Origin of the sequence: Arthrobacter castelli DSM 16402 (assembly GCF_000430705.1) — a bacterium.
Taxonomy (GTDB): Bacteria; Actinomycetota; Actinomycetes; order Actinomycetales; family Micrococcaceae; genus Arthrobacter_C; species Arthrobacter_C castelli.
In genome coordinates, this window is the sequence record NZ_KE387202.1 from 1 (window position 1) to 57,671 (window position 57,671).

At 64.8% G+C, this 57,671-nt stretch carries 55 protein-coding genes (1 of these 55 running past the window's edge); 40 read left to right on the plus strand and 15 right to left on the minus strand.

Features of this window, described 5'->3' with window-relative positions; all coding sequences use genetic code 11:
• From H535_RS29760 to H535_RS0122320, 10 genes are all read left to right on the plus strand, one after another.
• Window positions 1–234, plus strand: a 234-nt coding sequence (locus tag H535_RS29760) for a hypothetical protein (protein WP_035770635.1), incomplete at its 5' end; no start/stop codon positions are given.
• Between the two features lie 188 nt (window positions 235–422).
• Entirely contained in the window at window positions 423–1,352 is a 930-nt protein-coding gene (locus tag H535_RS0122280; RefSeq protein ID WP_026821273.1) for a carbohydrate kinase family protein, read from the plus strand.
• A gap of 25 nt (window positions 1,353–1,377) precedes the next feature.
• Window positions 1,378–1,908, plus strand: coding sequence for a YbhB/YbcL family Raf kinase inhibitor-like protein (locus tag H535_RS0122285; protein WP_026821274.1), 531 nt, complete (start codon window positions 1,378–1,380; stop codon window positions 1,906–1,908).
• Between the two features lie 142 nt (window positions 1,909–2,050).
• Entirely contained in the window at window positions 2,051–2,926 is an 876-nt protein-coding gene (locus tag H535_RS0122290; RefSeq protein WP_026821275.1) for an HAD family hydrolase, read from the plus strand.
• A 5-nt stretch (window positions 2,927–2,931) separates the two neighbouring features.
• Window positions 2,932–3,750: a glycerophosphodiester phosphodiesterase family protein gene (locus tag H535_RS0122295; RefSeq protein ID WP_051299675.1), complete on the plus strand. Its 819-nt coding sequence runs from the start codon at window positions 2,932–2,934 to the stop codon at window positions 3,748–3,750.
• The gene (locus tag H535_RS0122300; RefSeq protein ID WP_026821277.1) at window positions 3,743–4,639 is read left to right on the plus strand and encodes a ribonuclease Z; all 897 of its coding nucleotides are present in this window, start codon (window positions 3,743–3,745) and stop codon (window positions 4,637–4,639) included. Before H535_RS0122295 ends, H535_RS0122300 begins: the two co-directional genes overlap by 8 nt.
• A 146-nt stretch (window positions 4,640–4,785) precedes the next feature.
• A complete protein-coding gene (locus H535_RS0122305; RefSeq protein WP_026821278.1) occupies window positions 4,786–5,868 on the plus strand; it encodes an alkene reductase in 1,083 nt (360 codons plus the stop codon).
• A 72-nt stretch (window positions 5,869–5,940) separates the two neighbouring features.
• Entirely contained in the window at window positions 5,941–7,059 is a 1,119-nt protein-coding gene (locus H535_RS0122310; RefSeq protein ID WP_026821279.1) for a glycerate kinase, read from the plus strand.
• Window positions 7,060–7,158: 99 nt separating this feature from the next.
• Window positions 7,159–8,193: an acyl-CoA desaturase gene (locus H535_RS0122315; RefSeq protein WP_081416898.1), complete on the plus strand. Its 1,035-nt coding sequence runs from the start codon at window positions 7,159–7,161 to the stop codon at window positions 8,191–8,193.
• A gap of 350 nt (window positions 8,194–8,543) precedes the next feature.
• Window positions 8,544–9,278: a hypothetical protein gene (locus H535_RS0122320; protein WP_026821281.1), complete on the plus strand. Its 735-nt coding sequence runs from the start codon at window positions 8,544–8,546 to the stop codon at window positions 9,276–9,278.
• Between the two features lie 110 nt (window positions 9,279–9,388).
• Here H535_RS0122320 and H535_RS0122325 read toward each other — a convergent pair whose 3' ends face one another.
• The 6 genes from H535_RS0122325 to H535_RS27430 form a co-directional block, all read right to left on the minus strand.
• Entirely contained in the window at window positions 9,389–9,658 is a 270-nt protein-coding gene (locus H535_RS0122325) for an HPr family phosphocarrier protein (protein WP_026821282.1), read from the minus strand.
• 32 nt (window positions 9,659–9,690) lie between these two features.
• Window positions 9,691–11,385, minus strand: a complete 1,695-nt coding sequence (gene ptsP / locus H535_RS29285; RefSeq protein ID WP_026821283.1) for a phosphoenolpyruvate--protein phosphotransferase — start codon at window positions 11,383–11,385, stop codon at window positions 9,691–9,693.
• 12 nt (window positions 11,386–11,397) lie between these two features.
• The gene (locus tag H535_RS29290; protein WP_026821284.1) at window positions 11,398–13,539 is read right to left on the minus strand and encodes a PTS fructose transporter subunit IIABC; all 2,142 of its coding nucleotides are present in this window, start codon (window positions 13,537–13,539) and stop codon (window positions 11,398–11,400) included.
• Window positions 13,540–13,541: 2 nt separating this feature from the next.
• Complete coding sequence (locus H535_RS0122340) at window positions 13,542–14,522, minus strand: 1-phosphofructokinase family hexose kinase (protein ID WP_026821285.1); 981 nt, start codon at window positions 14,520–14,522, stop codon at window positions 13,542–13,544.
• Window positions 14,519–15,301 carry a DeoR/GlpR family DNA-binding transcription regulator gene (locus H535_RS0122345; protein WP_026821286.1) on the minus strand — a complete coding sequence of 261 codons (783 nt, stop codon included), beginning with the start codon at window positions 15,299–15,301 and terminating at the stop codon, window positions 14,519–14,521. Before H535_RS0122345 ends, H535_RS0122340 begins: the two co-directional genes overlap by 4 nt.
• Before the next feature lie 300 nt (window positions 15,302–15,601).
• Window positions 15,602–16,963 carry a uracil-xanthine permease family protein gene (locus H535_RS27430; RefSeq protein ID WP_081416899.1) on the minus strand — a complete coding sequence of 454 codons (1,362 nt, stop codon included), beginning with the start codon at window positions 16,961–16,963 and terminating at the stop codon, window positions 15,602–15,604.
• 228 nt (window positions 16,964–17,191) lie between these two features.
• Here H535_RS27430 and H535_RS0122355 point away from each other — a divergent pair, with 228 nt between their 5' ends.
• Together H535_RS0122355 and H535_RS0122360 are read left to right on the plus strand one after the other, a co-directional pair.
• On the plus strand, window positions 17,192–17,809 hold the full coding sequence (locus tag H535_RS0122355; protein ID WP_026821287.1) for a malonic semialdehyde reductase: 618 nt from the start codon (window positions 17,192–17,194) through the stop codon (window positions 17,807–17,809).
• A 92-nt stretch (window positions 17,810–17,901) separates the two neighbouring features.
• On the plus strand, window positions 17,902–18,555 hold the full coding sequence (locus H535_RS0122360) for a ScbR family autoregulator-binding transcription factor (RefSeq protein WP_026821288.1): 654 nt from the start codon (window positions 17,902–17,904) through the stop codon (window positions 18,553–18,555).
• Between the two features lie 205 nt (window positions 18,556–18,760).
• Here the strand turns inward: H535_RS0122360 and pgm are convergent, their stop codons facing one another.
• From pgm to H535_RS0122375, 3 genes are all read right to left on the minus strand, one after another.
• On the minus strand, window positions 18,761–20,410 hold the full coding sequence (gene pgm / locus H535_RS0122365) for a phosphoglucomutase (alpha-D-glucose-1,6-bisphosphate-dependent) (protein ID WP_026821289.1): 1,650 nt from the start codon (window positions 20,408–20,410) through the stop codon (window positions 18,761–18,763).
• A gap of 116 nt (window positions 20,411–20,526) precedes the next feature.
• A complete protein-coding gene (locus tag H535_RS0122370) occupies window positions 20,527–22,023 on the minus strand; it encodes a peptide MFS transporter (protein WP_081416900.1) in 1,497 nt (498 codons plus the stop codon).
• A gap of 75 nt (window positions 22,024–22,098) precedes the next feature.
• Window positions 22,099–23,442, minus strand: a complete 1,344-nt coding sequence (locus H535_RS0122375) for an amidase (protein WP_026821291.1) — start codon at window positions 23,440–23,442, stop codon at window positions 22,099–22,101.
• Between the two features lie 172 nt (window positions 23,443–23,614).
• On the opposite strand from H535_RS0122375, the gene H535_RS0122380 reads away from it, so the two are divergent.
• From H535_RS0122380 to H535_RS27435, 3 genes are all read left to right on the plus strand, one after another.
• On the plus strand, window positions 23,615–23,941 hold the full coding sequence (locus tag H535_RS0122380; protein WP_026821292.1) for a rhodanese-like domain-containing protein: 327 nt from the start codon (window positions 23,615–23,617) through the stop codon (window positions 23,939–23,941).
• The gene (gene pheA / locus H535_RS0122385) at window positions 23,938–24,924 is read left to right on the plus strand and encodes a prephenate dehydratase (RefSeq protein ID WP_051299677.1); all 987 of its coding nucleotides are present in this window, start codon (window positions 23,938–23,940) and stop codon (window positions 24,922–24,924) included. The genes H535_RS0122380 and pheA overlap by 4 nt, the downstream gene beginning before the upstream one ends.
• A gap of 99 nt (window positions 24,925–25,023) precedes the next feature.
• The gene (locus tag H535_RS27435) at window positions 25,024–25,353 is read left to right on the plus strand and encodes an SET domain-containing protein (protein WP_035770640.1); all 330 of its coding nucleotides are present in this window, start codon (window positions 25,024–25,026) and stop codon (window positions 25,351–25,353) included.
• On the opposite strand, the gene H535_RS27440 is transcribed toward H535_RS27435, so the two are convergent.
• Window positions 25,350–26,585 (minus strand): diacylglycerol kinase family protein, encoded by a 1,236-nt coding sequence (locus tag H535_RS27440; protein WP_081416901.1) that lies wholly within the window; start codon window positions 26,583–26,585, stop codon window positions 25,350–25,352. The genes H535_RS27435 and H535_RS27440 overlap by 4 nt on opposite strands.
• A 165-nt stretch (window positions 26,586–26,750) precedes the next feature.
• Between H535_RS27440 and serS the strand changes: the two genes are divergently transcribed.
• Both serS and H535_RS0122405 read left to right on the plus strand, forming a co-directional pair.
• On the plus strand, window positions 26,751–28,040 hold the full coding sequence (serS, locus tag H535_RS0122400) for a serine--tRNA ligase (protein WP_026821294.1): 1,290 nt from the start codon (window positions 26,751–26,753) through the stop codon (window positions 28,038–28,040).
• A 62-nt stretch (window positions 28,041–28,102) separates the two neighbouring features.
• Window positions 28,103–28,972 (plus strand): HAD family hydrolase, encoded by an 870-nt coding sequence (locus H535_RS0122405; RefSeq protein WP_035770642.1) that lies wholly within the window; start codon window positions 28,103–28,105, stop codon window positions 28,970–28,972.
• A gap of 81 nt (window positions 28,973–29,053) precedes the next feature.
• Here the strand turns inward: H535_RS0122405 and H535_RS0122410 are convergent, their stop codons facing one another.
• The 3 genes from H535_RS0122410 to H535_RS0122420 all read right to left on the minus strand — a co-directional run bounded on the left by H535_RS0122410 (window position 29,054) and on the right by H535_RS0122420 (window position 31,331).
• Window positions 29,054–29,689, minus strand: a complete 636-nt coding sequence (locus H535_RS0122410) for a hypothetical protein (protein WP_026821296.1) — start codon at window positions 29,687–29,689, stop codon at window positions 29,054–29,056.
• A 280-nt stretch (window positions 29,690–29,969) separates the two neighbouring features.
• Window positions 29,970–30,749, minus strand: coding sequence for a hypothetical protein (locus tag H535_RS27445; RefSeq protein WP_051299678.1), 780 nt, complete (start codon window positions 30,747–30,749; stop codon window positions 29,970–29,972).
• Between the two features lie 93 nt (window positions 30,750–30,842).
• On the minus strand, window positions 30,843–31,331 hold the full coding sequence (locus tag H535_RS0122420; protein WP_026821297.1) for an inorganic diphosphatase: 489 nt from the start codon (window positions 31,329–31,331) through the stop codon (window positions 30,843–30,845).
• Between the two features lie 170 nt (window positions 31,332–31,501).
• Between H535_RS0122420 and dacB the strand changes: the two genes are divergently transcribed.
• The 19 genes from dacB (at window position 31,502) to H535_RS0122515 (ending at window position 52,688) form a co-directional block, all read left to right on the plus strand.
• Window positions 31,502–33,031 carry a D-alanyl-D-alanine carboxypeptidase/D-alanyl-D-alanine endopeptidase gene (gene dacB / locus H535_RS27450; protein ID WP_035770645.1) on the plus strand — a complete coding sequence of 510 codons (1,530 nt, stop codon included), beginning with the start codon at window positions 31,502–31,504 and terminating at the stop codon, window positions 33,029–33,031.
• Window positions 33,032–33,150: 119 nt separating this feature from the next.
• Window positions 33,151–34,296: a zinc-dependent metalloprotease gene (locus H535_RS0122430; RefSeq protein ID WP_051299679.1), complete on the plus strand. Its 1,146-nt coding sequence runs from the start codon at window positions 33,151–33,153 to the stop codon at window positions 34,294–34,296.
• A gap of 2 nt (window positions 34,297–34,298) precedes the next feature.
• Complete coding sequence (gene tilS / locus H535_RS27455; protein WP_051299680.1) at window positions 34,299–35,462, plus strand: tRNA lysidine(34) synthetase TilS; 1,164 nt, start codon at window positions 34,299–34,301, stop codon at window positions 35,460–35,462.
• A gap of 55 nt (window positions 35,463–35,517) precedes the next feature.
• Window positions 35,518–36,069, plus strand: coding sequence for a hypoxanthine phosphoribosyltransferase (gene hpt / locus H535_RS0122440; RefSeq protein ID WP_026821299.1), 552 nt, complete (start codon window positions 35,518–35,520; stop codon window positions 36,067–36,069).
• 279 nt (window positions 36,070–36,348) lie between these two features.
• Entirely contained in the window at window positions 36,349–38,484 is a 2,136-nt protein-coding gene (ftsH, locus tag H535_RS0122445; protein ID WP_026821300.1) for an ATP-dependent zinc metalloprotease FtsH, read from the plus strand.
• Between the two features lie 52 nt (window positions 38,485–38,536).
• On the plus strand, window positions 38,537–39,160 hold the full coding sequence (gene folE, locus H535_RS0122450; protein WP_425387318.1) for a GTP cyclohydrolase I FolE: 624 nt from the start codon (window positions 38,537–38,539) through the stop codon (window positions 39,158–39,160).
• 2 nt (window positions 39,161–39,162) lie between these two features.
• Window positions 39,163–40,074: a dihydropteroate synthase gene (gene folP, locus H535_RS0122455; RefSeq protein ID WP_026821302.1), complete on the plus strand. Its 912-nt coding sequence runs from the start codon at window positions 39,163–39,165 to the stop codon at window positions 40,072–40,074.
• Complete coding sequence (gene folB, locus H535_RS0122460) at window positions 40,075–40,449, plus strand: dihydroneopterin aldolase (protein WP_026821303.1); 375 nt, start codon at window positions 40,075–40,077, stop codon at window positions 40,447–40,449.
• Window positions 40,446–40,937 (plus strand): 2-amino-4-hydroxy-6-hydroxymethyldihydropteridine diphosphokinase, encoded by a 492-nt coding sequence (folK, locus tag H535_RS0122465; protein WP_026821304.1) that lies wholly within the window; start codon window positions 40,446–40,448, stop codon window positions 40,935–40,937. The genes folB and folK overlap by 4 nt, the downstream gene beginning before the upstream one ends.
• Window positions 40,934–41,431, plus strand: a complete 498-nt coding sequence (locus H535_RS0122470) for a DUF3180 domain-containing protein (RefSeq protein WP_035770648.1) — start codon at window positions 40,934–40,936, stop codon at window positions 41,429–41,431. Before folK ends, H535_RS0122470 begins: the two co-directional genes overlap by 4 nt.
• The gene (locus H535_RS0122475) at window positions 41,424–41,948 is read left to right on the plus strand and encodes a PH domain-containing protein (protein ID WP_026821306.1); all 525 of its coding nucleotides are present in this window, start codon (window positions 41,424–41,426) and stop codon (window positions 41,946–41,948) included. Before H535_RS0122470 ends, H535_RS0122475 begins: the two co-directional genes overlap by 8 nt.
• Entirely contained in the window at window positions 41,945–43,573 is a 1,629-nt protein-coding gene (locus H535_RS27460; RefSeq protein WP_081416902.1) for a PH domain-containing protein, read from the plus strand. The genes H535_RS0122475 and H535_RS27460 overlap by 4 nt, the downstream gene beginning before the upstream one ends.
• Window positions 43,563–44,447, plus strand: coding sequence for a Rossmann-like and DUF2520 domain-containing protein (locus H535_RS0122485; protein WP_035770650.1), 885 nt, complete (start codon window positions 43,563–43,565; stop codon window positions 44,445–44,447). The genes H535_RS27460 and H535_RS0122485 overlap by 11 nt, the downstream gene beginning before the upstream one ends.
• Before the next feature lie 31 nt (window positions 44,448–44,478).
• Window positions 44,479–45,456, plus strand: coding sequence for a pantoate--beta-alanine ligase (panC, locus tag H535_RS27465; protein WP_051299682.1), 978 nt, complete (start codon window positions 44,479–44,481; stop codon window positions 45,454–45,456).
• A gap of 45 nt (window positions 45,457–45,501) precedes the next feature.
• On the plus strand, window positions 45,502–46,974 hold the full coding sequence (gene lysS, locus H535_RS0122495) for a lysine--tRNA ligase (protein WP_051299683.1): 1,473 nt from the start codon (window positions 45,502–45,504) through the stop codon (window positions 46,972–46,974).
• Window positions 46,975–47,084: 110 nt separating this feature from the next.
• A complete protein-coding gene (locus H535_RS29515; protein WP_169728277.1) occupies window positions 47,085–47,228 on the plus strand; it encodes a hypothetical protein in 144 nt (47 codons plus the stop codon).
• Window positions 47,229–47,322: 94 nt separating this feature from the next.
• A complete protein-coding gene (locus tag H535_RS0122505) occupies window positions 47,323–47,655 on the plus strand; it encodes a histone-like nucleoid-structuring protein Lsr2 (protein ID WP_026821309.1) in 333 nt (110 codons plus the stop codon).
• 283 nt (window positions 47,656–47,938) lie between these two features.
• Window positions 47,939–50,428 (plus strand): ATP-dependent Clp protease ATP-binding subunit, encoded by a 2,490-nt coding sequence (locus H535_RS0122510; protein WP_035770651.1) that lies wholly within the window; start codon window positions 47,939–47,941, stop codon window positions 50,426–50,428.
• A gap of 136 nt (window positions 50,429–50,564) precedes the next feature.
• Window positions 50,565–52,688 carry an alpha/beta hydrolase family protein gene (locus H535_RS0122515; protein ID WP_026821311.1) on the plus strand — a complete coding sequence of 708 codons (2,124 nt, stop codon included), beginning with the start codon at window positions 50,565–50,567 and terminating at the stop codon, window positions 52,686–52,688.
• Window positions 52,689–53,033: 345 nt separating this feature from the next.
• Here H535_RS0122515 and H535_RS27470 read toward each other — a convergent pair whose 3' ends face one another.
• Window positions 53,034–53,963 (minus strand): hypothetical protein, encoded by a 930-nt coding sequence (locus H535_RS27470; RefSeq protein ID WP_035770652.1) that lies wholly within the window; start codon window positions 53,961–53,963, stop codon window positions 53,034–53,036.
• 291 nt (window positions 53,964–54,254) lie between these two features.
• Between H535_RS27470 and H535_RS0122525 the strand changes: the two genes are divergently transcribed.
• From H535_RS0122525 to dhaM, 4 genes are all read left to right on the plus strand, one after another.
• Complete coding sequence (locus H535_RS0122525; protein WP_026821312.1) at window positions 54,255–54,755, plus strand: amino-acid N-acetyltransferase; 501 nt, start codon at window positions 54,255–54,257, stop codon at window positions 54,753–54,755.
• 197 nt (window positions 54,756–54,952) lie between these two features.
• Window positions 54,953–55,954 (plus strand): dihydroxyacetone kinase subunit DhaK, encoded by a 1,002-nt coding sequence (gene dhaK / locus H535_RS0122530; RefSeq protein ID WP_026821313.1) that lies wholly within the window; start codon window positions 54,953–54,955, stop codon window positions 55,952–55,954.
• Between the two features lie 2 nt (window positions 55,955–55,956).
• Window positions 55,957–56,634: a dihydroxyacetone kinase subunit DhaL gene (dhaL, locus tag H535_RS0122535; protein ID WP_026821314.1), complete on the plus strand. Its 678-nt coding sequence runs from the start codon at window positions 55,957–55,959 to the stop codon at window positions 56,632–56,634.
• Complete coding sequence (gene dhaM / locus H535_RS0122540) at window positions 56,631–57,413, plus strand: dihydroxyacetone kinase phosphoryl donor subunit DhaM (RefSeq protein WP_026821315.1); 783 nt, start codon at window positions 56,631–56,633, stop codon at window positions 57,411–57,413. Before dhaL ends, dhaM begins: the two co-directional genes overlap by 4 nt.
• 13 nt (window positions 57,414–57,426) lie before the next feature.
• On the opposite strand, the gene H535_RS0122545 is transcribed toward dhaM, so the two are convergent.
• Window positions 57,427–57,671 carry the end of an HhH-GPD family protein gene (locus H535_RS0122545; protein WP_026821316.1) on the minus strand. Its footprint extends 682 nt past the window's final position, so only the last 245 of its 927 coding nucleotides appear in the window; its start codon lies beyond the right edge, outside the window — the gene reads right to left on this strand; the stop codon is at window positions 57,427–57,429.

A 57,671-nucleotide genomic window follows, 5' to 3' on the forward strand; every position in this document is an offset into this window, starting at 1 on the left:
AAAGCCAAACAGCAGGCAAATCCGCGAAAGAGGCCGAGCAAGAAGCCGGCAAAGACGGCAAACGGCTCAAACCAGTGCGGAGCCGCGGGCCAAAAGCACGGCACCGGGGCCAAACCGCCCCCGAAAGATCCGTGGCAAGTCCCCAATGCCAAGAAGGACGGCGCCGGCGACGTGACGAAAAGGAAACTATCACGGAAACCAACCGACGACCCGGACGACCCAGCACCATTCTGAATGCGATTCCCGATGGGATCGTCTCGGAGGATGAATCCCGGTTCTCTGTAGTGAGGCTGTCGGGTCTTACTCGCCCGCAAGCCTGCCGAAGTGGCTGCGCGCTACCCGCTCGACCTGAACCGTATCGTGGCCTTACCGCATTCGGCCCGGGGCCCCTGGGCCGCAACACCGTTTGGTAGGTTGTAGTCGTGCTGACAGTAATCGGTGAGACCCTGATCGACGTAGTTGAAGGTGCCGGAGTCAAGCCGCGTGCACATGTTGGTGGCAGTCCCATGAATGTTGCCGTCGGCCTGGCCAGGCTCGGCCATGCGGTTCAGTTCCTGGGCCGCTACGGAAAGGATAACTTCGGTCAGATGGCGTCGGGTCATCTGGCGGACAACTCCGTGCTGAATCCGCTTCCGCCGGACGATTCGCCGACCAGCACGGCCACCGCTTTGCTCGATGAGACCGGGTCTGCGACCTATACGTTCGAGCTCGAATGGGAACTGGACCAGCTGCTGGAACGGATGCCGACCCTCCTGCAGGGCAGCTCCTTGATTCATACCGGCTCTATTGCGACCATGCTGCAACCAGGGGCCAGTACCGTATTGACCGCCGTCGAACACGCCAGACCTACGGCGACTATCAGTTACGATCCCAACTGTCGGCCGACGATCATCACCGATGCCGAATATGCCCGGGAGCAGGCGGAGAAGTTTGTCCCGCTCGCCGACGTCGTGAAGGCTTCCGATGAGGACTTGCATTGGCTGTATCCGGATCGGTCCGTCGAGGAGTCAGCACGGGCGTGGCTTGAATCGGGGCCGGCCATTGTTGTTGTGACTCGCGGCGGGGACGCACCATGGGGGCTGTGCAAATCAGGCCACAGCACTGCCGCAATTCCCGAAGTCGAGATCGTGGATACCGTCGGCGCCGGGGACTCCTTTATGTCGGCCCTGCTCGCGGCTATCGTGGACAGGGAGTTGGACGGTTCCGGGCGCCGAGAACGGCTGCACCAGATAGGAACCGGCGAGCTTCGCGCGATCTTGGAGAGTGCCGCTACGGCCGCTGCCATTACGGTATCGAGGGCCGGGGCCAATCCACCATCGCGGAGCGAACTCCGCAAGCACCTTAGTTCCTGACCAACAGCACGGAAGGAAGGACCACATGACCATCAAGGATCCCTACGCAGACCTGCCAGAGGTAGCCGGATTCACCGTGACGTCCGAGGATATAACCCACGGTGAGGAGCTGAATTATTCACAGGCCAGCGGCAAGATGGGCTCCGGCGGGGACGATGTTTCGCCCCAGCTGTCCTGGAACGGATTCCCTGAAGGCACAAAGAGCTTCGCCGTAACGGTCCTCGATCCGGATGCTCCCACGGCGAGCGGATTCTGGCACTGGGCGGTATTCAACATCCCGGTCTCCACCACCTCGCTGTCCTCCGACGCCGGCAACCCATCGGGCGAGAGGCTGCCGGCCGGAGCTGTGCAGTTGAAGAATGACGCGCGCATGGATGGCTACGTGGGTGCTGCGCCGCCGGAGAATCATGGCACACACAATTACCATGTCGTCGTGCATGCCGTGGACGTTGAGACGCTGGATATTCCGGCGGAGGCCACCCCGGCCTTCCTCGGGTTCAATCTCTTCTTCCACACCTTGGGACGCGCCAGGATTATCGGCACCTACGAGCAGTAGTACAGCACGAGCAGTAGCGCGGCGTGAGCAGTGGTACAGCGCGAGCCGGGGCGCACCTACGAGCCGCGCATCTGCGGCCGGGACCGGAGCAGGTGGTGCGTCCGGAAGGCGGATACAGGCGCTTGCCGCATAGACTGGGTTCATGAGGCTGGTGGCGAGTGACATGGACGGGACGATCATTGACCGTGAGGGCAGGATCAGTGACCGTACCGTGCGTGCCTTCCGGGCCTGCCGCAACGCCGGTGTGGAGCTTGTGTTCGTCACCGGCCGTCCGCCACGGTGGCTCGCTCCGCTGCAGGAGCAACTGGACTTCAACGGCACCGTCATTTGCTCCAACGGAGCAGTCACGTACCGGCTCTCCGATCATCAGGTGCTGGAGGCGGCGTTGCTGCCGCAGGAGAGCGTCTTCCAGACCATACGAATCATCCAGCAGCTCTATCCGGATGCGGCGTTCGCGGCAGAGACCATCAAGGGGTTCCACATCGAGCCGGGGTTCGCCGACAGGGCAACACTGGAACAAATCGGCGTGACGCCGGGCAAGCTCAGCGACACATTGGTCGCCGAGGCCGAAGCGGGTGCCAATGAGGCGGCGCAAGCGGGAACGGCGGAACCGGATCCGGGCGGAGGAGTATCCAAATTGTTGGCCAAGGTCCCCGCTATATCTCCTGACACCTTTGCGGCCGGTGTGGATGCCGCCGTCGGACATCTGGTCTCGGTCACCCATTCCAGCCCGGGGCAGGCCCTGCTGGAGATGGCCTTGCCGGAAGTCAACAAGGCCGCGGCTTTGCAACGATTCGCCGCCTCCCATCGTATTGACGCGAACGACGTCGTCGCATTCGGCGATATGCCCAACGACATCCAGATGCTGAACTGGGCCGGGCACGGATACGCGATGGCCAGCGGCCACCCCGGCGCCATTGCCGCCGCCGATTCGCAGGCACCACCGTTTTCCGATGACGGTGTCGCGCAGGTGCTGGAAGCCCGGCTGGCGGCTCTGAACGAAACGGCACCGGCGTAGCTGGCGTGGCTGAGGGCTTCCTGCGGAACAGGTACGACGGCGGTGTCCGTTGGCCGATTGCTTTTGCCCATCGGGGGTTCTCCCGGGACGGGTTGGAGAATTCCCTGCAGGCGTTCAAGAATGCCGCCGCCCTCGGGTACGGCTACGTGGAAACCGATGTCCATTCCACCTCGGACGGCGTCGTGGTGCTTTTCCACGACGAGACGCTCGACCGGGTCACTGACGGAAGCGGACGCATCGAGGACCACACCTATGCGGAGCTCCGGAACGTCCGTATCGGCGGAAGGGAACCGGTTCCGACCTTGGACGAATTACTGACCGCGCTGCCTGGCATATGCATCAATATCGACATTAAGGACGCTTCGTCGATCCGTCCGCTTAAGGAAGTGCTGGACCGACACGACGCCTATGACCGCGTCTGCATCTCGTCCTTTTCAGATCGACGCGTGATGGCCTTCGAAGCCCTGGTTCCGGGGCACAGTATGACGACGTCGGCGGGCCGGCTGCGGGTCGCCGCCTTCGTCGCGCTGTCCCGGTTGGGGTGTCTGTGGCCGCTGAAGTGGATCCTCCGCGGCGTCGATGCCCTCCAAGTGCCGGTCCAGTACGGAAGGATCCCCATTGTCAACGCCGCGTCGGTGGCCCGCGCCCACCAGTTGGGGCTGCAGGTGCATGTCTGGACCATCAACGATGTTCAGACCATGAACGACCTGCTGGACCTGGGTGTCGACGGGGTGATGACCGATCGCGCCGACTTGCTGGCCGACATCATGGCCGCACGCCGGGAATGGCCGCAACGGGCCGGATCCTCCTCGTCCGATGCGTGAACTTGTCGTGCTGGGAACTGCCTCCCAGGTTCCCACGCGCACCCGGAACCACAATGGCTACCTGCTGCGGTGGGACGGCGCGGGGTTGCTCTTCGACCCCGGTGAAGGCACTCAGCGGCAGATGATCCGGGCTGGCGTCTCCGCAACGCAGATCAACCGGATCTGCCTGACCCACCTGCACGGCGACCACTGTTTCGGGCTGCCCGGCGTGCTGTCGCGCATGGCCATGGACGGCGTCGACCATCCCGTGCATCTGCATTTTCCTGCCTCCGGCGCTGATGCGGTGCAGGCACTTGTGTCCCTCGCGCCTGCCGGGATAGATCTGCGGCTGCACCCTCATGGAGGTGCCGGGATGGTGGCGCCGGGTCTCGAGGCGCGGCCCCTGCACCATCGGATCGAGACCTACGGCTACCGCCTGGTGGAGCCCGACGGCCGGACCGTTTTGCCGGACCGGCTCGCTGAGGCAGGGATCGCCGGTCCCGACGTCGGCCGATTACAGCGTGGCGAGCGGGTGCGAGGGGTGGATCTGGTGGAGGTCAGCGTCCCGCGGCCGGGCCAGCGCTTCGCTTTTGTCATGGACACCGCTCCGTGCCCGGGCGCGGAGGAGTTGGCTCAAGGGGCGGATCTATTGGTCGCCGAATCCACGTTCAGCGACGACGACGGCGCTCTCGCCGCACAGTATCGTCACCTGACCGCCGGACAGGCCGGGGCGCTCGCCGCGGGCGGAGATGCCGGCACCCTGGTGCTCACCCATTTTTCGGCGCGGTATCAGGACGTCTCGATACTTGCCGCGCAGGCGGCCGGACGGGCCGGCCGCACCGCCGTTGTGGCGGCTCAGGATCTTGACCGGTTTCACATGCCCAAACGCCGGGCGGCGCTGGACCCTTGATACAGGGTGGTGACCTTGACCTCACGTGGGAATTTGCGCGCATGGGGCACGGTTGGAGAATCGCGGATGCTCGCGTCCTCCCCGGTGCGGTCGGACGCGAGGAATTCGTGTGCTCATCGTGCCCTGAATGAAGGAGAACCGCCCTCGTGTCCGTATTGACGAATCCGCTCGATCTCGGCTCCTTGACGATCCCGAACAGGGTTGTCATGTCCCCGCTGACACGGGCCCGGGCCGGTGACGAACGTGTTCCCAATGACCTCATGGTCGAGTACTACTCCCAGCGAGCCGGGGCCGGTCTGATTATTAGCGAGGCCACGTCCGTAAGCGCGCAGGGGGTCGGTTACCACGGCACGCCGGGCATCTGGAACGAGGATCAGGTCACGGGATGGCAGAAGGTCACCCAGGCAGTGCACGCCGCAGGCGGCCGCATCTTCCTGCAGCTGTGGCACGTGGGACGAATCTCCGACCCCGAACTTCTGGACGGCGCACTCCCTGTGGCACCCAGCGCGATAGCCGCGGCCGGCCGTGTGAAGAGGCTGCGCCCGACGCGGCCCTACACGGTACCTCGGGCGTTGGAAACCGAAGAGGTCGCCGGCATCGTCGAGGACTTCCGCCGCGGGGCGGAGAACGCGAAGCGTGCCGGATTCGATGGCGTGGAGATCCATGCAGCCAACGGGTATCTCATCGACCAGTTCCTGCAGGACAGCACTAACCACCGCTCCGACAGGTATGGGGGCCCGGTCGAGAACCGCGTACGGTTCCTCCTTGAGGTCACCGATGCCGTCACGGAGGTGTGGGGGGCCGATCGCGTGGGTGTGCATCTGCGTCCGCGCGGCGAGGAGCACGATATGGGCGACAGCGATCCGCGCTCCGTGTTCGGCCACGCCGCTGAAGAACTGGGCAGACGTAAGGTGGCGTTCCTGTTCATTCGCGAGATCGAGGCCGAGGACAGTCTCTTGAGTCATCTGCGCAGTCTCTTTGCCGGCCAGGTGATCGCCAACGAGGAAATGGACGCCGATGACGCGTTCCGTCTCATCGAGAGCGGCAACGCTGACGCGGTGGCCTTCGGGCGGGACTACATCGCCACGCCGGATCTCGCGGAACGCCTCGCCGCCGGCGCTGCTGTGAACACGCCAAACCCGTCCACGTTCTATCCCGACACCGGGGACGACCTGGCAGTGGGCTACACGGACTACCCGTCGATGTCCGAGGTCGCGTTGAGTTACTGAGGGTCCGACCGTTCCGTCATCGCAGTCCGCAATGTTTAGCAGCGCCCAGACATCGGCCGGTAGTCTTGCGCCATGCGCATCCTGATTGCTCCGGATAAATTCAAGGGCACATTGACGGCCAGGCAGGCCGGCGAAGCGATGGCGGCTGGTGTGCGGGAAGTCTTCCCGGACGCTGTCGCAGACATTGTCCCTGTGGCCGACGGTGGCGAGGGCACGTTGGAGGGGGCGCTCGCGGCCGGCGGTGAGGAACGCACTGTGGCGGTGCAGGGGCCGCTGGGTGAAGAAGTCGAGGCCCGCTGGGTACTGACCGGCAAGACGGCGGTGATTGAGACTGCCGAGGCCAGTGGTCTGCGCTACGTCGAACCCCGCGTGCAGGCGGCGCTGGGAGCCCATAGCTACGGCAGCGGCCAGCTGATCAAGGCCGCCCTGGACGCCGGTGCGGAGGAGATCATTTGCGGCATCGGCGGCTCGGCGATGACCGACGGTGGCTCCGGCGCATTGAGGGCACTGGGCATGCGGGTGATGAACACTGATGGTGCCCGCGCCCGGCTGGGAGGGTCGGCCCTGTCCACTGCGCTGCGGATCGACGACACCGGGCTGGATTCACGTCTCAAAGACGTGCACATCCGGATCGCAGCGGACGTGACCAATCCGCTGTATGGCCCGGATGGGGCGGCTCACGTCTTCGGCGCCCAAAAGGGAGCCGACGCCGCCGCCAGATCCATGCTTGACGACGGACTTCGGCACTGGGCGGAGCTGCTGCACCAGGCCACCGGAGTCGATGTGCAGATTCCCGGCGCGGGGGCGGCCGGGGGATTCCCGGCGTCGTTCCTTGCCTGTACCAGCGCAACGCTGGAGTCGGGCTTCGACTTGGTGGCAGAGCTGGTTCAGTTCGATAAGGCGCTGGAGGGCGTGGATCTGCTGGTCAGCGGCGAAGGGTCGATGGACGAGCAGTCCCGGTTCGGCAAGGCGCCGTTGTCCGCGGCGGACCGCGCACAGGCGCGGGGGATCGACAGCGTGCTGGCAGTGGGCCGGTCCACCCTGAGCCTGGAAGACGTGGCGGGACACGGGGTGAAAGCCATGGCCGCGGCCGTTGATTGTGCACCTTCGGTGGATGAGGCGATAGCCCGGGCCGCGCACTACCTCCAGCAGGCCACGGCCGTGGCACTGGACAGCTACGACAAGGGATAGGTTCAGCCGGGGGCGGGAGCGGACGCCGGCGCGTTGAACCCTACGGTCGCGTAGGTTACGCTTGCGTAGGTTATGTGACCCCGGCAGGCAGGTGCGCCAATGACGACCACTGAGCAGGAGCAACGCGCTTCGAAAGCCAAGCCGGGCTTCCGGCCCGACAAGACCGGCTCGACCGTCGATATTGTCACTCACGCCAGGGAGCACCCTGAACAGACCAGGCCGCGTCCGGTTATCGACGGCCCCCGCAGTTCCGCCGGACAAGTCAGTGTCTACATTGGGGTGCTATTGCCGCTGGCGGCGTTGGTGGCCGCCGTCCCGCTTGCGTGGGGCTGGTCACTGACGTGGACCGACGTCGTACTTTTCTCCGTTTTTTACGTCGTCAGCGGACTGGGTGTCACTGTCGGCTACCACCGCTATTTCACCCATGGCTCCTTCAAGGCCAACAAGGGTCTGCGCGGCGCGCTCGCCGTGGCCGGATCACTGTCGGTGCAGGGCTCCGTCATCACCTGGGTGGCCGACCACCGGCGCCACCATGCCTTCTCCGATACCGATGGCGACCCGCACTCGCCGTGGGCCTTTGGCGATAGTCCGTGGGCGTTGGCCAAGGGCTTCTGGCATGCGCACATGGGCTGGTTGTTCGAACGGGACGTCACCAACCGGATCCGTTTCGCCCCGGACCTGCTCAAGGACCGGATGATCCTCACCATCGACAAGATGTTCGGCGTCTGGGTGCTCGTGACCCTGCTGCTGCCAGCGCTGATTGGCGGACTGGTCACGATGAGCTGGTGGGGCGCATTCACCGCGTTCTTCTGGGCCGGCCTGGTCCGCGTGGCGGTACTGCACCACATCACTTGGTCGGTGAACTCCATCTGCCACATGGTCGGGGAGAAGCCGTACCACTCCCGGGATAAGGCCGGAAACTTTTGGCCGTTGGCTGTTGCCTCCTTTGGCGAGTCCTGGCACAACTCGCACCATGCCGATCCGACCTGTGCCCGGCACGGTGTGGATAAGGGCCAGATCGACATCTCGGCCCGGATGATCCGGGTGTTCGAGAGGCTCGGCTGGGCCACCAAGGTCAAGTGGTCCAAGCCGGAGCGGCGGGCGAAACTCGCGGCGAAGGCACAAGAGGGCTGACAGGCTCCGTCGCGCCTGCGCCGGTTGCGTGGGCCAGTCAGCGGCTTGACGCTGATATCGGGAACGGTCCTTCGCCGCCAAAGCGGTGGGCACCTGAACCGTCTTCGACGTCGAGGCCGTCCTCGGTCGTGGCGTGCCAACTCTGGCCGCATGGCGCGCAGTACGCTACGCTGATCCGCATGGGAACGTTAATTTTCGAGTAACAGTAGTTCGACTGCTGACGGCATTGCGCCGAAAGACTGAAACTTCTTGTTGAGGCCCGGCCTCCGGGACGATTCCCATTCTTCCCATCCGGCTCGTTTGCGGCGATTAGCGGCAACAATTTCCGGTTCCTGACCCCTTTATGCGGCGTGACGACGTTGTACGGCGAAGTTTCCGCCGTCGTTTTCCGGGACCGGGGACCGGGGACCTGGGGCGCGTTGACCTGGGAGGCGGTGAATGGCACCGGCGGCGGCTTCAAGAAGCCGAACGAGAAGGGAATTGCCATGACTGCCCATACCAACCGCCATCGCACGTCTGATCCGGACGTACGACAAGTAAACGAAACAACATTCAAGAAGCTGCTGAAGGAAAAACACGTTCCGGACGAGCAGCTACTGGTGCACTCCGACAACGGGCGTTCGCCGCGACTTGCCGCAATGCAACGCTACTGGGCTCCCTGGTACAGCATCGAGCAGATAACCAACGCCGGGCTGGCCAACGCCGGGCTGGCAGACGCCGGGCTGGGCGACGACGGCTTGGCCGTGCGGGTGCGTCTGCTGGACGAGCCGTTGCTGCCGTGGGACGAACACCACGCGTTCCAGAAGCTGGTCGACCGGGTGCTGCAGGGCAAGCGACAGGGTATCCGGGCGACCGCGGCGCGGATCATCGGCCCGGCACCTGCCCACAGGTGGGTGGTCGATTCGTCGCTGGACCCGCAGTCGCCGGCGTCGGACCTGGAGACCGGTCAGTGGGTCGAGTTGTATCGGCTCAGTCAGGCCGGCGGTTTCGGGAACCTCTCCGGCGGCCGCAGTGTCGGGGTCGACCACAAGCCCAGGCAGGCCAGCGGTCGGCAGGGGGCGCGGGAGCCGAAACTGCGCTGGTGAAGACCGAGGCGCTGAAGCGACCGGGCAAAGCGGCGTGTCGATGGGCCTCCCGGCCGGTCGCACCCGACGGTCGCCTATGTGTCGACGTGCAGCGGACCGCGGCGCCGTGCTTATTCGGCGTCGTGGTCCGTTTCCAGGATCTTCACTAGCCGGTCGAGCGAGTCGTCCGCTTCAGCCCCTTCGGCACGCAGCACTACGACGTCGCCGTGTGAGGCCCCCAGCGACATGATGGACAGAATGCTGGAGGCATCCAGGGCATCGCCGCCTTGCAGTTCTATGGTGATGTCCACAGGCTGCTCGGTCGCGGCATCGACGAAGAGCGAGGCCGGCCGGGCGTGCAGGCCCACTTTGCTGGCAACGGTAACGGTGCGTTCTGGCATGTCTTTCTCCTTGTTGTATGTGCGAACGGGCCCTAAAGACCGAGTTCATCGAGTACGGGGAGTCGGGAACGGGCGGCCTCTTTCGTGGCTGCGGCCGTCGGCTGCGCCGCTGCTTCCGCCGCGATGTCCTGCGCCTCGCTCAGCGTGACGCTCTTCAAGACCGTGGCCACGGTACCCAGGGCCCGTGCCGTCATGGACAGCGTGGAAACTCCCAGCCCGGCCATCACGACGGCGAGGGCAGGGTCGGCGGCAGCCTCACCGCAGACGCCCACTGGCTTGGGATGCTGCCCGCCTGCGGCCTTGCCGCCGTCGACGGTCATGTCCACCAGCCGCAGCACGGCCGGCTGCCAGGGGTCGTTGAGCCCTGCCAGTTCCCCGACTTGGCGGTCCGCTGCCATGGTGTACTGGGTCAGGTCGTTGGTGCCCAGGCTGGCGAAGTCCGCCTTCTCCAGCAGTTGCCCGGCCACGACGGCGGCCGAGGGGACCTCCACCATGATGCCGGGGGTCTTGAGTCCGTTGGCCCGGCACAGCGCGGCGAATGCGGCCGTCTCGTCGCGGGTCGAGATCATCGGGGCCATCACCCAAACCTCCGCCTCGCTGCCTTCGGCGGCTGCGGCGATGGCGGTCAGCTGCCGCTCCAGCACACCGGGCGAGGTCATATCGGTGCGGAAACCCCGCACGCCCAGGGCAGGGTTCGGTTCGTCGGTATTGGTCAGGAACGGCAGGGGTTTATCCGCGCCGGCATCCAAGGTGCGGATCACGACCTTGCACCCGGCAAAAGCGTCGAAAATTGCCCGGTACTGCTCCACTTGCTCCTGATGGTCGGGCTCGGTGTCGCGGCCCAGGAAGCAGAATTCGGTGCGGAGCAATCCGACGCCCTCCGCGCCGGCAGCGGCAGCAGCGGCGGCGTCCTCGGGATTTCCCACGTTGGCCAGCAGCGGCACGTGGTGACCGTCCGCCGTCGTCGCCGGTGCCTCAAAAGCCGTCAACGACGCGGACTGCTCCCGCCATGTCTGCACCTTGGCTTCCAGTACGTCGTCCGGGCTGGTGATGACTTCGCCGGTGGCGCCATCCAGATAGACCTCGGAACCATCGGCAATCCGGTCGACACCGCGGGCGGCGACGGCGGCGGGCAGGCCCAGGGCGCGGGCCAGGATGGCGGTATGGGACTGGGGTCCGCCACTGCTGGTGGCCAGCCCGACGACGACGGCTGGGTCGAGGGTTGCGGTATCGGCCGGCGCGAGGTCCTGGGCGGCGAGGATGAATGGTGTGTCCGAGACCGGTATGCCCGGGGCCGGCATGCCGCGCAGTTCGGCCACGATCCGTGCCCTGACGTCGAGCACATCGGCGGCCCGCTCTGCCATGTAACCGCCGAGGCCCTTGAGCGTCTCTGCCACCTGCTCGCCGGCATCCCAGACAGCCCGTTCGGCGCTGTGCTGCTGGGTGGAGATGAAATTCCCTGCCGCCTTGAGCAGCATGGGATCCGCTGCCATCTGCGAGGTGGCTTCCAGTACGCCCACTGCGTCACCGGTGGCGGTTGCCGCCCGGGACTTCAGCTCGGCTTGGACGGCAGTGGCAGCCGTCTTCAGCCGTTGGGTCTCCTGGTCGACCGTCTGCTCCGGGTCGAGTTTCTCGCTGGGCGCCGGCTCCTGAACCGGTGGCGGCATCTGCAGTACGGGGCCGATCACTCGGCCGGGGCTGACTCCTACTCCGTTTATGGTCTCCATCGATAACTCCTCTCAGACTCCCGCCGTGGCAGGCTGGGCGCCGGCCGGAACGGTTTCAGCCTTCCGGGACGTGAAGCGCTTCAACGCGACGACGGTCAGCGCCGAGATGATCATTCCGGCCAGGATGGCTATTACAAACATAGTGACGTTGTCGATCGCAAAGAGGACGAAGAAACCTCCATGCGGCGCTTGGGACGTTACTCCTGTTCCCATCACTATGGCGCCTGTCGTGGCGGCGCCCAGCATCCCGGCAGGAATCACCCGCAAGGGGTCGGCGGCAGCGAACGGAATGGCTCCTTCACTGATGAAGGCTGCGCCCAGAAGCCAAGCTGCCTTGCCATTTTCGCGTTCCATAGGGGTGAAGCTCTTCTTGTCTATTTCCGAGGCCAGGGCCATGGCCAGCGGTGGAACCATCCCCGCAGCCATCACCGTGGCCATGATCTGCCACGGCGCTTCGTTGCCCACGGATCCAGCCGACAGTCCTGCCACAGCGAAGGCGTATGCCACCTTGTTGATGGGCCCGCCCAAGTCGACGGCCATCATCAGTCCCAGAATGATGCCAAGGACAACGGCTGCTGCACCGGTCATTCCCGAGAGCCAGCCGTTTAGCCCGTCTGTCAGCGCCGCAATGGGCCCGCCGAGGACCATGAACATCAAGCCGGAGGCCACAATTGAAGCGACCAGCGGAATGATCACGACCGGCATCAACCCACGGAGCCAGCGCGGAACGTTCAGCCGTCCGATCAACATCGCGACGTAACCGGCCAGCAGGCCACCAACGATGCCGCCGAGGAATCCGGCGCCCATGAAGAATGCCACGGAGCCGGCAGTGAACCCCGGTGCAATACCGGGCCGGTCCGCCAGCGCGTAGGCGATGTAACCGGCGAGAGCCGGGATCAGGAAGTTCATGGACAATCGGCCGATCTTGAACAAGACTGCGCCCACGTATGATTGCCAGCCACCATCAGGCAGATTGGTCAGCGTGCTCTCACCAAGGATGGAGTCAGCGTTGTTCGCGATTTCGTATCCGCCCACCAGGTAGCTGAGGGCCATCAGCAAGCCGCCAGCGGCGACGAACGGAATCATGTAGGAAACGCCGGTGAGCAGCGAGCGTTTCAAGGCACCGCCCACGCCTTCACCGGACTCGCTCTGGCCACTTCCGTCTGATGCTTCGGCGGCGTTGACCTTGCGGGCAGCAGGGTTTCCCGCGGCGGCAATGGCTTCGCCCACCATTTCGTCCGGTTCGTCGATGCCGCGTTTGACGGGTGCGCTGACAACGGGCTTTCCGGCAAACCGGTGCTTGTCCCGGACATCGACGTCGACGGCGAAGATCACCGCATCGGCGGCCGCGATGACATCAGGATCCAAGGCCTTGGCGCCGGCGGACCCCTGGGTTTCAACCTGAACGTCGACGCCGGCCTGGTTACCGGCTGCCACCAGGGCGTCCGCAGCCATGTAGGTGTGGGCGATACCAGTCGGGCAGGCGGTGACGCCCACCAGGCGCTTGGCCGGACCACTTGGAATTTGCTCTGACTCTGGAGCCCCGATGCCCGACGATGCAGGCCCGGTCGATGCCGACCCAGGGGCACCTGCCAGCGTGGGTGCCTCTGCCGTGGAAGCACCTGCTGCCGGAGCCGGCGTCGTGGATTCAGCCGTTGCCGTTGCTGTGCCGGCGGGGATGGTTTCCGGAGTGGAGACGGGCTTGTCATTGAGCGCGTCATCGACCAGCTCGACGATCCGCTCGGTGGCTCCGGCTTCGCGCAACGCGGCGGTGAAATCCTTCTTGATCAGCGACCGGGCGAGCTTGGCCAGCAGCTGCAGATGTTCCTGGTCTGCTCCATCGGGCGCTGCGATAAAGAACACCAGATCGGCGGGACCGTCCTTGGCGCCGAAGTCCACGGCCGGGTTCAGCCGCGCCATTGCCAGCGTCGCTTCGGTCACCGCAGTCGAGCGGCAATGCGGGATTGCGATACCGCCCGGCACGCCCGTCGCGGTCTTCTCTTCGCGTGCCGCGGCATCGGCATACAGCGCGTCGAATTGGGTGGCGCGTCCGGCGTCGACGACGTTTTGGGCAAGGTGCCGGATGACGTCGGTGCGGTCTGGACCGAAGTCGCGGTCCAGGGAGACAAGCTCTTCAGTGATTAGTGCCGACATGGTCAGCCTCCTTGGGATGGATTCAATGCCAACGGCGAAATGACGACGGCGGCAGGGTCGGTGTGGTGTTGCGAAGGGAGCGTGGAGCCGGGCAATGATGCCGCTGCTGCTCCATACGCCACGGCTTGCCGGAGCCGGTCTTGTGGATCGTGTCCGGCAATGCTGGCCAGCAGATAACCGGCCAGTGCGGAGTCGCCCGCGCCAACGGTGCTGCGGGCCTCGATGGGTGGATAGGTGCCGTGCAGCCACACGGTTTCGGAGGCAAGGATTGCGCCCTGCCGTCCCAATGTGGCCAGTACGGTCGAACAGCCTTGATCCAGCAGAGCGCGTGCTGCGGCGGCTGCCAGAGCCGGGTCGTTTTCCAGCTCGGCTTCCGTTGCGATGCCGGTCAGTTCGGCCAGTTCCTCAGCGTTGGGCTTGAGCAGCTCGGGTGCCAGTTCCCTGCCCGCGGACATCACTGCGCTGAGGGGGGCGCCGGATGAATCGACCGCGATGGATGGGCATGAAGCCCCAAACCGGCCCCTGGCCTCTCCGATGATGCGGGCGTAGAAGTCGTGGCGGACACCAGGGGGCAGGGAACCGGCGAGCACCAGCCACCGGGCACCTTCAGCCTCCTCAAGCAGCAGCTCTATCAGGCTGGACTGTTCGGCCTCGCTCAGTTCCGGGCCGGGTTCGTTGATTTTGGTGGTGGTTCCGTCCGGTTCGGTGACCGTGATGTTGCTGCGCAACGCCGCACCGATAGGAAGATTGGCAAAGCCGATACCGGCTTGCCGCAAGGCAGCCACCACGGGGTCGTCGTCGGTTCCGGGCAGCACTGCCATGGTGTCCGCCGCCGAGGTGGCCAAGGCGCGGCAGATGTTGACGCCCTTTCCGCCCGGATCCTGGCTGGCGGCCGCGGCCCGCTGTACCTGGCCCCGGCTCAAAGGTCCCGTCAGATCAATGGTCCGATCGAGGCTGGGGTTTGCTGTGAGGGTGACGATCATGCCGGAACCACCTCCGTTCCTGCCTCGCGCAGGGCGTCGGCCAGTGCACCTTCCGGTGCCGTATCGGTAATCAAGGCGTCGACGTCGTCGAGGGCGGCAAACCGGACCAGCGCTTCTTCTTCGAGCTTGGAGGCGTCGGCCAAAACCACCACCCTGCGGGCCGAACGAACAATGGCGGACTTGACCGCGGCTTCCTGGGCGTCCGGGGTGCTGAAACCGAAGCCGGGATGAACACCGTTGGTGCCGACAATGGCTATATCGGGCCGAAGGTTTTCCAGCTGCTTCACGGTTGCAGCTCCAACGGAGGCCCGTGTCAGTCCGCGGACCCGGCCCCCCAGCATTTCCAGTTCCAGGGCCGGGGAGTTGGAGAGCTTTGCTGCGATCGGGACGGCGTGGGTGATGACCAGCAGGTTGTCCTCGGGGCGCGGCGATTGCCAGTCCTGGAGCAGGTCGGCCAGCAGTTCGGTGGTGGTTCCGGCGTCGATCACTACGGAGCTGCCGGCCGGGATCAGGTCGACAGCCTTCCGGGCGATCCTCAGTTTCTGTTCGTGATGCTGGCTCTGGCGGCTGGTCAAGCTCTGTTCCCCGGTGCTTCGCTTGGCCGCCGCGACTGCCCCGCCATGGACCCTGCGCACGACCCCGTCAATTTCCAGGGCCGCCAGGTCCCGCCGGACGGTTTCCTGGGTGATGTTGAAGCGGTCAGCCAGTCCCGCCACGCTCACCCGGCCTTCGGCCGCCGCCAGATCGCCGATCTTCTCGTACCGCTCAGCCGCGAACATGGCCCTCCCTCCGTCGGTTGGATAACAGTGACCAGCATCACTTCAATGTTGGTTTAGTTGACTTTATATCTGGTTAGTTGGCTATGTCAATGCAAACACAGAAACAAACACAGATTCGGGAGCGGGGGTGGGGTTAGTCAGAGGTTCATGGCCGGCCGTCGTGCCCATGTTCGCGGTATGGGAAGATGCGGGTCCCGGCGTGTCGACGGAAGGTCGTGTCAGGCCACCGGTCCCGACAGTGTGGCTGCCGGTGGTGTCGTTGAATTATCCCACCGGCGCTGGCCCCTGCAGGTGGTGTATTCAGCCCAGCTTACTGGGGCGGTATTCGCTGCCTTCGGTATCAATCTCGTCACCGTCATCGTCCGCGGCATGCCGGCCCTCATGATGTTCCTCGTCATCCGTTCCGGCGGTTCCACGCCAGCGGGCGATCAGCGTCATGCCGTGGTAAATGATCAGTGCGGCTCCGGTGCCAAGGGCGATACCCTCGAACGTCAGCTCTCCGATCGCCCAGGTGAAGTTGCCAATGCCAACGACCAGTGAAACGGCCGCCGTCGTCAGGTTCACCGGATTGGAGAAATCAACCCGGTTCTGCACCCAGATCCGCACGCCGAGCACGCCGATCATGCCATACAGCACGGTCGCCGCGCCGCCCAGGACGCCTGCAGGCACGGTGGCGATCAGCGCCCCGAATTTGGGCGAGAAGCTGAGCAGCAGGGCGGTGATGGCGGCAACCCAGTACGCCGCCGTCGAATACACACGGGTGGCGGCCATGACGCCGATGTTCTCCGCGTACGTGGTGGTTCCCGAACCGCCGCCGGAGCCGGCCAGCACGGTGGCAAGGCCGTCGGCCATCAGGGCGCGGCCGGTCAGTGGATCCAGATTGCGGTTGGTCATCAGCGCCACGGACTTTACGTGCCCGATGTTTTCGGCCACCAGCACCAGCACCACAGGAATGAAGAGCCCGGCCACAGAGAGATGGAACTCCGGAGTCTGGAATGGGGGAAGTCCCACCCACTCGGCGTCCCTCATGGCCGAATAGTCCACTTGCCCCTGAAGCATCGCCACTACATAGCCGATGATGACGCCTGCGAGGATGGAGAGCCGCCCCAGGATCCCCTTGAACAGCACCGTGACCAGGATGATGGAGACCAGAGTGACCAGGGCCGTGATGGGCGCGGCGTTGAAGTTTTCCTTGGCCGATGGAACCAGGTTGAAGCCGATCAAGGCCACGATGGCGCCGGTGACGATCGGCGGCATCAAGAGCTGGAGCCAGCGGGTGCCGGCAAACTGGACGACGGCGCCGATCAGCCCGAGCACGGCACCGGCCATCACCACACCGCCCAGCGCTCCGGCCGGGCCGTACTGGCTGCTGGCCGCGGCAATGGGCGCGATGAATGCGAAACTCGAACCCAGGTAGCTGGGAATCCGGCCCGCTGTGATCAACAGGAAGCCGATCGTTCCAATCCCGGAGAAGAAGAGCGTGGTGGCCGGCGGGAAGCCGGTAATCAGCGGCACCAGGAACGTCGCACCGAACATGGCGACGACGTGCTGCACCCCAATGCCGATGGTGCGGAACCAGCTCAGTCGTTCCTGCGGGGCCACCACCTCGCCGGCGCGGATGGTCTTGCCATCACCGTGCACGGCCCACTTCATTCCCAGCATTCGGTGCCTCTCCTGTGTTCCCGGGCCTCTCCAGTTCAAAAACCCCCCGACAGCCTACCGGCCGAGGGGCCCCGCGCGAGCGAAGCGAGTGTGGGGAGGACGGGAGGCTGTCGGCCGAGCGGCGGTGACCGAAGTCACCGCTGCTTTTGGAAATGTCCTGACCGGCAGGATGTTGTCTCCTAAGGAGAGGCCCCATGGCCGCACGCCGAAGAAAGAGGTAACTGGATAATGACCGCTGAATTGACCGTTGATGAGACCCTCGCACTGGAACCTGCCGCCGTCGACCTGTTGTTCCGGCAGGCGCGCACCACCTCGAAGTTCACGGACGAGCCGGTGACCGAAGAGCAGAGGCGGGCGATCATGGAACTGGTCAAGATGGGTCCGACGGCGTTCAACAACCAGCCGCTGCGGGTTACCTTCGTCCAGTCTGACGAGGCGCGTGAACGGCTGGTGGCACATTTGGCAGGCGGCAATCAGGAGAAGACCCGCAAGGCTCCGTTGACGGCGATCCTCAGCTACGACTCCGAATGGCACGAGCACTTCCCCACCTTCAATCCGGTGGCTCCGCAGATGAAGTCGATGTTCGATGACGATGCCGAGAACCGCCACAAGATGGGCAACAACAACGCGAACCTGCAGGCAGGCTATTTCATCATGGCTGTGCGTTCGGTGGGCCTGGCGGCCGGGCCGATGAGCGGCTACGACGCCGCGGGCGTCGACGAAGAATTCTTCGCAGGGTCCAATACGCATTCGTTTATGCTGGTCAACATCGGGCGCGCCGCCGAAGGCGCCTGGGGTGAGCGGCTGCCCCGTTTCGATTATGACGACGTCGTCACGACCCTTTAGCCAACCACACGGCGGGGCGCGCCGCCCGCGTCTGCCATCGCCGGCGGTGCCGTCGTAAGATAGCTGTGGTCCGATGTAAAGGGGGATCACACATGCCTCAACAGGCAAGGGCACAAGCGACCCGTCAGTCCATAGTCGAAGGCGCCGCAAAGGTATTCCTGGACGTGGGGTACGCCAGAACCACTATCACCCAGGTGGCGGCTGTCTCGGGCGTCACCAAGGGAGCGTTGTATTTTCACTTCGATTCCAAGCAAGCCCTGGCCCGGGAAGTGATTGAGGAGAACCTGAGCGCGACAACTGCGATCGGGATGCGGGTCCTCGCCGGGGGACATCCGCCACTGGAATCGTTGGTGCGAATCAGCGTCGGCGTTGCCACCGAATTACTCGAAGACCCCATGACCCGCGCCGCCGTCCGGTTGAGCATGGAAGATTCGGACCTGCAATTCCGGGAGGATGTTCCCTACCTCCAATGGATCACCACCTGCGAAAGCCTCGTGCAGCAGTCCATCGACGAGGGAAGTGTGGTCGGCGACGTCGATGCGCCGGCGCTGGCGCGGTTCCTGGTGTCGGCACACACCGGCGTCGACACCGTTTCAGGCATTGTCGCCGATCGTGAAGATCTGCTGCAACGGCTTGAGGAAATGTGGCACATGATCCTGCCTGGCATAGTTCCGGCGGAGCAGCTCGACCAACATCGGGGCCTGCCCGCTTTATTCCGGCAACCGGAAGTCGGTACGCAATCGTGACCCAAGGGGCATATCCGCCCGAAACATACCGTCATGACGGTTTATTATGGTAGATTCAGGGTAACCTTACTTTCCTGGGGGCGCATGACGTGGGGGTGGTGTGAGGAATAGGTGAGTTGGTCCGGCGGTATCATGGATTCCGACCGGACCAACGACTTTAACCCGGACGTCACTTCCGCCCCCTGCGTCACGCTGTTTCCCTGGATCATTCGGTGCTTCGAATCACTCCGTCGACCAGTTTTTTGGCTTCGTCCTGTACCTGCTGCAGATGTTCCGGCCCCTTGAAGGACTCGGCGTAGATCTTGTACACGTCTTCGGTCCCGGACGGGCGGGCGGCGAACCAGGCGTTGTCCGTGGTGACCTTGAGACCGCCGACGGCGGCGCCGTTGCCCGGGGCCCGGGTCAACTTGCCGGTAATGTCCTCGCCGGCCAACGACCCGGCGGTCACCTGCTCCGCAGACAGTTTCCCCAGTGCCGCCTTCTGGTCGCGGGTGGCCGGTGCGTCAATCCTGGCGTAGGCCGGATCTCCAAACTGGTCGCTCAGCGACTGGTAGCGCTGCGACGGCGTCTGCCCGGTGACAGCCGTGATCTCTGAGGCCAGCAAGGCCAGCAGAATGCCGTCCTTATCCGTGGTCCAAACCCGGCCGTCCCGGCGCAGGAAGGACGCCCCTGCTGACTCTTCCCCGCCGAATGCGCCGGTCGAATCCAGCAGCCCAGGAACAAACCACTTGAAACCGACGGGGACCTCGACGAGTTGCCGTCCCAGCGCTGCGGCAACCCTGTCAATCATGGACGAGGACACTAATGTCTTGCCCACGCCGGCCGCCGCGGGCCAGTCCGGACGGTGGCGGTAGAGATAATCGATGGCAGCAGCGAGGTACTGATTGGGATTCATCAGCCCGGCATCGCCGGTGACGATGCCGTGGCGGTCCGCATCGGCGTCGTTGCCGGTGGCGATGTCGTATTCCGATGCCCTGGCGATCAGCGACGCCATCGCATCGGGCGAGGAACAGTCCATCCGGATTTTTTCGTCCCAGTCCAGGGTCATGAACGCCCACTGCGGGTCCACCTGTGGGTTGACCACCGTGAGGTTCAACCCGTGGCGCTCGCCGATCTCACCCCAGTAGTCGACACTGGCCCCGCCCAACGGATCGGCACCGATATGCAGGCCCGATGCGGTGATGGCCGACAGGTCCAGCACGGAGGGAAGATCGTCAACGTAATGCTCCAGGAAGTCGTAGCGGCCCAGGGATTCCGACTCCAGCGCCTGGGCCAACTGGATGCGCCGAACGCCGCGGAGGCCGTCTTCGAGGAGTTTGTTGGCGCGGTCGGCAATCCACCCGGTGGCATCCGAGTCAGCCGGACCCCCGTGCGGCGGGTTGTACTTGAAGCCGCCGTCCGAGGGCGGATTATGGCTGGGGGTGGCGACAATCCCGTCCGCCACGTCCGAGTGGGGCTCCGGCCCCCTGTTGTAGCGCAGGATGGCGTGCGAGAGCGCCGGTGTGGGGGTGAAGCCGTGGCGGGCGTCGGCCAGCACCCGGACGCCGTTTCCGGCCAGCACCTCAAGCGCGGTGTTCTGGGCCGGCTCGGACAGGGCGTGGGTGTCCTTGCCGATAAACAGCGGTCCGTCGATGCCCTGGCCCGCCCGGTACTCCACAATGGCCTGAGTGATCGCCGCAATATGTGCCTCGTTGAAGGAGGCCGTGGTGCTGGATCCGCGGTGCCCGGATGTGCCGAAGGCCACGCGCTGGGCCGGATCGTCCATCTGCGGCTTGATGTCATAGTACGCGTCCAGCAGGATCGTCAGGTCCACCAGGTCGCTGGGAAGGGCAGGGGTGCCGGCTCGACTAGTCATGGAACCAGCATGCCAGAGTCGACGACGCCGCGGCAGAAGCAGACGTGCACGGGGTTGCCGGGTCTTGGCCCGGCAACCCCGTGCGTCGGAGGAGATCTCTCGCGGCGGGTGGCGGTTTAGTGGACGCCGGTCATCAGCTTCTTGATCGGCTTCGCTCCCACTGCCAGCGCGACGGCCAGGATGATGGTCACCACGCCGATGGCCCCGAAGTACGGAATCTCGTTTTCGGGGTTATAGAAGCCGGCCAGCACGCCGGACATCGCCGTACCCAGTGACACGGATAGGTAGTTCAGCGCCACCATCTGGGTCTGGAAGACCCTGGGTGCGAGCTTGGTCGACAGCGACAGCCCCACCGGCGAGATCATCAGTTCCGCGACGGTGAACAGGAACAGGATCCCGATCATCGCCAGCAACGGTGTGCTGTTCGGTCCGCCACCGGCCAGCGGGATGAAGGCGAAAATGGCCAGCGCCATGACGGCCAGACCGATGGCGAACTTGGTGGGGGTGATGGGCTGCCGGGATCCGAGCTTGGTCCACACCATGGCAAAAATCGGAGCCAGGATGATGATGAATGCCGGATTGAAGGACGTCACCCATTCGATGGGCATTTGCCATCCAGCGATGGTCCGGTCCAGCCGCTTGTCCGCGTACAGCGTCACCACAGTGAACTGCTGCTGGAACAGCGAGAAGAACGCGGCACTGGCGATGAACATGGGAATGAACGAGTACACCCTCCGGCGTTCGGTGTGGTCGATTCCCTTGCTGCTGAGGATGACGACGAAGTAGATGACGGCTGCCACGATTGCCACGCCGGCGACGACGGAAGCGAGGTTTCCGGGATTCACCAGCCCGGTGAGCACGGACAACACGATGACGGCAATGCCGGCAATCGCAATCCCGATCATCATGGGGAACTTGTTCCTGGGCAGCGGATTGGCCACGCGATGGGACTCTTCGGGCAGGTTCTTGCGCGTGAGTGCGTACTGCAGCAAACCAATTGCCATGCCGACCGCGGCCAGACCGAAGGCAAAGTGGAAACCGAAGTTGTCGCGTGTCAGGCCGGTCAGCAACGGGCCGAACAGCCCGCCAATGTTGACGCCCATGTAGAAGATGGAGAAGCCGGCGTCACGGCGATCATCGTCAAGGGAGTACAAGGATCCGACGAGCGAGCTGGCGGTTGCTTTCAAACCGCCACTGCCGATGGCAACCAGGACCAGCCCGAGGGCCAGGCCGGGAATCCCGGGGACCAGGGACAGTGCGAGGTGGCCGCACATGATCATGATGGCGGTGTAGAACAGCACCCGTTCCGGGCCGAGCAGCCGGTCCGCCACCCAGGCACCGAGGATGGTGGACAGGTAGACGGTGCCGCCGTAGGCGCCGATGATGCCGGTCGCGATGCCTTCATCGATTCCGAGGCCGCCGTCGCTGACCTCGAAGTACATGTACAGCAGGACGACGACCTGCATGCCGTAGAAGGAGAAGCGCTCCCACAGTTCAACACTGAACAGATTGGCGAGCATGCCCGGCTGTCCCAGGAAGGACTTTCCGGACGGGTTCCTGTCGCTGGCAGCGGTATTACGCGGGGGTGGGGTGGGTTCCACTGGGGTAGTCACAGTCTGTCATACTCCCACCGGCACTTGTCCCGTGTCACATTCGGTGGTAATGGGATTAATCACACCAATATGGCTTCATTCCTCAAGCTGTGCGACGGTCGAGAGCAACTCTGCTTCACCACCCGGTCGTCCAATCAATTGGATCCCCATGGGCAGTCCGTCCGCGGTGTGCAGCGTTGGTGCGGTAATCGCGGGCAGCCCGATCACATTCACGAATGAACTGAACGGGCAGTACTGGCACTGCCGCTTGTAGTCTTCATCGGGATCCGATGTGTACCACCCCACGGGTCTGGGCGTCATGGCCAGCGCCGGGGTGAGGATCATGTCGTAGTCGGAAAACTGCCTGAGGGTTTCGGCCTCGAACCGTTTCAGCGTATTCACAGCACCAATGAATTCGGCAGCACCGCGCTTCATGGCCCGCTCCCGGTAGGTGCGGGTCAGGGGCATCAAGTCCGGTTCCCGGTCCTCGGCGATGGGAGCCGCGGCCACCATCGACGTCCAGGCTGTGGTGAAGGCTTCCGGGTAAGACCGGTCATAGTGGATGGGCGCCTCGACGACGTCGTGCCCCAGGGCGGTCAGCCGATCGATGCCGGTCTGCAGCGCAGCCATGGCTTCGGGGTCGACGTCGATGGGAAAGTGCCCCTCAAAGGGCGAGGCCAGACTGACTCCGATGCGGAAGCGTCCTTCGGCGCGGAGGGCCGCGGCCAGGAACGACGGCGGTGGTTCAGGCTGGGCCGCACCCGACGGTGAGATAGTTCGTGGCCTTCTCGGCACGCCCAGCGCCCGGTGATGTGGCGACTGCACCATCGCATCCAGCAGCACGCCCGCGTCGGCGGCCGTCCTGGCAAGCGGTCCGGCCACCCCGAATCCGGCAGCATCAGCCTGGCCGGAACCGGCCGGTACGCGCCCGCGGTTCGGTTTCAGGCCAATCAGGCCCGTTGCCGCAGCCGGGATACGGATGGAGCCGCCGGCGTCGGACGCGGGCCCAAACGGGAGCATCCGGGTCGCGACGGCGGCGGCACTGCCACCTGATGAGCCTCCGGCGCTGAGCGCCGTGTCGTAAGGGTTCCGCGCGGGCGGGGCGATGTTGTTCTCGCTGTAACTGGTTAATCCGAACTCCGGCACCTGCGTTTTTCCCAGGCTGATGGCACCCTGGTTCCGAAGCGCGGCAGCCAGGGGGCCGACACTGCCGACGAACTGCAGTCCGGTGGCGTCGCCGGCGGCCTGCAGTTCGTCGGCAGTGTCGGCCTCCTGCAAGGCGCGCCCGGCGCTGACGGAGATGAAGGCCCCATTGGAATCATTGAGGCTGTCGATTCGTTCCAAAAAGTGTGCCACGGCCTGTCGTGAACTGATCTCGCCGGAACGTATGGCGTCCCTGAGGTGCATAGCACTCAAGTCGTGAATCTGGGTTTCGCCCACCGCGGGGGCTCCTTTCCGCCGAGCAGGGTATCCGGTAGGTACAGGTGCCGCACCGAACGGTGGAGGAGACCGGGCGGTGTCATATTGCGACGGCGCACCTTTAGCCGTCAGTTGAAGCCTATAGGCTGGGGACAAGTAACCCCACGCCGTCGAAAAAAGGAGGACAGTCGCCATGGAATCCGTCCCCAGCATCAATGTCAACGAGTTGGGCGAACATCATACGATCCTCGATGTCCGCGAGCCCTACGAGTGGGAGACCGGCCACATTGACGGTGCGGTCCATATCCCCGTGGACCAGGTGCCGGAAAGGCTGGAGGAGCTGGACCCGGACGACGACGTCCACGTTGTCTGCCGCAGCGGAGGACGTTCCAGCCGCGTCACCCAGTGGCTGACCCACAACGGCTACAGCGCGGTCAATGTCTCCGGTGGCATGGGCGCCTGGATGGACGCGGAGAAACCGATGGTGTCCGAAACCGGTGAAGAACCCTACGTCAAATGAGCGGTTCGTCAGTTTCGAGCCCGGAGACCGCACCGCAGGCGCCGGTTTATACCTACCTGGGGCCGGAGGGGACATTCACCGAGGCTGCCTTGCTCCGCGTGCCGGGAGCCGACACCGCACGGCGCCTTCCGTCGTCGAGTGTCAACACGGCGCTGGAGCGGGTGCGCTCCGGTGAAGCGGCGGCCGCCATGGTCCCCATCGAAAACTCCGTTGAGGGGGGCGTCACCGCCACGCTTGACGCGATGGCCTATGGCCCGGAACTGCGTATTGTCCGCGAAGTGCTGGTTCCGATCAGTTTCGTGCTGGTCGCCCGGCCGGGGCTGGTGCTGGAGGATGTCGAGGTGATATCCACCCACGCCGTGGCCTGGGCACAATGCCGCGACTGGATCGACGCGCATATTCCACACGCGGAACACGTGCCGTCGTCGTCGACGGCGGCGGCCGCGCTGGGACTGGTCGGCGGGCACCCCGAGGCCCCGGCCTCGGGCGGCTACGATGCCGCCATCTGCTCGCATGTAGTGGCCGAACGGCATGGCCTGAACGTGATTGCCGACGGTGTGGAGGACAACACCGGTGCGGTGACACGTTTTGTGCTCGTCAGTACCCCGGGGCAGCTTCCCGAGCAGACCGGCCGTGACAAGACCACGCTGATGATACCGCTTCCCGAGGACCGCCCCGGTGCGCTGATGGAGATCCTTGACCAATTTGCCGCCCGCGGGGTCAACTTGAGCCGGATCGAGTCCCGGCCCACCGGGGAATTCCTCGGTGACTATTTCTTCAGTATCGACGCCGAAGGACACGCCCGGGACGCCCGGATGGTGGACGCGTTGACCGGACTGCACCGCATCAGTCCCTCGATCCGCTTCCTGGGGTCGTATGCCCGCGCCGACGGCAGGGCACCGTCCGTTCCCTGGCATCACCGGGATGCGGCGTTCCAGGCCGCCGGGTCCTGGGTGGAGTCGGTACTTCGCGGGCAACAATGAGGAAAGATTCGGCTCGTTGACCCCAGTCCGTGGTGGCTTTGTTAGGCTCTACTAATTCAAGCTAGTTCAAGCAATCTCAGCAGCGGAGAAAGGGGCCTCATGAGCGAGAATCCAGACAACGGCGAGGGTCGGATCGTAAACCCGCCGGAGGGGGACAATCCGGAAGGGGAGATCGTCAATCCGGGGATGGCCGCGGATCAGGCCGACGGCGGAGGAGACGCCGGCGACCAGGCCAACGATGTGCGGTTCGCCCAGGAAGAGTCTTTGATCGGCGAGCAGTCACAGGGCGTGTTCCCTGAAGAGGGCGGGTCGTCGCAGGAGCCGGGTGAGGAAGCCCCGGCGGATGGGGCCGGCACGGACGAGGGCGCCGCCGAGTCCACCGAGCCGGATGGCAGCGACGACCCCGCTCACGGCGGCGAATCAGCTTAGCCGCCCGGCGTCCGGTCCTCGATCGCACGGTCCTCCGTGGCCGGGTTTTTCAGGGCCGGGTTTTCCCTGGTCGGGTCTTCGACGGACTGGCCTTCGACGGACTGGCCTTCGACGGACTGGCCTTCGACGGACTGGCCTTCGACGACCGAGTGCAGCTGTTCCTGCTGCCGCCCGTCCGCGTCCTTGCGGTGCACCCGCACCGTAAGGGCGCACCGGGCCACCTGGACCGACAACGATTTCACCGGCCCCGACGGGTCCCCGTCGAGCTGGGTTTCCATCGGTTCCGTGCAGTGGAGGGTGATTTCCTTCGCACGGTAGAAGGTGATCGACGGTGAGGGGCGCCGCGGTTTGAAGAGCACTTTCCCCGCCATCGCCAGCCAGCCGAGGGCGCTGCGCGGGCTCATCACGACCACGTCCATGATCCCGTCGTCGATCACGGCACTGGGGATGAAGTCGATCCCGCCGGGAAGCAACCCGCAATTTCCAAAGAGCACGCTGCGCACCCTACGGTTCTGCTCCGGTTCGTCGTCGAGGGCGATACCTACCTTGGTGCGGCGCCCGGGCAGGTGGCGCACTCCCGATTCGCCATAGGCGAGCCAGCCCATATTCTTCTTCAGGTCGTCGCGGGTTCCTGAGATCATTTTGGCGTCGAACCCAATGCCCGCCATCACTAGGAACGTGTGCTTGGTGACTTCGCCGGTGTCGGCGTTTTCGAGCTCGATCAAGCCGGTGTCGATAGTGCGTTCGTCGCCAAACAGTGCAGCGGCGATACTTCCGTCCAGATCGGAAATGTTCATTTCGAGATTGCGGGCCAGCAGGTTTCCGGTGCCCAGCGGCACCAGTCCCAGGTTGACGTCCGTTCCAGTCAGGCCTTCGGCGACCACCCGGACCGTGCCATCGCCCCCACAGGCGAGGACGACGTCGGCACCCATCTTCAGAGCCTCGGCCGTCATGGCTGCCCCGGGGTCGTCCACGGTGGTCTCCAGGAACACCGGTTCGGGCCAGCCGGCCAGCTTGCACTCGGCCTTGATGATCTTCCGCGCCCTGTCGGCGTTGGTCTTCACCGGATTTATGACGACGGCGACTCGTTGTTCCCCGCGCCCCGAAGACGAGGCGTTAATCGGAGAGCGGGGCTCAGGGTCCGGGTCGTGAAGCTTCCGCACGCCATACCAACTGGCGAGACCGATGATAATAATGACGCCGATGATCAGCGCGGGAATCCAAGTGTCCATGGTGCATCCACCATAACCGTCCTTTCCTGATGGCCAGCTGTGAACGGCTGCTCTGCTGCGGCTGCTGCCTGTGCCGCTTCCCGTTGCCGGACGGACCTGGGCCGTCCCGGGCTGTCCCGGGCTGTCCGGCGGCGAAATGCGCCGGCCGTTCGGTAGTCTTGAACGGTGATCGACGTAAATGCACTCCGCGAGAACCCTGAACCCTTCCGCGCCTCACAACGCGCCCGGCAGGCCGACGAGTCGATTATCGATTCGATCATTGCCGCCGATTCGACCCGCCGTTCGGCCCTGAGCAGGTTTGAGTCGCTGCGGGCTGAACAGAATGCGTTTGGCAAGAAAGTTGCCGCCGCCACGGGCGACGAAAAGCAGTCACTGCTGGCCGAGGTCAAGGAACTCGCAGCGGCCGTGAAGTCCGCCCAGGCCGAATCCGAAGACGCCAAGGCCGAACAGGACCGGCTGGTCCGGCAGGTGGCCAACCTCATCGAGCCCGGTGTGCCCTCAGGCGGCGAGGACGACTTCGAGGTGCTGCGCCACGTGGGCCGGCCGCGGGACTTCAGCGCCGAGGGGTTCGAGCCCAAAGACCATTTGGAGCTAGGCGAACTGACCGGCGGTATCGACATGGAACGCGGCGCCAAGGTCTCCGGCGCCCGCTTCTACTTCCTCAAGGGCATGGTGGCCCGGCTGGAGCTTGCGCTGCTGCGCCTGGCCATGGATGAGGCAATTTCCCACGGGTTCACCCCGATGATCACCCCGACCCTGGTACGTCCGGAAACGATGGCCGGCACCGGCTTCCTCGGTGAACATTCGGACGAGATCTACCATCTGGAAGAAGATGACCTCTATCTGGTCGGCACGTCCGAGGTGGCCCTGGCCGGATATCATGGCGACGAAATCCTGGACATGTCGGACGGCCCTACTCGGTACGCAGGCTGGTCGTCCTGCTACCGCCGCGAGGCCGGTTCGCATGGAAAGGACACCCGGGGCATTATCCGCGTCCACCAGTTCAACAAGGTGGAAATGTTCTCCTACGTGCGGGTCGAGGACGCCGACGCCGAGCATCAGCGGATGCTCGCGTGGGAGGAAGAGATGCTGGCCAAGATGGAATTGTCCTACCGGGTCATTCAAACTGCCGCCGGCGACCTGGGAACCTCCGCAGCCCGCAAGTACGACTGCGAGGCCTGGATCCCGACCCAGGATGCTTACCGGGAGCTGACCTCAACGTCGAACTGCACCACCTTCCAGGCCAGGCGGTTGAACATCCGCGAACGGACCCCCGCCGCTGATGGCGCCGCCGGAGGCCGCACCCGCCCGGTTGCCACGTTGAACGGCACCATGGCCACCACACGCTGGCTGGTCGCCCTGCTGGAGAACCACCAGCAGAGCGACGGTTCGGTGCGAATTCCCGCCGCTTTGCAGCCGTATATGGGAGCTGCGGACGTGATCGACGTCCAGTGACCCCGCCCATGATGTGAGCAACGTCCTATCGTCGGGGGCATTGGTTCTGGTTGACTGGATGCATGACAACAGAAATAAAGGCAGGCATCGACGACCTGCAGAAGAATCAGAAAACGGGGGCAACAGCCCGAGTGGCCGGTAAAGAAAAGCAGCTTGTGGCCCTGGACGTGGACGGCACATTGGTCGACCACGAAGGCCAGATGAGCGAGGCTGTCCGGCAGGCGGCGCAGGCGGTGGTCGACGCCGGACATGACGTCATGATCGCAACCGGCCGTTCGTTGAACGCCACGCTGCCGATCGCGCAGAAGATCGGCATGCGCCGCGGATACTGCGTGTGTTCGAACGGCGGCGTCATGCTGCGAGTGGACACCGATCTGCCCGACGGCTACAAAATTCTTAACCGTGTCACGTTCGATCCTAAGCCGGCGCTGCTGGCGCTGAGGGAAAAACTTCCCACCGCCAAGTACGCGCTCGAGGACGACCAAGGTGACTTCTTATCCACGGAACGCTTCCAGGACGCCAGTTTCGGGCTGGAAGCGCAAGCTGTCGACTTCAACAGGATGCTGGAGGCAACAGCTGTCCGCGTCGTTGTGTTCAGCGCTGAAACCAATCCGAACGACTTCGCCACCGCGATCGAGTCGGTCGGCCTGCACGGGGTCACCTACTCGGTCGGCTGGACGTCGTGGCTGGACATCGCGGCCGCGGGCGTGACGAAAGCCAGCGCCCTGGAAGATCTGCGGCAGGAACTGGACGTCGATCCTTCCGTCACAGTGGCCGTCGGCGATGGCCGCAACGATATCGAAATGATCAGCTGGGCTGCCCGCGGCGTGGCCATGGGGCAGGCACCTGCCGAAGTCGTCGACGTCGCCAGCGAAGTGACCGCATCGGTGTACGACGACGGTGCGGCCAGCGTGCTGCGCAGCCTGCTGTAGGCACGTCAGGATAGCGCAGGCGGGCGCAGGCAGCAGTCCGCAGTCTGCGGGTCAGTCACCCTGACGGAACCGGGGTTGTCGTCAGGGTACTAATCCCGGACTGTCGTCCGCCCGGACCGTGCGTTGGTTGCCCAGCAGGGCCAGTAATCGGGAAGCGGCCGGTCGCGCGGCCCACTCCTCCTGCCACAGCGACCGCACCACTGCCTTGCTGACCGCCTGCGGGGTGATCCCCAGTTCGGCAGCCACTGCCTTTTGCTGGCCCCTCACCCCGGGGATCATCAGGTCGACGACGCTCCATTCCGACTGCGAGCGAACGGCCACAATCCGGCCCAGCAGCCGCAGCACCGCCTCCGCCTCCGCCGCAAGGTCGCGCTCCAGGCCTTCAACGGCCAGCGGCACCTGGTCGTGGATCTTCAACGCGCGCTCGGCCGCCTGCCGGGAGTACACCATGCCGTACCCGGATGCGTCGGTGATTTCCTCCGGCACAGGGTCGTCGATGCGCCCGACGCCAATACCGATTGACCACGAGCCGCCGCGCAGCGCCGAAAGGGCGGCCGACACGGCGTCGCCGGCGTCGACAGTGACGCCTTGCACTTCGTCACTGACGGAACGCTGGAATTCGATGACGGTGGGGATATCGCGCAGCTGGCGCACCAATTGCGGCACCATGTCGCCCACGTCGCGCGAATTGCGCTGATCCATGGTGACGACATACATAGCACCAGTATCTCCGCCGAGGGCGAAAAAACAACCGATTTGGGTTGTTCAGGCGCGTTGGAATGCTTTTGAGGAACCCACGTACCCGGGCCTTTGCACTCAGCGGGCCAGGCATCGCCTTCCAATGGTCAGTTTCAGCCGGACAGGCAAGTCTGGTTCCGGCGCGAATTGGCTTCTCGGCGCGATACTGGTGGAAATTGTCCAGTCGAGCGCGCAGCCGAGTTCCGGCGCCCCCAGCGAGTGTCGGCGGGCCCGAGCGTCATGATGGGCACCTTCGCCGTTACCCGTTTCCGGTGATGACCGCCTGCAGCCGGGAGAGCATGGTTTCACGTGAGACGGGGGCGACCCCGTACGTCATCTGCCCGTCTGAATCCTCCACCTTCAGCCCGTGCACCACGCCGGTTGCGGCATAGAAGGTGGCATTGGCGATGGTTTCGCTGTCCTGGCTCATTCCTGTCACCACGGTGACGGCCCGGGTATCGGCGAGGAGGTCGGAGGCCTGCTCTTCGAACTCCTGCTGGGTCAGCTCGCGGGGGTCGCCGTCCTCGTCGGCCTGCTCCGCGGGGTCGGCCAGCAGTGCCAGCCGCCCGGCAAACTCTTCGACGGGGTAGACGCTGAAGGCGTGGATACCGCTGTCGTTGACCTCTTCCTCCAGGATGACGTCGGCGTGGACATACCCGTAGAGCCAATACTTGCCATTGCCGGTGGTCCGTTCGGCCGTGATCAGGCGCTGCCCGGTCCGGCGCAGGGTGATGACACCGGTGATGCTCTCGTTGGCGTTCAACCTGGTGGGCTCGGTGTCACCTTCCTGGGTGACGGGGAAGGCCAGTCCCTTGACCAGCAGCGACCGCAGTGCCACGTTTCCAGCCAGTTGGATGTTGTCCTTGTGCTCGTCCAGGAACGGCAGGGCAACAATCTGGTCGCGTTCGATACCGTCGAGGGCGACGATCTCCTCATCCGTCAGGGTCGGAAGTCCCTGGTCTTCGTTGCCGCTGAGGGCCAGCACGCCGTTGGCGGCTTCGACGTCCCGCTCCGTCCATTCGATGGGGTTATCGCTCATGAGAACCTCCAGTGGTTCCAATCGGGTCAGTAGTCAATTGCTTGCGCAGGGGGCCGGAACGACGCCGGCGGAGGGGGCAGGAACGGAGGCGTGTCAGTTGCTGCCCTGGGCGTCGAAACGGTTGAAGGAAGCCTCCACCTCGGCCTCAGCGGCTGCCCGGCCTTCCCAATCGGCGGCTTCGACCCACTTGCCCGGTTCCAGGTCTTTATAGGTGGTAAAGAAGTGCTTGATCTCATCGAGCACGAAGTCCGAGACATCCGACAGTTCCTGGATGTGGTCAAAGCGGGGGTCGACCGGAACGGTGAGGATCTTGGCGTCCCCGCCGCCGTCGTCGGTCATGTTGAACACGCCGATCGGGCGGACTTCAGCCACCACGCCGGGGACAATGTCGACGTCGAGGAGCATCAGGGCGTCCAGCGGGTCGTCGTCTTCGCCGAGGCTGTTTTCGATGTAGCCGTAGTGGGCGGGGTACTGCATGGAGGTGAACAGGATGCGGTCCAGCCGCAGTCGATGGGTCTCGTGGTCGATTTCGTACTTGACCTTCGACCCCTTGGGGATTTCCACAGTGATGTCGAACTTCATCTTATCGCTCCTAAACGGATTGCGGGCAGCAGAATTTGCGTCGGTGCGGCATTTGCGGGCTCCGGCACACACCTCTGGTATCCAAGATATAGTGCCAAGGTGTCGATTGAGCACACGAGGGACGCCGCAGAGGAAATTATGACCGCAGCTACGCTCCAGACCGGGGCATAATGCGCCGCAGCGGGAGAATTCTCACAGCTGCGCTGCTGGCGTTGGTGCTCGCCGCGTTGGCTGTCCCGCTGGGACTCTACTTGGCGCCGGCATTGATCGACGCGTCCGCTCCCACCGCCGACGACGTCAAAACCCGGCCACCGGCGACGGATCCTGGCCCGGATTCGGTGGCGGACATGACGTCAGTGACGGGGCTGGACAGATCCGCGCCGATGCCGGACCCGCAAGTGCTCTCCAAACGGCTTGAGACAGCCTTGACGACGGCGGGGCCGGGCGGCTTCACTGGCGTCGTAGTCGATGCCTTGAGTGGAAAGGCGCTATATGACGACGGCGGCAAGCAACCGAGGGTGCCGGCGTCGAACACTAAGCTGCTCACCGCCGTCACCGCCCTCGATGCGCTGGGCGCCGACCGCCGGTTCACCACCCGAGTGGTGGAGGGGAAGAAGCCAGGGCAGATCGTCCTCGTGGGCGGGGGCGACGTGCTGCTGGCTGCCGGGGCATCGTCCCCCGGCGATGTGATGGGCCATGCCGGGCTGCGGACACTGGCCAGGCAGACGGCCAAATCGCTGAAGCAGCAGGGCGTGAGCGGCGAGGTGACTGTGAGCGTCGACGATTCCCTGTTCACCGGAAAGCCTGCCCGCGCCGTTTGGCCTCAGGGCGATCTGGCGACCGGACAGGTGGCTCCGATCTTCCCGATGGCCATGTACTCGGGCCGGTTTTCGCCCGGCCAGCGGTACGGAAACCGCCCGCAGGACTCGGCGTTGCATGTCGGCAGAGTCTTCGCCGCGGCGCTGCAGCAGGCCGCGGATCGGCAGGGTGCGGATCACAAGCCGGGTCAGCAGGCCGGAGATGAGCAGCAGGCGGATCACAAGGCGGATCAGCAGAGCGGATCCGCCGTCATCAAGGTGTCGGACGGAGTCGGTCGAGCCGAGGCAGCGGCCAAGGCCAAGCCGCTGGCAGCGGTTCAGTCGGCAACTGTTGCCGAACAGGTGCAACTGATGCTGGAAACCTCCGATAACTACCTCGCCGAAGCTCTCGGTCGGATGGCTGCCCGCGCGAACGGACTCGAAGCGTCCTTCGCAGGTTCCACCCGCAATATCGTCAAGACCATCTCCCGGCTGGGGATCGAGACGGATTCGCTCAGGCTTGAGGACTCCTGCGGGCTGTCCAGCGAAAACCGCATCAGCACTTCACAGATTGCCGCGGTGCTGCGGCTGATGGTCAAGACCGAGGATCCCGATCTCGCCGCCGCCCGCAACGGGCTGCCGGTGGCGGGATTGAACGGGACGCTCGAGGAGCGCTACCAGAAAGATACGCAGAGGGCGGCCGGGTTGGTCCGGGCCAAGACGGGGACACTCAACGAGGTAATGGCGCTGTCCGGCTACGCGGTGACGGCGAAGGGCCGGTTGCTGGTTTTCTCCTTTATCGGCAACGAGCTGGGACACATCAATCCGGCCAACGAACGCGCCCTGGACACCGCGGCAGCGGTCCTGGCCGGCTGCGGTTGCCGCAACGCAGCCGGTGGATGAGGTGTCTCCGCAGTTGGTCCGGGTGCTCCGACCGGCAGGCACGCCGGCGAAGCAGGAACAGCGAGGTCGGACCGGTTTCGGGATCCCGGTGTGTGATCCGGCGGACTCTGTGTGATCTGATGGATTTCATGGATGCCAATAAGCCCCCGAAGACCCCAAGCCTCGTGAACTGGGAGCTGGCGGCAAGCACCGCCGCCAGATTGACCCCGGCCGGACCTCGGATGCCGCACGCGGAGATCACCGGTGTGGTGGCCAACCTGCGGGAGCTTGCCGACGAATCAGTGGGGCACGTGCACCGCATCACCGGGCTGGATGCCGCCCGGGACCTGCGGGACTCTGAGCTGCTGGTGGTGGACCGGGCCTCCTGGGCGAAGGCGAGCACTCAAAGCTTCCGCTCACTGCTGCAGCCCACATTGGATGAACTTGCCCGCACTCGCGCCGATCAGCTCAACGCCGCCACCGCTGCGCTGGGAGGGACTGTGACCGGCGCCCAGATGGGGGCCATACTGGCGTTCCTGTCCAGCAAGGTGCTTGGCCAATACGATCCCTTTGCCGAGTCCTCGGCCGGCCGGCTGCTGCTGGTGGCTCCCAACATCGTCTCCGTGCAGCAGGAGCTGAACGTGGACCCGCAGGATTTCCGGCTGTGGGTGTGCCTGCACGAACAGACGCACCGGGTGCAGTTTGCCGCCGCGCCCTGGCTCAAGGACCACATGCGCGAACAGATCGGCCGGCTCAGCTCCGGGCTGATGGACAAGGCGGACTCCCTCGCGGAGCGGATTGGTGCAGCGGCCCGGAACCTCGGCCGGTCTGCAAAATCCGTCAGCGCCGGCGACGACGGGCAGCAGGACGGCCCGGATGCAGGACAGGACGGACAGGGCAATCCGGGAGGTGTGCTTTCGGTGATCCAGGATCCTGAGGACCAAGCCATCCTGTCCCACCTGACCGCAGTGATGAGCCTGCTCGAAGGCCATGCCAATGTGGTGATGGACGCCGTCGGCCCCGACATTGTCCCCACAGTGAAGACGATCCGGCAACGCTTCAATGCCCGGGGCAAAAGCCGCGGCGCGCTGGAGAAGTGGATCCGCCACCTGCTGGGCCTGGACGCCAAGATGCGGCAGTACAGTGACGGTTCACGCTTTGTTCGTGCCGTCGTCGACAAGGTCGGAATGGAAGGGTTCAACCGGGTCTGGGAGAGCCCTGACTGCCTGCCGACCGAAGAGGAAATCCACGACTCCTCGCTGTGGATTGCCCGTATGGGGCTTTAGCCATGGGTACCGCGCCCGGGTATCGCCCGCGCCTTGCACCCGTGGTGGGAAGGGGACGCCAGGCCGTCAAAACTGCTCTCGGCCTGGGGACCGACCAAGGCGCGCAGCTCGGCATTCCGGTGGTCGACCAAGCGAGCTCCAGCGAGCGCGCGTCGGTGGTCGACCAAGGCGCGCAGCGCGGCGGGGCGGTGGTCGACCAAGGCGCTCAGCGCCGCGCGGAGACCCCCGTCCTGGTGGCCTGCAGCGGGGGCCCCGACTCCTTGGCCCTGGCGGTCGTCACCGCCTTCTTCGCCAGGCGCGGCGACATCGCGGCGGGCGCCGTCGTCGTCGACCACGGCCTGCAGCGGGGCAGCGCATCCGTTGCCGCAGAAACTGCACGGGTGCTGACCGGTATGGGCCTGGAACCGGTTGAGATCATGACCGTGACCGTGTCCGACGACGGCTCCGGCCCCGAAGCGTCCGCGAGACAAGCCAGGTACCAGGCCCTGGAGGAAGCCGCGGCACGGCACGACGCGTCCTCCGTGCTGCTTGGGCACACCCTCGATGACCAGGCCGAAAGCGTATTGCTCGGGCTGGCTCGTGGATCGGGCACCCGGTCGTTGTCCGGTATGCAGTTCCGCCGCGGCCGCTATCTGCGCCCGTTGCTTGGGCTGCGCCGGGCCGATACCGAAGCGATCTGCGCGGCGGAGGGATTGACGCCGTGGCACGATCCCACCAACTCGGATCCGGCCTATCTGCGCTCGCGAGTGCGCGCTGAGGTGCTGCCCCTGCTGGAAGAGAAGCTGGGCCCGGGCATTGCCGAATCGCTCTATCGCTCCGCGCAGATCCTGGGCGAAGACGCGGACTTCCTGGAGGCGGAGGCGGCCCGGATCTATGCGGAGCTTGCCGACGTCGAACCCGGCCATGTCAGTTTGCCGGAGGAGAAGCTTCGCTCACTCGCTCCGGCCCTGCGGCACCGGGTGCTCGCCCTGGCCGCCGTCGAGGTCGGGGCCGAACAACCATCGAGGGAGCGGATCGAGTCTGTGGCGGCGCTGCTGCGGCGCCGGGGATCGGCCGGGCCGGTGCAACTGGCCGGAAAAGTGGAGGTGCACCGGCAGGTTTTTGGCCACGATGTTCCTCCAGCGAAGCGTGGTTATGGCAGTCTTGTCTTTACGGCCAAACGTTGAGCCCCGGAGGCGCGGGCGGCCATCGCAACCAACACTTGAAAACCCGGGAGTATTCGTGGAGTCACACGACGTTCAGGACGACCTCAAGCACGTCCTGTACAGCAAGGAAGAAATCCAGCAGCGGGTGGCTGAACTCGCCGCGCAAATCGACGAAGATTACAAAGACCGCGACCTGCTGATTGTCGGTGTGCTCAAGGGCGCCGTGATGATCATGGCCGACCTGGCGCGGGCGCTGCACAGCCACGTGACAATGGACTGGATGGCGGTTTCCTCCTACGGCTCCGGAACCCAGTCCTCCGGCGTGGTGCGGATCCTCAAGGACCTCGACACGGACCTGAGCGGCAAGAACGTGCTGATTGTCGAGGACATCATCGACTCCGGCCTGACCCTGTCCTGGCTGAAGAAGAACCTGTACTCCCGCGGGCCGGCCTCCGTGGAAATCTGCACGCTGCTGCGGAAACCGGACGCGGCCAAGGTGACAATGGATGTGAAGTACGTCGGCTTCGACATCCCGAACGAGTTTGTCGTCGGCTACGGACTGGACTTCGCCGAGAGGTACCGGAACCTGGATTTCGTGGGGACGCTGGCGCCGCACATTTACGAGTAGCGGCCGTCCCGCCCCGGCGCGGGACCAGTGCTGCAGGGCGCGCGGCGTTCGGGCCGGGAGTAAAACGGGCACTTCCAAGTGCAAAGGGGCCGATTTCGGCGTAACTTACTCCCCGACGGAACGCCGGTCGTGTCGCCGGTCGAACACCTCTGTACGCCCAGAGGGAACTTTTAGCGTCGAGTATGCGTGCATAATGAGGAACGGTGTATAGCTAGATGCGTACTTGTGAGCGCTTGTGCGCAGTTTAACCAGGAGGGACGGGGTCACGGCCCTGAACAAATGAACTTCAAGAAATTCTTCAAAGGCCCACTGGTCTGGATCGTCCTGGGCGTCGCCGTGCTGCTGTTCATTTTCCCGACGTTTCTTGGCGGCGGCGCGACCCGGGTGGATACGAACATCGGTCTGCAGCTGCTTGAGGACAACAAAGTGGAGCAGGCCAAGATCTACGACGGCGAGCAACGCGTCGACCTGACACTGCGCGAGGACTACGTGGTCGATGGCGAGAGCAAGGGCCAGAGTGTCCAGTTCTACTTTGTCACCGCCCGCGCGGACGAGGTCGTCGAGGCGGTCAACACCTCGGACGTGGAGGGCTTTACCGACCAGCCGGCGCAGAGCAACTGGTTCACCAGCATCCTCGGCCTGATCTTGCCGATCCTGATCCTCGGCCTGATTTTCTGGTTCCTGCTGTCCCGGATGCAGGGTGGCGGCGGAAAGGTGATGCAGTTCGGCAAATCCAAGGCCAAGCTGATCACCAAGGATATGCCTCAGGTGACGTTCACCGATATGGCGGGTGCAGACGAAGCGGTCGAGGAACTGCACGAAATCAAGGACTTCCTGCAGGAGCCGGATAAGTTCCAGGCCGTCGGGGCGAAGATCCCCAAGGGTGTATTGCTCTATGGCCCTCCTGGTACTGGTAAGACCCTGCTGGCACGCGCTGTTGCGGGTGAGGCCGGGGTGCCGTTCTACTCCATTTCCGGTTCCGATTTCGTCGAGATGTTCGTCGGCGTCGGTGCTTCGAGGGTGCGTGACCTGTTCGAGCAGGCCAAGACCAACGCCCCTGCGATCATCTTCGTGGACGAGATCGACGCCGTCGGCCGCCACCGTGGTGCCGGCGTCGGCGGCGGTAACGATGAACGTGAGCAGACGCTGAACCAGTTGCTGGTTGAGATGGACGGCTTCGACATCAAGACAAACGTCATCCTGATTGCTGCCACCAACCGGCCTGACGTGCTCGATCCCGCATTGCTCCGCCCGGGTCGTTTCGACCGCCAGGTCACCATCGAGGCGCCTGACATGCTGGGCCGCACCCAGATCCTGGAGGTCCACGCCAAGGGCAAGCCGATGGCCCAGGGCGTCGACCTGCACGCGGTGGCCAAGCGGACCCCGGGCTTCACCGGTGCGGACCTGGCTAACGTGCTCAACGAGGCGGCACTGCTCACCGCCCGCTCGAATGCCCAGCTCATCGATGACCGGGCCCTCGACGAGGCGATCGACCGTGAGATCGCGGGGCCGCAGAAGCGCACCCGGGTGATGAAGGAGTTGGAGCGGAAACTCACTGCTTACCACGAGGGCGGCCATGCCCTGGTGGCGGCCGCATTGCGCAATACGGATCCCGTCACCAAGGTGACGATTCTGCCGCGTGGCCGCGCGCTCGGATACACCATGGTGCTGCCGTCCGACGACAAATACTCCACCACCCGTAACGAGCTGCTGGACCAATTGGCCTACGCCATGGGCGGCAGGGTCGCCGAGGAGATTGTCTTCCACGACCCGACCACCGGCGCGTCCAATGACATCGAGAAGGCCACCTCCATGGCCCGCAAGATGGTCACGCAATACGGGATGAGCGAGAAGATCGGAGCCGTGAAGCTCGGTTCCGCAGGAGGCGAGCCCTTCCTCGGCCGGGACATGAGCCACGAGCGCGACTACTCGGAGGAAGTCGCCTCAGTGGTGGACGACGAGGTGCGCCGGCTGATGGACAATGCGCACGACGAGGCCTGGAACATCCTGAACGAGAATCGCGATGTGCTGGACCGCCTGGCGCTGGAACTGCTGGAGCGCGAGACCTTGAACCAGGCCGAAATCGCTGACCTGTTTCGCGATGTGCGCAAGCGCGACCTGCGCGAAGTGTGGCTGTCCAGCGAGTCCCGGCCCGTCTCCAGCATCCCGCCGGTGGTCACCCCGGCCGAGCGTGCGCAGGCGGCGGCCGACGGCGAACCCGACCCGGTAACCGTTCCGCCGCAGGATCAGGCCGCGAACGCGGATATGCCGCAGCCCTATGACCCGCCGGCCTCTGAGTCGGGAGGCTCTCACGGGGGCTCTGCAGGCGGTCCGGAAGGCGAAACACCGCCCGATCGTCCGCCGCACTCGGATGGCACATCAAGTCCCGGCCGCGGCACGGCGTCGGACAACTGAGTTTACGACCGGCTCTGGTCCATGGAGGGCCAGTGCCGGTTAGACTCGCATAGTGATGGATTTCGACGACGACGTTCCCCTCGGCGGTGTCTCCGCCGACGAACGTACGCCACCGGTGGACCGGCCACGGATCGAGGCGGCAGTGCGGGAAATCCTTGCCGCCATCGGCGAGGATCCGGACCGCAGCGGACTGGTCGGCACCCCCGCGCGGGTGGCCAAGTCCTATGAGGAGATGTTTGCCGGACTGCACCAGGATGCCAGCGAACTGCTGGGGACGACCTTTGATCTTGAACACGAGGAAATGGTGCTGGTCAAGGACATCCCGTTCTATTCGACCTGCGAGCATCACCTGGTGCCGTTCCACGGCACCGCCCACGTGGGCTACATCCCCTCCTATGACGGAAGGGTCACCGGCTTGAGCAAATTGGCCAGGCTGGTGGAACTGTTCGCCAGACGTCCCCAGGTGCAGGAGCGCCTCACCACCCAGATTGCGGATGCCCTGATGACCAGCCTCGCACCGCGCGGAGCGCTCGTCGTCATCGAGTGTGAGCACATGTGCATGTCGATGCGCGGAATCCGCAAGCCGGGGGCGAAAACGGTGACCTCCGCCGTGCGCGGCCAGCTCCACGACCCCGCCACCCGCTCCGAAGCCATGAGCTTGATACTCGGAAGGTAATGATGGATTCTCTCGCTGCAACACCTGGAACCGGCCCCGCCACCTCACCGCTGCCGGTGGTCAAGCCACCGCGGCCTGCCGCCAAATTCGAGGACCTGCCCACCGGCCGCACCCTGCTGATGGGCATCCTGAACGTCACCCCGGATTCCTTCAGCGACGGCGGCCAGTACAACGATCCGGACACCGCCATCGGCCACGGGCTGCGGATGTTCTACGCCGGTGCCGACATCATCGACGTCGGCGGCGAATCCACCCGTCCCGGCGCGGAAGAGGTATCCGATGGGGAGGAGCAGGGGCGCATCCTGCCGGTGGTCGAGGCGCTGGTCAAGGCTGGTGCGCTGGTCAGCGTGGATACGATGAGCGCCGCCACCGCCGCCGAAGCGCTCGACGCCGGTGCGGCTGTGGTCAACGACGTCTCCGGCCTCAATTTCGACCCCAAGATGCCGGCGCTGATTGCCGAACGGGGCGTGCCCTACGTGCTGACCCACCGTCGGGGAGACGCAGGAACCATGGACCAGCACACCGACTACGACGACGTCAGCGGCGAAGTCATCGAAGAGCTGAAGTCGGTACGGGACAAGTTCTATGAAGCCGGGGTGAAGCCGGAACAGCTGATCCTCGACCCGGGCCTGGGCTTCTCCAAGCAGGCCGGACAGAACTGGGAACTGCTGCGGAACCTGGAAAGCTTCACCGCACTTGGCCATCCGGTGCTGGTCGGTGCCTCCCGCAAGCGCTTTCTCGGCAGCTTGCTCGTCAGCGCAGGCAAGGCCGCCCCCGCCGAGGAGCGGGACCATGCCTCGGCCGCCGTCTCGGCGCTGTCGGCCCACCATGGCGCCTGGGCAGTACGGGTGCACGACGTCGCCGCGAGCCTTGACGCGGTCAAGACTGCGGCAGCTTGGGGTGGAGGCAGCTAGATGGACGGGCCGCGGCCGGACCACATTCGACTCAGCGGTATCGCCGCAATTGGCCATCATGGGGTATTCGACCACGAGAAGCGTGCCGGCCAGCCGTTCATCGCCGACGTCGTGCTCTACGCCGACTTGTCCGCTGCCGCCGCCTCGGACGACCTGAACATGGCGGTCAATTACGGTGAGGTTGCCGAACACGTCAAGCGGGTGATCACCGGCCGACCCTACGACCTGATTGAAACGTTGACCGAGAGGATGGCCGCCTCGCTGCTCGATAGCTTCCGGATCGACGCCGTCGAAGTCACCGTGCACAAACCAAAGGCGCCGATCGAAGTGACCTTTTCCGATGTCTCAGTCACCGTCCACCGGGAGCGAAGATGACGACCCGGGCGGTGCTGGCGCTGGGCAGCAACCTGGGTGAGCGGGACGACACCCTGGCTGCCGGCGTCGAGCAATTGGTCGACCATCCGCAGGTGCGGCTGTCGAAAATGTCCCCGATGGTGCAGACCAAGCCGGTGGGCGGCCCGGAGCAGCCGGACTACCTGAATATGGTGATCGAGGTTGAAACCGATTTTGAACCCTACGCTTTGCTGGCGCACTGCCAGGGGGTCGAGCAGGCCCACCACCGCCGGCGGGCCGTGCGCTGGGGGCCGCGCACCCTGGATGTGGACATCATCACCTACGGAGACCTGGTGTGCGACGATCCGCAGCTGACCCTTCCGCATCCGCGGGCGGCGCAGCGGGCCTTTGTCCTGCAACCATGGGCATGGATGGACAACTCGGCGCAGGTGGCCGGCCGGCCCGTGGCCTCGCTGGCGGCCGAGGCCGACGACCTGCCGGGACTGAAACTTTACGAAAGGGACGTGTGAGTACCATCCGCACCCGTTGGCTGATTCTGATTGCCACATTCAGCGCTTTGGCGGGATATCTGGTGTCGCTGGCCGGAACCATGCTGCGCTGGCCGACGCCGGTGCTTCCGCTCAGCTCCTTGTTCACCATGGCCGTCATCGCCGGATTCACCCTGGTGCTCGGTATTCGGGTGCTGCGCTGGCGGCAGGGTAAGCGGCAGCGGCAACTGAACCTGATCCTCGCCGCCCGCACCCTGGTACTGGCCCACGCCTGCGCGTACGCCGGGTCCCTGTTGCTTGGATGGCACATCGGGATTCTGGTTGATCAGTTGCCGCTGTGGGCGTTCCGTTCCGACCACACCATTAGCTTCACTTCCCTGGCGATGACCGGCGGCGGGCTGGTCATGATAGTGATTGGACTGGTGGTTGAGCGGTTCTGCCGCATCCCACCTGAAGACAGCGAAGAGTCCGACGGCGATGGCGGACAATCGAAGGGTGAGGGAGAGTATGCGTAGCGGCACGGCGCGTGAGCCGGTCGACCCGGTCGATGTGCAGTGGAGCCGGGTCTCGGAGAAGCTCATTACGCTGCGCGTGGTCGGCGCGCTGATAGGTTTTGTGATCGCGCTGCTGGTGTTTTCGGTGCCCGTGGTGCTGATGCTGTCCGATGTGTGGCCGGGCTTTCCGGCGTGGCTTGCCTGGGCGCTGCCCGCCGTCGTCGTGGTGGTCAGTGTCTGGTCTCTGCTGCTCATCCCCCGGCAGGTGCGTGCCATTGGCTATGCCGAACGCCATGAGGACCTGCTGATCCGGCAGGGGCTGTTCTTCCAACGCGTGATGGTCGTTCCCTATGGCCGGATGCAGTACGTGGACATTTCGGTTGGTCCCATCGAGCGTGCCCTGGGGCTGGCGTCACTGAAGCTTCATACCGCCTCCCCCAGCACCAATGCCACGCTGGTCGGTCTTCCAAGCGCGGAGGCCGCCCGGCTGCGGGAGCAACTGTCGTCGCTGGGTGAGGCGAAGCTGGCAGGACTATGACGGCACCACCTCCGGCCGGGAACCTTCCGGCCGACGAGCATTTCGGCCCGGACGACGCCGAAACCTGGCACCGGGTGCATCCGGTCTCGCCCATGGTCAAGGGATGGATCGGCATCATCGCGGTCATCCTGGTGTTCGGCCGCGGGATCTTCGAAGACCTGATTGCAGGACGGGGCATGCCGCAATACGGCCCCGGCGGGGACACCGTGCCGCTTTGGATCATCGCGGGCGGGCTGATTCTGGTGATCCTGCTCTTTGCCCTCGGATTCTTCCTGTCCTGGTACTTCACCCGCTACCAGGTCACGGACCAGCACGTCAGGGTGAACAGCGGCATCGTGTTCCGCCAGCACCGGCAGGCCAGGCTGGACCGGGTGCAGGCCATCGACGTCGTCCAGCCCTTGCTCGCCCGGCTCTTCTCGCTGGCCGAACTGAAGTTCGAAGTCGCCGATTCGGGCAGCTCCGCAGTGCGGCTGAGCTACCTGAGGCTGTCAACGGCGCAGCAGCTGCGTGCCACCATTCTCGCCCGGGCCTCCGGCGCGGAACCGGACCCCGAACACCCCGACCAGGTGAGCGAGGCGCCGGAACAACCGGTGCTGGCGCTGTCCGGCGGCCGCATTGTGGGTGCCACACTGTTGTCCGGAACCACCATCTTTGTCGCACTCGCCGTGATTGCCGTCGCGGTGGTGGCAGGCGCCGTCGATGAGCCCTTCGCGCTGGGCGCGGTGCTGGCCGGCGCGGTGCCGATCCTGTTCGCCGTCGCCGCCGCCTACTGGACCACCTTCAGCAACAGCTACAACTTTCGCGCCGCAACCTCGCCCGACGGCATCAGGCTGCGGTACGGGCTGCTGGACACCAGGGCGCAAACCGTCCCGCCCGGACGCGTGCAGGCGGTCGGGATCGTGCAGTCGCCGCTGTGGCGGCTCAAGGGTTGGTACAAGATGCAGGTCAATGTGGCCGGCTACGGGGTGGACACGCAGGCCAGCGGATCGCGCACCACCCTGCTGCCGGCGGGAACATCGTCCGAGGTGATGCAGATGCTGGCGCTGGTGCTGCCGGATCCGGGAACTGAAGACCCCTTCGACGTCTTCGGAGCGGCCCTCGGCGGACGTGATCAGCACTTCGGATTCACCACCACGCCGCGGCGCGGCCGGATCCTGGACCTGCTGTCGTGGCGGCGCAATGGATTCACTGCCACGGCGACAGCGCTGATCTGCCGGTCGGGCTGGCTGTGGCGGGCTGCTCAGGTGGTCCCGCATGAAAGGACCCAGTCCCTCGCGCTGCACCAGGGCCCGCTGACCCGCCGTCTGAGGCTGGCGGATGTGGTGCTGCATTCGACGCCGGGGCCGGTGACCGCGCGGGTGGTCCATGCCGACCTGGATGTCGCCCGGCAGTTGTTCGAAGAGCAGGCCGACCGGGCGGCACAGGCGCGCCGGGTCAGCGCGCCGGAACATTGGCTGGCCCCGCGGCGCGACGACGGGGAGAGCACGGAATCCCGTCGGGAATCCGGCCCGGAAAGCAGCCCTGAAGCCGTACCGGAAACGCCGCAGGCAGCCGGGCCGGCCCCGGAAGGCCCGAACGAACGCGACAAGGACCTGCCCCCTCGGGAGGATCACAATGGCCAGTAAACCGGGACGCCTCGGAGTCGGCGTGATCGGCGCCGGCAAAGTGGGAGCCGTCTTGGGTGCGGCGCTGCGGGCGGCGGAACACGCCGTCGTCGGGGTCTCAGCCGTCTCCGAGCAGAGTCTTGACCGCGCGGAGAACCTGCTGCCCGGTGTCCCTGTCCTGGAGATCCCCGACATAGTTGAACGTGCCGAGTTGGTGCTGCTGGCGGTTCCCGACGACGAGCTGCCCCGGCTGATCGAGGGCCTGGCCGCCACGGGGGCCTGGCAGCAGGGCCAGCTGGTCGCCCATACCAGCGGCCGGTTCGGCGTCTCGGTGCTGGACCCGGCCAGGAAACTCGGTGTGCTTCCGCTGGCACTGCACCCGGCGATGACGTTCTCGGGGATGTCGCTGGATCTGGCACGGCTGGCTGACTGCAGTTTCGGCGTCACGGCCGACAAACCCATTCTCCCGGTCGCCCAGGCGCTGGTGGTGGAGATGGGCGGCGAACCGGTGGTGATCGAGGAAGACGACCGACCTCTCTATCACGCTGCATTGGCGCATTCGGCCAACCACTTGGTGACCCTGACCGCCCAATCGGTGGAACTGCTCAGCGGGATGGGAGTCGAAGATCCCGCCCGGATGCTGGCACCCTTGCTGCGGGCCAGTCTGGATAACGCGCTCGCTTCCGGCGAATCCGCCTTAACCGGTCCGGTGGCCCGGGCGGACACCGGAACCATCGCCGCCCACGACAAATCACTGGCGGGGCAGGACGAAATCCAATCCGCCTACCGCCACTTGGCACAGGTGACAACCACCAGGGCGCTGCGGCGGGGACAGTTAGACAGCCGGCAGGCGGCCGCCATCCTCCGTGCCCTGGACCTGCCCGCCGAGGACTGAGCGCGGCCACATATGAGGGGAGCAGACAACGATGACAACACCGGAGCCGGCAGTGGTGACGACCCGGGATCAGCTGGCCGCTCGGAGCCTGCCGCTGCTGCAGCGCGCCGCAGCCGGCGGGAGGCGGTTGAGCGTACCGAGCCTTCCGAGCCTGGGGCTGGTCCCCACTATGGGAGCGTTGCACGAGGGTCACGAGGCCCTGGCTGCCGCCGCCGCGGCGGAGAACGACGTCGTCGTCGCCACCATTTTCGTCAACCCGCTGCAGTTTGGGGACACGGCAGACCTGGAACGTTACCCGCGGACCCTGGACGCCGACGTCGAACTGCTGGGCCGCTGCGGCGTTGACCTGGTGTTCGCGCCGCCCTACGAGGAGGTTTATCCGCAGGGGCCGCCGCTGGTGAGCATCAGCTCCGGTGCCCTGGGCGACAAGCTCGAGGGGGCTTCGAGACCTGGCCACTTCGACGGCGCATTGACTGTCGTCGCCAAGCTATTGCACCTGTGTGCTCCCGCTTCCACCGTTCACGGACCAACCGCCTACCGTGCCTACTTCGGACAGAAGGATGCCCAGCAACTGGCCTTGGTGCGCCGGATGGCTGCGGACCTGAACTTCGACGCGACCATCGTGGGGGTTCCTATCGTACGCTCGGACGACGGCCTGGCGCTGTCCAGCCGGAACCGGTTCCTTGATACGGCCGAACGTCAGGCTGCTCTGACGCTGTCTTCGGCCCTTCACACCTTGTCCCGGCAGGCCGCAGCCAATGAGCCGCTTCAGGTGGACGAGGTGGCAGACCTGGTGCAAGCCCATCCGCTGGTGGAGCTGGACTATCTGGAAGTGGTGAATTCCCACACACTTGAGCCGTTGGGGGTGAACTGCCGCCACACCCCGTTCACCGGTCACGCGCTTGCCATGATCGCCGCGAAGGTGGGGCCGGTCCGGCTGATCGACAACATGGAACTGTCAGGCGGGCACGACGGCGCCACTTGGGAGCACGGCGGTGCTACCGGCTAACCTTGGACGGTGAGCAACGAGAATTCCAACCACACGGAGCCTCCCATGGCCAGTGACGCGTCAGAGCAAATGCAGATTCGCCTCGGCAAGCGGCAGCGGCTGCTGGATCGGGGGACGGAACCGTATCCGGTGGTCCTGGAACGTACGCACAGCTTGGCGCAGATCCGGGATGAGTACGGGCATTTGGAGGCCGGTGACAGCACGTCGGTGATGGCAGGAGTGGCTGGACGCGTGGTGTTCACCCGCAACACCGGCAAGCTGTGCTTCGCCACGTTGCAGGCCGGAGACGGGACCCGGCTGCAGGCGATGATCAGCCTGGCCAATGTCGGGGAGCAAGCCCTGGCCGATTGGAAGGAGCTGGTCGACCTGGGCGACCACGTGCTGGTGCACGGGGAGATCATCAGCTCCAAGCGCGGCGAGCTGTCGATTATGGCCAACTGGTGGAAGATGGCTTCCAAGTCGCTGCGGCCAATGCCCACCCTGCACAAAGAATTAAACGAAGAAACCCGTGTTCGCCAGCGGTATGTGGATTTGATGGTGCGCGAAGAGGCACGCCAAATGGTCCAGACCCGTGCGGCAATTACCCAGGCGGTCAGGGATACGCTGCACGGGCACGGCTACATTGAAGTGGAAACTCCAATGCTGCAGTTGGTGCACGGCGGGGCGGCGGCCCGCCCGTTCGAGACGCATTTGAATGCCTTCGACCAGAAGATGACAATGCGGATTGCCCTGGAGTTGTACTTGAAGCGGGCGGTTGTCGGCGGTATCGACCGGGTGTATGAAATCGGCCGCATATTCCGGAATGAAGGCGTCGATTCCACGCACAGCCCGGAATTCACCATGCTGGAGTGCTACGAAGCGTATGCCGACCAGTTTGTGATGGCCGAAAGAATGCAGGAAATCATCGTCAAATGTGCAGACCTAATGGGATCACGGACGTTGGACACCCCCGAGGGCGAAATCAATCTCGACGGGCAATGGCAGTGGCTGTCGGTCTATCCTGGTCTTTCCGAAGCTGTCGGCCAACAGATCACCACCGAAACGGACGCGGAACAGCTCCGCAAAATCGCCGACCGGCATGACGTCAAGGTTGATGCGGGCTGGGATGAGGAAAAGCTGGTCCTGGAACTCTTCGGCGAAATTGTCGAACCGAACCTGATCCAGCCCACGTTCGTGTACGACTATCCGCCCTCGGCCCAGCCGCTGGCCCGGCAGCATCGGGAGGATCCGCGGCTGATCGAGGCCTGGGATCTGGTGATCGGCGGCATGGAGCGGGGAACCGCGTTCTCCGAATTGATTGACCCGGTGATTCAGCGGGAGCGGCTGACGGAGCAGGCCAGCCGCTCCGCGGCCGGAGACGAAGAGGCCATGCAGCTGGACGAGGACTTCCTGCGCGCTCTCGAATACGGGGCACCGCCGATGGGCGGAATTGGATTGGGAATTGATCGTTTAGTCATGTTGTTTACGAATGCAGGAATCAGGGAAACGATCCTTTTCCCTTTGATGAAGCCGGAGTAGCCGCCTGCCGTGACGGGTACCGCCGTCATCGGACCCGGCGTCGTACACCCGGCCGCAGAACCAAACGAAGGCGCCGGTCGCGGCGTCCCGCAAAGGAGTAAACTGGAACCGTGGAATATCTGACAGTTCTGATCCCGTCCGCCGGGGTCGGCGCGGTGTTTTACTTTGCGATGCGGGCGGTCTTTAAGGCCGACCGTTCCGAGCGGGAAGCATTGGCACGTGCTGAAGAGGAAGCCCATCGCGAAAAGGAATAAAGAAATCCTTTGACTCAATATAAGTCTATAGGCGATACTTTGAATACTAAATTCTTCCCCTGCCAGCAATTAGAATTGATATTGAGGAGCCGTAGTGGCACAGAAGGTACAGATCATCCTGACCGATGACATAGATGGCGGAAGCGCTGACCAGACAGTCCGTTTTGGTCTTGACGGCGCGAATTACGAAATGGATTTGTCCGAGGAAAATGCGGGCAAGCTCAGGGAGGCGCTGCGTCCCTTCGTGGCCAAGGCTCGCCGCTCCAGTGGACGGGTGCAGCGCGGCAAGGGAACAACCCCCGCACGGAACCGTGAGGCAGCGGAAATCCGTAAATGGGCCCGCGAAAACGGCTATAAGGTCAGCGACCGCGGGCGTGTGCAGGCCGAAATCCAGGAGGCCTACCGCAAGGCCATGGGCCAGCGCTAGGTCGGCGCCGTACCGGACGGAGTCGCCGGATCAGCCGGAGCAGCACGGCTGGATTCCAGCCGAACGAGGCGGCACTGGGTCCCGGGCGGGTCTCCGCCCGGGACCTTGTCGGTGCTGGCGCGTTCCGGTGTGCGCCGACGCCTGCTGTGCCCGCTGATGCGGCTGTGCCGGGTCCTGCTGACGCGCGCATCGTGGCAACCCTCACGCCCACGGCGAACATGGAACCATGGCGGTTATTTAGTGCGTAGCATCGAAAGTACGCAGTAGCTAGGAGTGTGCCGCAATGTTTGAACGTTTTACTGACCGAGCCCGACGAGTTGTCGTGCTGGCCCAGGAAGAGGCCCGCATGCTCAACCACAACTACATCGGGACCGAGCATATCCTGCTCGGCCTAATTCACGAGGGTGAGGGCGTCGCCGCCAAAGCTCTGGAGTCGCTAAGTATTTCCCTGGGCGCAGTGCGTGAACAGGTCCAGGAGATCATCGGCCAGGGGCAACAGGCCCCGTCCGGGCACATCCCCTTCACACCCCGTGCCAAGAAAGTCCTGGAGCTGTCGCTGAGGGAAGCGCTGCAGCTGGGACACAACTACATCGGCACCGAGCACATTCTGCTCGGGCTGATCCGCGAAGGCGAAGGCGTTGCCGCCCAGGTGCTGGTAAAGCTCGGCGCCGACCTCAGCCGGGTCCGTCAGCAGGTCATTCAGCTGCTCTCCGGTTACCAGGGTGGTGGCAAGGAAGCTGTCTCTGCCGGTAACCCGCAGGAAGGCACACCTGCCGGCTCCGTTGTACTGGACCAGTTTGGCCGCAACCTCACGCAGGCCGCCCGCGAGACGAAGCTCGACCCGGTTATTGGCCGTGAGCACGAGCAGGAGCGCGTGATGCAGGTGCTGTCACGGCGCACCAAGAACAACCCGGTGCTGATTGGCGAAGCCGGTGTCGGCAAGACTGCCGTCGTCGAGGGTCTGGCCCAGTCGATTGTGCGCGGGGACGTTCCCGAAACGCTGAAAGACAAGCAGCTGTATACCCTGGACCTCGGGTCCCTGGTGGCCGGCTCCCGCTACCGCGGTGACTTCGAAGAGCGGCTGAAGAAGGTGCTCAAGGAGATCCGCACCCGCGGGGACATCATCCTGTTCATCGACGAGATCCACACCCTGGTCGGAGCGGGTGCCGCCGAAGGCGCGATTGACGCGGCCTCCATCCTGAAGCCGATGCTGGCCCGCGGCGAACTGCAGACCATTGGCGCGACCACCCTCGATGAGTACCGCAAGCACATTGAGAAGGACGCCGCGCTGGAACGCCGGTTCCAGCCGATCAATGTCGATGAGCCGTCGGTGGCCCACTCGATCGAGATCCTCAAGGGACTGCGTGACCGGTACGAAGCGCACCACCGCGTGTCAATCACCGACAGCGCACTGGCTTCGGCCGCCAGCCTTTCCGAACGCTACATTTCGGACCGGTTCCTGCCGGACAAGGCCATCGACTTGATCGACGAGGCCGGCGCCCGGCTGCGTATCCGCCGGATGACGGCCCCGCCGGAGCTGAAGGAAATCGACGAGCGGATTGCCGATGCCAAGAAGGAAAAGGAGTCGGCCATCGACTCCCAGGACTTCGAAGGCGCCGCATCCATGCGCGACAAGGAGCAGAAGCTGCAGGCCGAGCGGGCGGAGAAGGAACACGCCTGGAAGTCCGGCGGCATGGATGACATCTCCGAGGTCGACGACGAACTGATCGCCGAAGTGCTGGCGAACTCCACCGGTATCCCGGTCTTCAAGCTCACCGAGGAGGAGTCTTCCAGGCTCATGCACATGGAGGAGGAGCTGCACAAGCGGGTCGTCGGCCAGGACGAGGCCGTCAAGTCGCTGTCGCAGGCTATCCGCCGCACCCGTGCCGGACTGAAGGACCCGAAGCGCCCCGGCGGTTCGTTCATCTTCGCCGGCCCGACCGGTGTCGGCAAGACCGAATTGGCCAAGGCGCTGGCTGAATTCCTCTTCGGCGAAGAGGATGCGCTGATCCAGTTGGATATGTCCGAGTTCTCCGAGAAGCACACCGTATCCCGGCTGTTCGGTTCACCTCCAGGCTACGTCGGCTACGAAGAAGGCGGACAGTTGACCGAGAAGGTCCGCCGTCGTCCGTTCTCCGTGGTGTTGTTCGACGAAGTGGAGAAGGCACACGCCGATATCTTCAACTCGTTGCTGCAGATCCTCGAAGACGGCCGGCTGACCGACAGCCAGGGCCGCGTGGTGGACTTCAAGAACACGGTGATCATCATGACCACCAACCTGGGCACCCAGGACATCTCGAAGGGTGTGCCAACCGGTTTCGCATCGGAGTCGAATACAGAGACTTCGTACAACCGGATGCGGGCCAAGGTGATGAACGAGCTCAAGCAGCATTTCCGTCCCGAGTTCCTCAACCGTGTTGACGATCTCGTGGTCTTCCCGCAGCTGAGCCAGGACCAGATCATCGAGATTGTGGACATGTTCGTCTCCAAGCTGGAGGACCGCCTTAAGGACAAGGACATGGGAATCGAGCTCACGCCGGAGGCGAAGGTGCTGCTGGCCACCCGCGGATACGATCCCTCAATGGGTGCCCGTCCGCTGCGCCGCACCATCCAGCGCGAGGTCGAGGACCAGCTCTCCGAGAAGATCCTGTTCGGCGAGTTGAAGGCCGGTGAAGTAGTGGTCGTTGATGTCGAAGGAGAAGGCGACGACGCGCAGTTCACCTTCGCCGGCACCGACAAGCCGGCCGTTCCGGACACTATCCCGGCGAGCTAAACGAGCACCGCCGGTTAGCGCCGGTTTAGATCACGGCAATGGAAAGGGCCCCGCACTTGACGTGCGGGGCCCTTCCCATTCCTCCAGCAGTGAATTCGTGTGACCCATTCAACATTTCGATGGTAGGAATGATGGCATGACTTCAGACAGTTCTGCCGCGGCCTCCGGCAATCCCGAGGCCGCCAACCCACCTGAAACCCCGTTCCACGATCTGGATCACTACATTGCCCTGCCCCGCATATCGGGCCTGACACTCAGCCCGGACGGACAGCGGTTGGTCACTTCAGTGGCCACTCTGAATACCGAATCGACCGAATACACCACGGCGCTGTGGGAACTCGATCCTTCCGGCAACGTACCGGCCCGGCGGCTGACGCGCAGTGCCAAGGGTGAGAGCGGCGCCGCCTTCGCCGGGGACGGCAGCTTGCTCTTCACCTCCGCGCGTCCGGATTCCAAACCGGCGGAGGACCAACCGGCCAAGGCACTCTGGGAACTTCCCGCCGCAGGCGGTGAGGCCAGGGTCGTCATTGCCCGCACCGGCGGTATCAGCAGCGTGCTGACGGCCAAAGGCAGCACGGACAGCTTCGTCAAGGCACCGGTGCTGCCCGGATCGACCGACGAGGAGTCCGACGCCGGCATGCGCGCCGGACGCCAAGACAACAAAGTGGCGGCCATTCTGCACTCGGGCTACCCGGTGCGGTTCTGGGACTCCGATCTGGGGCCGGAGCAGCCGCGGATCTTCGCAGTTGAGGCAGACGCCACCGCCGGCGGACGCGCCGGGAACGGACGCCCCGGAACCACCGAAGAGGAAACGGCCAGGAAGCTGCGCAATGTCGGCGGCGACACCGGAGAGGGGCTCCGTGAGACGGCAACGGTGGTCAGCCCGGACGGCAAGACCATTATCACCGGGATGAACAAGCCACTGGCCAAGGGCGATATGCGCACCATGCTGGTGCGAATCAATACGGTCACCGGGGCCCGGACCGTGCTGCTGGATGAAGATGGCATGGATTTCAGGCCCGGCCCCATCAGCTGGGACAACAGCACCGTCGTTGTCGTCAGTGAACGCCACTCCACCGCCGCGGAAGCGCCGGTGGAACGGCTGAATCTGCTCCCCGTGGCCGGAGGGGAACTGCAACCTGTCGCCAGTTCCTGGGACCGGTGGCCGCAGCCGCATGCCTGGACGCTCGATGATTCCGCCCTGCTGGTGACGGCCGACGACGGCGGCCGGTCCCCGGTATTCTCGGTCAGCATTCAAGGTGGTGAGGTCACCCGGGTGACCGGCGACGACGCCGCCTACACCGACGTCGTCGTCTCCAATGATGGTGGTACGGCTTATGCGGTCCGCAGCTCGTACCTGCTGCCGCCGGAAGTTGTCCGCATCGACCTTGCCAGCGGCGAAACCACCAGGCTCCCCGCCCCGGCCGAACGACCGACGATCCCCGGAAGGCTGGAAGAAGTGGAGACGCGGGCCGCCGACGGGTCCAGAATCCGCGCCTGGCTGGCCCTGCCGAATGACGCCGGAGGGAGCGCGCCCGCCCCCTTGCTGTTGTGGATCCATGGCGGACCGCTGGGGTCATGGAACGCGTGGACTTGGCGGTGGAATCCGTGGCTCATGACGGCACAAGGCTACGCGGTGTTGCTGCCTGACCCTGCCCTGTCGACCGGGTACGGCCAGGATTTCATCCAGCGGGGCTGGGGCGAATGGGGCGAAAATCCGTTCACTGACCTGATGACCATCACCGACGAAGTGGAGCGGCGCCCGGATATCGACGAGACCCGCACCGCCGCGATGGGCGGCTCCTTCGGCGGGTATATGGCCAATTGGGTCGCCGGACACACCGACCGGTTCGACGCGGTCGTGACACATGCCAGCCTCTGGGCCCTGGACCAATTCGGCCCCACGACGGATGCCGCGTTCTTCTGGGAGAAGGAAATGACTCCGGAACGTGCCCGGCTGAACTCGCCGCACCTTCACGTCGAGAACATCCGCACGCCGATGCTGGTCATCCACGGTGACAAGGACTATCGGGTGCCGATCGGCGAAGGGCTGCGGCTTTGGTACGAGTTGCTGTCCAAGTCTGCCCTGGCGGCCGATGAGAACGGTGATACCGAACACCGGTTCCTTTACTATCCCAATGAGAACCACTGGATCCTGACCCCGCAGCATGCCAAGCTCTGGTACTCCGTGGTGCTCGGCTTCCTCTCCGAATACGTGCTGGGCAAATCGGTCGACCTGCCGAAGGAGCTCGGCATCTGAAGCGGCGGGCTTGGGCGGTCTTGGGCGGTCTTGGGCTCGCTTTGGTCCTGCCTTGGTCTGGTGTGAGAGGGTCCCATGGAGGTCTCTGATCGGGGAGCCAGGGCTGACCCCGGGGAGCCTGGGCTGCTGTGAGGGGTCCTCCGCTGCTGAATTATCCGGGCCCTTGCGCGGGTGGTGCGGGCATTCCGTGCGTGCTCTCCGCAGGTAAGACTCGTCGAATGGGCAGTTTCTGCCGGAATTCGCGTTGAGCGTTTCGAGAAGGCAGTTTCCACCCTTCCGCGCGACGTTATCCGGCAGTTATTGACCGATTGAAAGTCGCATCCCCTTTGCATCCCTTCGTAGCCGTCATGCCGCTTTGGGGATGGTGTGTCCTTTTCTATCGAGCGCCCAACGAGTCTTCCTGACGGCAGTCGGTTCACCGCCATACCAGCCGGGAATCAGGTCGGGTTGGCAATACTTCAGCACGGTCCAACCAAGCTCAACTGCTCGGTCATCCCGCGCGATGTCCGAGCGGCGCTGCATCTCGGTGATGTGGTGGCCGCCGTCGTACTGCATGGCAATTTTCAAGTCCGGGTAGCCCATGTCGGGGTCTTGTACCCACTGCCCGTTCTCGTCCAGTATTGCGACGTTGATGGCAGGTTCGGGCAGCCCCGCGCGTATCAGGACAAGGCGGAGCTCCGTCTCCTTCGGGGAATCGGTGCGGGGGCGGATCCACCGCAATGCTTCCTTGGCCTTCTTCACGCCGCGTCGGCGAGCCATGCCTTCGACGAGATGCAGCAGTCTGTCCATCGAACTCAACGGATCCTGCCGTCGCACCAAATGGTCCCCGGCGATAACGAGTTCATCCACAGTCAATTCTTTTGACAAGTCGAACCACGTCCGTTCCGGGGAAGTCGCGTTCAGGGATCTCCCTTTCGATATATCCGCTTCATCGAGTTCGAGCACGTGCCCTTTGACGCTATTCCGCCTGCATGCCCGGCTGCCTGGAGGCTGGATCAAGTGCACGATACCGGTTTCCATCCGCTCCGGCAGCGGAATCTTCCACAGCGTCGCGGCGGTTGAGAAGCCGACGACAGAACCAGGTACAACCATGCTGCAGGCGGCGGCCTTCGTCAAGAAGTCGTCCTCGAATGCGGCCGGCATTCGGGTTCCTCTTGTCGGTATGATCAGGTCCCGCGCCAGGGTGCGCTTGTTCCCCACACCAAGATCACGGGCCTGCTGCAAGGTAAATGGTCCGGAGTCGAGGGATTCCGGCAACGGGGACGGGTTTCTCATACCACCCATTATTCGACGCAGAATGGTTCACTATTCGGTTTTCCACAGGATTGATCGGGTCCGTTGCCGTTGTTTTCGTTATTCAGGCCCCGGTGCACATGGCTTGTGGGTCCGGGCAGAGGCACCGGGCTCACCGTCTGCGGCGCTCAATGGCCGTTATCTTCCGGAATGCCGTGTTCATGGTGGCAGATAACGACCACTGGAGGGGATTAGGGTACTTATCGCCGTTTCGAGCCCCGTCACATCCATAACCCGCGGGCACGGCGTGCAAGGCGTGCATAGACTGACCGTGTGAGTTCTTTCAATTTGCGCCCCGCCCGCACCTCAGATGTCGCCGAAATCCGCCGTCTGGTGGCGCCTTTGGCGGACCGGCGGGTGCTGCTGGAGAAGGAGGCCGTTGCCTACTTTGAGAGCCTGCAGCAGTTCCGGGTGGCCGAGGACGACGACGGCACGGTGGTGGGGTGCGGGGCCCTGCACGTGATGTGGGAGGACATCGCCGAGGTCCGTACCCTGGTGACGAGCGTGCCAGGAACCGGGGTCGGCCATGCCCTGCTGGGGCAGTTGCTCGACGACGCCCGCGCCGTCGGTGTGCAGCGAGTGTTTTGCCTGACCTTCGAGGTGGAGTTCTTCGTGCGCCACGGCTTCGAAGTGATGGCCAACCAGTCGGTGGTCGATCCCGAGGTGTATTCCGAGTTGCTCCGTTCCACGGATGAGGGCGTCGCGGAGTTCCTTGACCTGGCCCGGGTGAAGCCCAACACGTTGGGCAATACCCGGATGATCAAGATCCTGTAGCAGCGCCGCCGATCGTGCAGCAACGCCTTCATCGGCGCGCCAGCGGTCTTGCGCTGCGCCGCGCCCCTGCGCCGCCGCGCCCCTGCGCCGCGCCCCTGCATCGCGCCGCCTCTGGGCAAGAGCGGTGCCGCGGAGTAGGGTTCTAAAAGGGTCCCATGGTGGGGCCTTTGCAGTGCAATTGAGGGGATAGCGGCAGCATGAAGAAGCTCATCAACGACCCAAAATCCGTAGTGACCGAGACCGTCGAAGGTTTCGGCCTCGCGCACCAGGACCTGGTCACCGTCAACACGGATCCGGCCTACCTCGTCCGGAACGATGCGCCGGTCCAGGGCAAAGTGGGACTGGTTTCCGGCGGCGGCAGCGGGCACGAGCCCTTGCATGCCGGGTACGTCGGCAAGGGGATGCTCGACGCCGCTGTCCCCGGCGCAGTCTTCACCTCACCGACTCCTGACCAGATCATTCCCGCGACGCAGGCCGTCGACGGGGGAGCCGGCGTCGTGCATATTGTGAAGAACTACACCGGCGACGTCCTCAACTTCGAAACCGCTGCCGAAATGGCCGATGCAGAGGGCGTGCCGGTGCGCACTGTGCTGGTCAACGACGACGTCGCGGTGGAAGATTCGCTGTTCACGGCAGGCAGGCGCGGGGTCGGCGGGACCGTGCTGGTCGAGAAGATAGCCGGCGCCGCAGCCGAACGTGGCGATGATGTGGACGCCGTCGCCGCCATCGGAAACCGGGTCAACGAGAACGTCCGCAGCATGGGTGTTGCCCTTAGCTCCTGCACGGTTCCCCATGCCGGCGAGCCGAGTTTCGACCTCGGCGACGACGAAGTGGAAATCGGAATCGGGATCCACGGGGAGCCGGGGCGCCACCGGATTCCGATGGAACCGGCGGACGGTATTGTGGACCGGCTGCTGGAGCCGGTGCTCAACGATTTGAAGCTCGACGACGGTGCGAAGGTGCTGCTGTTCGTCAACGGAATGGGCGGGACCCCGGCCAGCGAACTGTACATCGCCTACCGCCATGCCGCCAAGGTACTGGCTCAGAAGGGGGTCACCGTGGAGCGATCGCTGGTGGGCAATTACATCACCGCACTGGAAATGCAGGGTGCCTCCATCTCGGTGCTCCGCCTCGACGACGAGATGGTGGAGCTGTGGGATGCTCCGGTGCACACCGCGGCCCTGCGGTGGGGGCTGTGATTATGGCCGATACTCTCAATGCTGCGTGGGCCGAAGCGTGGCTGCGGAACAGCGCCGCCGTCGTCGCCGAACACCGCAAGGAACTGATCGATCTCGACCGGGCGATTGGCGACGCCGACCATGGCGAGAATCTGGACCGGGGGTTCTCCGCCGTCGTGCAGAAGCTGGACGAGTCGAACCCCGAAACGCCCGGTGCCTGTTTCAAACTCGCCGCCATGACGCTGATGTCCAAGGTTGGCGGTGCCGCAGGTCCGCTGTTTGGCACTGCGTACCTGCGGGCGGGCACCACCGTGGGTGAGTCGACGGAGTTGGATTCGCCCCTGCTGGCGCAGGCGCTCGCCGCAGCCCGGGACGGTATCGTGGCGCGCGGCAAGGCTGAAGTCGGTGACAAGACGATGATCGACGCCTGGACCCCCGCCGTCGACGCCGCCACCGAAGCGGCCGAGGCCGGTGCCGGTCCGGCCGACGTACTGGAAGCTGCCGCGGTGGCAGCACAGCAGGGGGCCGAATCGACCGACCCGCTGGTGGCGCGGAAAGGACGGGCCAGTTACCTGGCCGAGCGCAGCGCCGGACATCGGGACCCGGGCGCGGCCTCCAGCGCGCTATTGCTCCGCGCCGCGGCCGACGCAGCCGCGGCGGCAGGGAACGGGGCCGGCGAGGCAGGAGCGTCGGGCGCGTGAGCGTTGGATTATTGATCATCTCGCACAGCGCGAAGATCGCCGAAGGCGTATGCGAATTGGCCGCCCAGATGGCCGCCGACGTCGTCCTTGTGCCGGCTGGCGGGACGGACGACGGCGGCATTGGCACCAGCTTTGAAAAGGTCCAGTCGGGCATCGAGAAGGCTGACACCGGCGACGGCGTCCTCATCCTGACCGACTTGGGCTCGGCCGTGATGACAGCCGAGTCGGCGCTCGAGTTCCTCGAAGATGCGCAGCGGAACCGGGTCAGGATGCAGCCCGACGTTCCACTGGTCGAAGGTGCTATAGCTGCCGCGGTGGCTGCGCAGACCGGCGTCACCCTGGAAGCAGTGGTGCAGGGCGCGCAGTCGGCGCAGACCGGCGCCCCGGCCGGCGGGACGCAAGGAGAAGCGGCATCCGCTGAACCGGCGATTGCCCCGTCGGGTTCTGCTGAACAGCCTGCTGAGCCGTCGGAGTCGGCGATTGCCCTGTCCCCGGAGCCTGCCGGCGGCGCCGGGGGCGTGGAGAGCGCGTCGGGCGACGTCGAATTGATCAACCCGATGGGCCTGCACGCCCGCCCTGCAGCCGTGACCGCGCAGGAGTTGACCGGGATGGATGCCGACATCACCATCAATGGCGTTGACGCGAAGTCCGTCATGCTGTTGATGACGCTCGGACTGAAGCAGGGGCAGACGCTGCACGTCGCGGCAACGGGGCCGGATGCGCGGAAGGCTGTGGATTTCGTGACCGGCCAGGCCGCAGATGGATTCGGGGAACTGTAGCGCCGGACCAGCATTACCCGGGCAGCTGCACGCCGTCGGCGGTCTGCTCCGCGAGACGATCCTGAAGCAGACCGTTCAACGCCCGTTCCAACTGGCTCGCGTCCGCCTGCAGGGAGTGCAGCTTGCGCAGCGCCGTGCCCGCCCCCGCCGCAGGGTGCTCCGCCGCCGGGTCCAGCAGCACACCGGACGGCACCGGCACGTCGGAGACCCGCAGCACCGCCATCAGGGCACCACGCACCTGCCGGTCCGTGCCATGCC

Bases quoted from the DNA above. Each gene is read 5' to 3' on its own strand.
- ptsP (WP_026821283.1), bottom strand. From the start codon at position 11,385: ATGGAGACCATAAACGGAGTAGGAGTCAGCCCCGGCCGAGTGATCGGC.
- H535_RS0122420 (WP_026821297.1), bottom strand. From the start codon at position 31,331: ATGAAGTTCGACATCACTGTGGAAATCCCCAAGGGGTCGAAGGTCAAG.
- panC (WP_051299682.1), top strand. From the start codon at position 44,479: ATGACAACACCGGAGCCGGCAGTGGTGACGACCCGGGATCAGCTGGCC.
- H535_RS0122410 (WP_026821296.1), bottom strand. From the start codon at position 29,689: ATGTATGTCGTCACCATGGATCAGCGCAATTCGCGCGACGTGGGCGAC.
- H535_RS0122405 (WP_035770642.1), top strand. From the start codon at position 28,103: ATGACAACAGAAATAAAGGCAGGCATCGACGACCTGCAGAAGAATCAG.
- H535_RS0122380 (WP_026821292.1), top strand. From the start codon at position 23,615: ATGGAATCCGTCCCCAGCATCAATGTCAACGAGTTGGGCGAACATCAT.
- H535_RS0122325 (WP_026821282.1), bottom strand. From the start codon at position 9,658: ATGCCAGAACGCACCGTTACCGTTGCCAGCAAAGTGGGCCTGCACGCC.
- folK (WP_026821304.1), top strand. From the start codon at position 40,446: ATGACGACCCGGGCGGTGCTGGCGCTGGGCAGCAACCTGGGTGAGCGG.
- dhaK (WP_026821313.1), top strand. From the start codon at position 54,953: ATGAAGAAGCTCATCAACGACCCAAAATCCGTAGTGACCGAGACCGTC.
- ftsH (WP_026821300.1), top strand. From the start codon at position 36,349: ATGAACTTCAAGAAATTCTTCAAAGGCCCACTGGTCTGGATCGTCCTG.
- H535_RS29290 (WP_026821284.1), bottom strand. From the start codon at position 13,539: ATGTCGGCACTAATCACTGAAGAGCTTGTCTCCCTGGACCGCGACTTC.
- H535_RS27470 (WP_035770652.1), bottom strand. From the start codon at position 53,963: ATGAGAAACCCGTCCCCGTTGCCGGAATCCCTCGACTCCGGACCATTT.
- H535_RS0122485 (WP_035770650.1), top strand. From the start codon at position 43,563: ATGGCCAGTAAACCGGGACGCCTCGGAGTCGGCGTGATCGGCGCCGGC.
- H535_RS27430 (WP_081416899.1), bottom strand. From the start codon at position 16,963: ATGCTGGGAATGAAGTGGGCCGTGCACGGTGATGGCAAGACCATCCGC.
- H535_RS0122355 (WP_026821287.1), top strand. From the start codon at position 17,192: ATGACCGCTGAATTGACCGTTGATGAGACCCTCGCACTGGAACCTGCC.
- H535_RS27445 (WP_051299678.1), bottom strand. From the start codon at position 30,749: ATGAGCGATAACCCCATCGAATGGACGGAGCGGGACGTCGAAGCCGCC.
- H535_RS27440 (WP_081416901.1), bottom strand. From the start codon at position 26,585: ATGGACACTTGGATTCCCGCGCTGATCATCGGCGTCATTATTATCATC.
- pgm (WP_026821289.1), bottom strand. From the start codon at position 20,410: ATGACTAGTCGAGCCGGCACCCCTGCCCTTCCCAGCGACCTGGTGGAC.
- H535_RS0122310 (WP_026821279.1), top strand. From the start codon at position 5,941: ATGCGCATCCTGATTGCTCCGGATAAATTCAAGGGCACATTGACGGCC.
- H535_RS27435 (WP_035770640.1), top strand. From the start codon at position 25,024: ATGAGCGAGAATCCAGACAACGGCGAGGGTCGGATCGTAAACCCGCCG.
- folB (WP_026821303.1), top strand. From the start codon at position 40,075: ATGGACGGGCCGCGGCCGGACCACATTCGACTCAGCGGTATCGCCGCA.
- dhaL (WP_026821314.1), top strand. From the start codon at position 55,957: ATGGCCGATACTCTCAATGCTGCGTGGGCCGAAGCGTGGCTGCGGAAC.
- H535_RS0122340 (WP_026821285.1), bottom strand. From the start codon at position 14,522: ATGATCGTCACCCTCACAGCAAACCCCAGCCTCGATCGGACCATTGAT.
- H535_RS0122300 (WP_026821277.1), top strand. From the start codon at position 3,743: ATGCGTGAACTTGTCGTGCTGGGAACTGCCTCCCAGGTTCCCACGCGC.
- dacB (WP_035770645.1), top strand. From the start codon at position 31,502: ATGCGCCGCAGCGGGAGAATTCTCACAGCTGCGCTGCTGGCGTTGGTG.
- H535_RS0122360 (WP_026821288.1), top strand. From the start codon at position 17,902: ATGCCTCAACAGGCAAGGGCACAAGCGACCCGTCAGTCCATAGTCGAA.
- H535_RS0122285 (WP_026821274.1), top strand. From the start codon at position 1,378: ATGACCATCAAGGATCCCTACGCAGACCTGCCAGAGGTAGCCGGATTC.
- H535_RS0122315 (WP_081416898.1), top strand. From the start codon at position 7,159: ATGACGACCACTGAGCAGGAGCAACGCGCTTCGAAAGCCAAGCCGGGC.
- H535_RS0122510 (WP_035770651.1), top strand. From the start codon at position 47,939: ATGTTTGAACGTTTTACTGACCGAGCCCGACGAGTTGTCGTGCTGGCC.
- H535_RS0122475 (WP_026821306.1), top strand. From the start codon at position 41,424: ATGCGTAGCGGCACGGCGCGTGAGCCGGTCGACCCGGTCGATGTGCAG.
- lysS (WP_051299683.1), top strand. From the start codon at position 45,502: ATGGCCAGTGACGCGTCAGAGCAAATGCAGATTCGCCTCGGCAAGCGG.
- folP (WP_026821302.1), top strand. From the start codon at position 39,163: ATGGATTCTCTCGCTGCAACACCTGGAACCGGCCCCGCCACCTCACCG.
- pheA (WP_051299677.1), top strand. From the start codon at position 23,938: ATGAGCGGTTCGTCAGTTTCGAGCCCGGAGACCGCACCGCAGGCGCCG.
- H535_RS0122345 (WP_026821286.1), bottom strand. From the start codon at position 15,301: ATGTTCGCGGCTGAGCGGTACGAGAAGATCGGCGATCTGGCGGCGGCC.
- H535_RS27460 (WP_081416902.1), top strand. From the start codon at position 41,945: ATGACGGCACCACCTCCGGCCGGGAACCTTCCGGCCGACGAGCATTTC.
- H535_RS0122430 (WP_051299679.1), top strand. From the start codon at position 33,151: ATGGATTTCATGGATGCCAATAAGCCCCCGAAGACCCCAAGCCTCGTG.
- H535_RS0122515 (WP_026821311.1), top strand. From the start codon at position 50,565: ATGACTTCAGACAGTTCTGCCGCGGCCTCCGGCAATCCCGAGGCCGCC.
- H535_RS0122290 (WP_026821275.1), top strand. From the start codon at position 2,051: ATGAGGCTGGTGGCGAGTGACATGGACGGGACGATCATTGACCGTGAG.
- tilS (WP_051299680.1), top strand. From the start codon at position 34,299: ATGGGTACCGCGCCCGGGTATCGCCCGCGCCTTGCACCCGTGGTGGGA.